Origin of the sequence: Trinickia dinghuensis (genome assembly GCF_003367175.1) — a bacterium.
GTDB classification, from domain to species: Bacteria; Pseudomonadota; Gammaproteobacteria; order Burkholderiales; family Burkholderiaceae; genus Trinickia; species Trinickia dinghuensis.
Genome location: NZ_QRGA01000010.1, coordinates 229,952 through 287,622 on the forward strand (window position 1 = coordinate 229,952; position 57,671 = coordinate 287,622).

At 63.8% G+C, this 57,671-nt stretch carries 46 protein-coding genes (1 of these 46 cut by a window edge); 14 read left to right on the forward strand and 32 right to left on the reverse strand.

Annotated features, from left to right (window positions below; genetic code table 11):
- Positions 1-584: 584 nt before the first annotated feature.
- Positions 585-1,043: a hypothetical protein gene (locus DWV00_RS33725; RefSeq protein WP_147297929.1), complete on the reverse strand. Its 459-nt coding sequence runs from the start codon at positions 1,041-1,043 to the stop codon at positions 585-587.
- 135 nt (positions 1,044-1,178) lie between these two features.
- Entirely contained in the window at positions 1,179-1,736 is a 558-nt protein-coding gene (locus tag DWV00_RS33730) for a hypothetical protein (protein WP_147297930.1), read from the reverse strand.
- Positions 1,737-2,081: 345 nt separating this feature from the next.
- Between DWV00_RS33730 and DWV00_RS33735 the strand changes: the two genes are divergently transcribed.
- The 5 genes from DWV00_RS33735 (at position 2,082) to DWV00_RS19165 (ending at position 10,074) form a co-directional block, all read left to right on the forward strand.
- Entirely contained in the window at positions 2,082-2,552 is a 471-nt protein-coding gene (locus tag DWV00_RS33735) for a hypothetical protein (protein ID WP_147297931.1), read from the forward strand.
- 466 nt (positions 2,553-3,018) lie between these two features.
- Positions 3,019-4,251 (forward strand): MFS transporter, encoded by a 1,233-nt coding sequence (locus DWV00_RS19150; protein ID WP_115535164.1) that lies wholly within the window; start codon positions 3,019-3,021, stop codon positions 4,249-4,251.
- A gap of 307 nt (positions 4,252-4,558) precedes the next feature.
- The gene (locus DWV00_RS19155; protein ID WP_115535165.1) at positions 4,559-5,473 is read left to right on the forward strand and encodes a TetR/AcrR family transcriptional regulator; all 915 of its coding nucleotides are present in this window, start codon (positions 4,559-4,561) and stop codon (positions 5,471-5,473) included.
- A 46-nt stretch (positions 5,474-5,519) separates the two neighbouring features.
- A complete protein-coding gene (locus tag DWV00_RS19160; protein WP_115535166.1) occupies positions 5,520-8,087 on the forward strand; it encodes an acyl-CoA dehydrogenase in 2,568 nt (855 codons plus the stop codon).
- Between the two features lie 79 nt (positions 8,088-8,166).
- Entirely contained in the window at positions 8,167-10,074 is a 1,908-nt protein-coding gene (locus DWV00_RS19165; RefSeq protein ID WP_115535167.1) for an AMP-binding protein, read from the forward strand.
- Between the two features lie 36 nt (positions 10,075-10,110).
- On the opposite strand, the gene DWV00_RS19170 is transcribed toward DWV00_RS19165, so the two are convergent.
- From DWV00_RS19170 to DWV00_RS19185, 3 genes are all read right to left on the reverse strand, one after another.
- Positions 10,111-10,494, reverse strand: coding sequence for a HepT-like ribonuclease domain-containing protein (locus tag DWV00_RS19170; RefSeq protein WP_115535168.1), 384 nt, complete (start codon positions 10,492-10,494; stop codon positions 10,111-10,113).
- Complete coding sequence (locus tag DWV00_RS19175; RefSeq protein WP_115535169.1) at positions 10,491-10,781, reverse strand: nucleotidyltransferase family protein; 291 nt, start codon at positions 10,779-10,781, stop codon at positions 10,491-10,493. Before DWV00_RS19175 ends, DWV00_RS19170 begins: the two co-directional genes overlap by 4 nt.
- A gap of 526 nt (positions 10,782-11,307) precedes the next feature.
- Positions 11,308-12,888, reverse strand: a complete 1,581-nt coding sequence (locus tag DWV00_RS19185) for an FAD-binding oxidoreductase (protein ID WP_115535287.1) — start codon at positions 12,886-12,888, stop codon at positions 11,308-11,310.
- A 211-nt stretch (positions 12,889-13,099) separates the two neighbouring features.
- On the opposite strand from DWV00_RS19185, the gene hfq reads away from it, so the two are divergent.
- Positions 13,100-13,624 (forward strand): RNA chaperone Hfq, encoded by a 525-nt coding sequence (gene hfq / locus DWV00_RS19190; RefSeq protein WP_115535171.1) that lies wholly within the window; start codon positions 13,100-13,102, stop codon positions 13,622-13,624.
- 103 nt (positions 13,625-13,727) lie between these two features.
- On the opposite strand, the gene DWV00_RS19195 is transcribed toward hfq, so the two are convergent.
- The 15 genes from DWV00_RS19195 to DWV00_RS19265 all read right to left on the reverse strand — a co-directional run bounded on the left by DWV00_RS19195 (position 13,728) and on the right by DWV00_RS19265 (position 28,368).
- A complete protein-coding gene (locus DWV00_RS19195) occupies positions 13,728-14,051 on the reverse strand; it encodes an antibiotic biosynthesis monooxygenase family protein (RefSeq protein WP_115535172.1) in 324 nt (107 codons plus the stop codon).
- Positions 14,052-14,238: 187 nt separating this feature from the next.
- Entirely contained in the window at positions 14,239-14,868 is a 630-nt protein-coding gene (locus DWV00_RS19200) for a DUF2968 domain-containing protein (RefSeq protein ID WP_342766993.1), read from the reverse strand.
- A gap of 240 nt (positions 14,869-15,108) precedes the next feature.
- Positions 15,109-16,500 carry a sigma 54-interacting transcriptional regulator gene (locus DWV00_RS19205; protein WP_115535174.1) on the reverse strand — a complete coding sequence of 464 codons (1,392 nt, stop codon included), beginning with the start codon at positions 16,498-16,500 and terminating at the stop codon, positions 15,109-15,111.
- Positions 16,501-16,550: 50 nt separating this feature from the next.
- Positions 16,551-18,269, reverse strand: a complete 1,719-nt coding sequence (locus DWV00_RS19210) for a TadG family pilus assembly protein (protein WP_245964941.1) — start codon at positions 18,267-18,269, stop codon at positions 16,551-16,553.
- Positions 18,270-18,396: 127 nt separating this feature from the next.
- Positions 18,397-18,798, reverse strand: a complete 402-nt coding sequence (locus DWV00_RS19215) for a DUF3613 domain-containing protein (protein ID WP_342766994.1) — start codon at positions 18,796-18,798, stop codon at positions 18,397-18,399.
- Between the two features lie 22 nt (positions 18,799-18,820).
- Complete coding sequence (locus DWV00_RS19220) at positions 18,821-19,600, reverse strand: tetratricopeptide repeat protein (RefSeq protein WP_245964942.1); 780 nt, start codon at positions 19,598-19,600, stop codon at positions 18,821-18,823.
- A 14-nt stretch (positions 19,601-19,614) separates the two neighbouring features.
- Positions 19,615-20,730, reverse strand: coding sequence for a type II secretion system F family protein (locus DWV00_RS19225; protein WP_115535290.1), 1,116 nt, complete (start codon positions 20,728-20,730; stop codon positions 19,615-19,617).
- Between the two features lie 2 nt (positions 20,731-20,732).
- Entirely contained in the window at positions 20,733-21,749 is a 1,017-nt protein-coding gene (locus DWV00_RS19230; RefSeq protein ID WP_115535175.1) for a type II secretion system F family protein, read from the reverse strand.
- A 7-nt stretch (positions 21,750-21,756) separates the two neighbouring features.
- Positions 21,757-23,088, reverse strand: a complete 1,332-nt coding sequence (locus DWV00_RS19235) for a TadA family conjugal transfer-associated ATPase (RefSeq protein ID WP_115535176.1) — start codon at positions 23,086-23,088, stop codon at positions 21,757-21,759.
- Between the two features lie 3 nt (positions 23,089-23,091).
- A complete protein-coding gene (locus DWV00_RS19240; protein WP_245964943.1) occupies positions 23,092-24,390 on the reverse strand; it encodes a fimbrial protein in 1,299 nt (432 codons plus the stop codon).
- A 48-nt stretch (positions 24,391-24,438) separates the two neighbouring features.
- Entirely contained in the window at positions 24,439-25,938 is a 1,500-nt protein-coding gene (locus tag DWV00_RS19245; RefSeq protein ID WP_245964944.1) for a type II and III secretion system protein family protein, read from the reverse strand.
- A gap of 158 nt (positions 25,939-26,096) precedes the next feature.
- A complete protein-coding gene (gene cpaB / locus DWV00_RS19250; RefSeq protein WP_115535292.1) occupies positions 26,097-27,023 on the reverse strand; it encodes a Flp pilus assembly protein CpaB in 927 nt (308 codons plus the stop codon).
- Between the two features lie 85 nt (positions 27,024-27,108).
- A complete protein-coding gene (locus DWV00_RS19255) occupies positions 27,109-27,576 on the reverse strand; it encodes a TadE/TadG family type IV pilus assembly protein (RefSeq protein ID WP_115535177.1) in 468 nt (155 codons plus the stop codon).
- On the reverse strand, positions 27,573-28,085 hold the full coding sequence (locus DWV00_RS19260) for an A24 family peptidase (protein ID WP_115535178.1): 513 nt from the start codon (positions 28,083-28,085) through the stop codon (positions 27,573-27,575). Before DWV00_RS19260 ends, DWV00_RS19255 begins: the two co-directional genes overlap by 4 nt.
- A gap of 121 nt (positions 28,086-28,206) precedes the next feature.
- Positions 28,207-28,368: a Flp family type IVb pilin gene (locus DWV00_RS19265; RefSeq protein WP_115535293.1), complete on the reverse strand. Its 162-nt coding sequence runs from the start codon at positions 28,366-28,368 to the stop codon at positions 28,207-28,209.
- Positions 28,369-29,014: 646 nt separating this feature from the next.
- Between DWV00_RS19265 and DWV00_RS19270 the strand changes: the two genes are divergently transcribed.
- The 4 genes from DWV00_RS19270 (at position 29,015) to DWV00_RS19285 (ending at position 34,461) form a co-directional block, all read left to right on the forward strand.
- Positions 29,015-30,583, forward strand: coding sequence for a collagen-like triple helix repeat-containing protein (locus DWV00_RS19270; protein WP_115535179.1), 1,569 nt, complete (start codon positions 29,015-29,017; stop codon positions 30,581-30,583).
- 24 nt (positions 30,584-30,607) lie between these two features.
- Positions 30,608-31,909: a collagen-like triple helix repeat-containing protein gene (locus tag DWV00_RS19275; protein ID WP_115535180.1), complete on the forward strand. Its 1,302-nt coding sequence runs from the start codon at positions 30,608-30,610 to the stop codon at positions 31,907-31,909.
- A 147-nt stretch (positions 31,910-32,056) separates the two neighbouring features.
- Entirely contained in the window at positions 32,057-33,745 is a 1,689-nt protein-coding gene (locus tag DWV00_RS19280) for a ShlB/FhaC/HecB family hemolysin secretion/activation protein (RefSeq protein ID WP_115535181.1), read from the forward strand.
- 284 nt (positions 33,746-34,029) lie between these two features.
- On the forward strand, positions 34,030-34,461 hold the full coding sequence (locus tag DWV00_RS19285; RefSeq protein WP_425452805.1) for a DUF2147 domain-containing protein: 432 nt from the start codon (positions 34,030-34,032) through the stop codon (positions 34,459-34,461).
- A 56-nt stretch (positions 34,462-34,517) separates the two neighbouring features.
- Here DWV00_RS19285 and DWV00_RS19290 read toward each other — a convergent pair whose 3' ends face one another.
- The 6 genes from DWV00_RS19290 to typA all read right to left on the reverse strand — a co-directional run bounded on the left by DWV00_RS19290 (position 34,518) and on the right by typA (position 44,305).
- Positions 34,518-34,928, reverse strand: a complete 411-nt coding sequence (locus DWV00_RS19290; protein WP_115535183.1) for a transposase — start codon at positions 34,926-34,928, stop codon at positions 34,518-34,520.
- Positions 34,929-35,028: 100 nt separating this feature from the next.
- On the reverse strand, positions 35,029-36,126 hold the full coding sequence (gene zapE, locus DWV00_RS19295; RefSeq protein ID WP_115535184.1) for a cell division protein ZapE: 1,098 nt from the start codon (positions 36,124-36,126) through the stop codon (positions 35,029-35,031).
- A gap of 175 nt (positions 36,127-36,301) precedes the next feature.
- Positions 36,302-37,732, reverse strand: coding sequence for a dihydrolipoyl dehydrogenase (gene lpdA, locus DWV00_RS19300; RefSeq protein WP_115535294.1), 1,431 nt, complete (start codon positions 37,730-37,732; stop codon positions 36,302-36,304).
- Positions 37,733-37,861: 129 nt separating this feature from the next.
- Positions 37,862-39,139 (reverse strand): 2-oxoglutarate dehydrogenase complex dihydrolipoyllysine-residue succinyltransferase, encoded by a 1,278-nt coding sequence (odhB, locus tag DWV00_RS19305; RefSeq protein WP_115535185.1) that lies wholly within the window; start codon positions 39,137-39,139, stop codon positions 37,862-37,864.
- Positions 39,140-39,297: 158 nt separating this feature from the next.
- The gene (locus DWV00_RS19310) at positions 39,298-42,153 is read right to left on the reverse strand and encodes a 2-oxoglutarate dehydrogenase E1 component (protein ID WP_115535186.1); all 2,856 of its coding nucleotides are present in this window, start codon (positions 42,151-42,153) and stop codon (positions 39,298-39,300) included.
- 325 nt (positions 42,154-42,478) lie between these two features.
- Positions 42,479-44,305 (reverse strand): translational GTPase TypA, encoded by a 1,827-nt coding sequence (gene typA, locus DWV00_RS19315; RefSeq protein ID WP_115535187.1) that lies wholly within the window; start codon positions 44,303-44,305, stop codon positions 42,479-42,481.
- A 376-nt stretch (positions 44,306-44,681) separates the two neighbouring features.
- Between typA and DWV00_RS19320 the strand changes: the two genes are divergently transcribed.
- The 4 genes from DWV00_RS19320 to DWV00_RS19335 all read left to right on the forward strand — a co-directional run bounded on the left by DWV00_RS19320 (position 44,682) and on the right by DWV00_RS19335 (position 49,727).
- Positions 44,682-45,161 (forward strand): MarR family winged helix-turn-helix transcriptional regulator, encoded by a 480-nt coding sequence (locus tag DWV00_RS19320; RefSeq protein WP_115535188.1) that lies wholly within the window; start codon positions 44,682-44,684, stop codon positions 45,159-45,161.
- Positions 45,162-45,277: 116 nt separating this feature from the next.
- Positions 45,278-46,783, forward strand: coding sequence for an efflux transporter outer membrane subunit (locus tag DWV00_RS19325; protein ID WP_115535189.1), 1,506 nt, complete (start codon positions 45,278-45,280; stop codon positions 46,781-46,783).
- Between the two features lie 188 nt (positions 46,784-46,971).
- Positions 46,972-48,162: an HlyD/EmrA/EmrK family protein gene (locus DWV00_RS19330; RefSeq protein WP_115535190.1), complete on the forward strand. Its 1,191-nt coding sequence runs from the start codon at positions 46,972-46,974 to the stop codon at positions 48,160-48,162.
- 5 nt (positions 48,163-48,167) lie between these two features.
- A complete protein-coding gene (locus tag DWV00_RS19335) occupies positions 48,168-49,727 on the forward strand; it encodes a DHA2 family efflux MFS transporter permease subunit (RefSeq protein ID WP_115535191.1) in 1,560 nt (519 codons plus the stop codon).
- A 148-nt stretch (positions 49,728-49,875) separates the two neighbouring features.
- Here the strand turns inward: DWV00_RS19335 and truB are convergent, their stop codons facing one another.
- The 6 genes from truB to rluB form a co-directional block, all read right to left on the reverse strand.
- On the reverse strand, positions 49,876-50,847 hold the full coding sequence (gene truB, locus DWV00_RS19340) for a tRNA pseudouridine(55) synthase TruB (RefSeq protein WP_115535192.1): 972 nt from the start codon (positions 50,845-50,847) through the stop codon (positions 49,876-49,878).
- A 114-nt stretch (positions 50,848-50,961) separates the two neighbouring features.
- A complete protein-coding gene (gene rbfA, locus DWV00_RS19345) occupies positions 50,962-51,330 on the reverse strand; it encodes a 30S ribosome-binding factor RbfA (RefSeq protein ID WP_115535193.1) in 369 nt (122 codons plus the stop codon).
- Between the two features lie 177 nt (positions 51,331-51,507).
- Positions 51,508-54,480, reverse strand: a complete 2,973-nt coding sequence (gene infB / locus DWV00_RS19350; protein WP_115535194.1) for a translation initiation factor IF-2 — start codon at positions 54,478-54,480, stop codon at positions 51,508-51,510.
- A 96-nt stretch (positions 54,481-54,576) separates the two neighbouring features.
- Positions 54,577-56,052, reverse strand: coding sequence for a transcription termination factor NusA (gene nusA / locus DWV00_RS19355; protein WP_115535195.1), 1,476 nt, complete (start codon positions 56,050-56,052; stop codon positions 54,577-54,579).
- A complete protein-coding gene (gene rimP, locus DWV00_RS19360) occupies positions 56,049-56,507 on the reverse strand; it encodes a ribosome maturation factor RimP (RefSeq protein ID WP_115535295.1) in 459 nt (152 codons plus the stop codon). Before rimP ends, nusA begins: the two co-directional genes overlap by 4 nt.
- A gap of 358 nt (positions 56,508-56,865) precedes the next feature.
- On the reverse strand, positions 56,866-57,671 hold the final stretch of the coding sequence (rluB, locus tag DWV00_RS19365) for a 23S rRNA pseudouridine(2605) synthase RluB (protein WP_115535196.1). The gene runs 997 nt beyond the window's last position; the window shows 806 of its 1,803 coding nt (coding positions 998-1,803); its start codon lies beyond the right edge, outside the window — the gene reads right to left on this strand; it ends in the stop codon at positions 56,866-56,868.

The window sequence follows — 57,671 nt, forward strand, 5'->3', positions numbered from 1 at the left end:
TGCCGCGTTCCGCTAGGGTCGTCCGATCCCTTGGCGACTCGATCGTCAGACTTGCGCCAGGCGGTAGGTCCACTTGCCCGGAAAAGCTACGGTCAAGTGTATGAACGTAAAGCCGAGCCCGGATTTCCGAACATAGCGCGTTCGTGACGAGGGAGACGTTGCGGTAGTTGATCAGAAATGAGTTCAAGGGGAGTGGCGAACCTCGCGGCGACGCCGACAGAGAGACACCCACCAGTTTGCTCGTGGGCTCGCCGTTGCCCCACCTCGTGCCGCCCTCCGGTTGAAGCCAAACGTGAGCCTCGCTATTCGACTTCAGGTTATAAAACGTCAGTTCGATCGGATGGACAAAGAAAAGAGGGAGGCTAGGTTCGCCTTCGGTGACGGCCTTGCGGATAGCGGCAGAATCTTTCACCGAGCTGTTCCCCGTTTCATCCGTTGCAGAGATATGCTCGCTCACGTGGGTCGGCGCGTCACATGGTGAATCAATCCGGCCGCCCCCCCCATCTATTGGGTGCCTAATGTCCGAAACTGAGTGCCATGGACTATGCCCAGTCATCACGAGTTTTCTCCCAAACAGCAGCCGATTAGGCACTAGGCCAATCAAAGGGGGTGCCACCTGCTCCGTTTTCCCACGGTTTTACTAAGAACTGCGCAGGCTCTTGTGTCAAGAGTTGATCAGATCCACCAAAGCAAAATAGGGCAGTCGCCGATTTGTCCGTTGCGAGCGTCAATCTGGATATATTTGATGTAGCCCAAATATGCAGCGACATCAACAATCTACCGCGTTGCTCCGGCCCATGACTCCTCCCGGACATCGAAAATCCATTAACCGTTAACGTCGACCGGCTCATTATCAACGGTGAAATAGAAAATCCAAAATCCGGTGAATTTTTTTCACCCTCAATGCTAGAATAACCAAAATCTCTGCCACCAGGACACGGATTGAGCGCCCAGGCGGCACCGATCGTATGTATTTCGACTGCAACATCCGCCGCCTCGTCGATGAGAAGCGCACATAGAGCCGATTTTGAATAAGGCAACATATAGCTACACCCTCACAGAATCGATCGCGATCACTCGATTCGAGCGGGAAATCGACGGACCACGAAACATCCGCCGATCTTCGGCTCAAAATAATCAAATGCGTACTTATAAATACCATATCGTCCGCACAGCTATTATTTATTGGTCTTCCCCCAAGGCAAAAACACTCCCTGAGAATTACTCGACTTGCTAATTGTTTGCAGACAATCATCGTCAGACGAATTACTAATCTGAACGACGCAGCTACTTGTCGCACCAGCGCTCCAATCATAACCAAAAAGATCTACTGTAAACCCACCCGAAGTTTGATCGGTCACACCATCACTCGACCAAACATAAAATCCCATAATCAAATTAACAGAAGACGAGCCACTGGCCGGAGTAACCAGCATGGAATAATCCAAATTAACTGAAGGAATCGAGCTCCCCATAATTTTTATATTCGCCAATTGAGTTCCCGACGGAACATAAAATGCGGGGGCACTGTCCCCGAAGCTACCAAAATCACTGGTAAAGTCCAACGGCTTGAGTTTTCCCGAAAAATCAAATAATCCAACTGTAAACGGGGTGGCGCCAGGATTACCATTTGTAAAATTACCAGCACGCATTCTCATTGTTACAGCACTAGAAGTATTCGACTTTAAATTTACGAAAAATTGCGTTGCGAGATCAAAACTGTCCAAAGCACTCATGATGCCCCCATTCGGTTAGTTTCACGCGCTCCAACAAGATTGAGATCATTATTCTTCGATCGAAATTCAATCGCAACTACACACCCCTGCAGTCTCACGCCTCCAAAACCCTTCCTTCGATAAAGTTTATCTTTTAATGTCACTTGAAATCATCCAAGTACTTATTATTTTCAAATATTGAAAAAATCACAGATTTCACATTAAAAACGAAATAAAAATCAACAAACAAGTTACTTTTCTACTACCATCTCATCATCACAACGAGACGAATCGGATGCACTTTATATTGAAAGCTTTCGCTTAAAGCTATCAGCGTCACACACACCACCTGACAAAGGAGTGATCATGAGTTCATTGCCATCTGGTTTTTTTATTCAGGCAGAAAACGGCACGTATTTGTCCAATGATCTCGCATCGGTGCTTGGCAACGACAGCGCTCAAACCATGAAGCTGATTTCACAAAAGAAGGATTTGTTCAAATTTATAAATACGGGAGTCGGTGGCAAATACGTTGCATCATTAGGCCTCGATGTCTACCTTCGATGGGATCAAGTGAAGACATGGAAGGGGCCATCTATTGCAATCCGGCCATCTTCGATGAAGTTAAGTTCAGCGTGGACGAATGTCCCACAAGACGAAAGACAACACTTCATGTTTCGCTATGTGACCGTCGATAACGACCGCGTTTTTCAACTGCAACCCGGTGACAAGCACAGTGGCAACTCCGAATACATCAGACGCGTCAATTGGGGACAGCATGACTATGTCGTCGCGCAGACGGAAGATGACGTATTCACGCATTTCATTAAAGCTTAGTTCGACGCCACTAATTCGTTAATGCAATTGACAGTGGCTGGGCCAGCGCTAGCGCTCTAACTGACCCAGCGCGTGTAAGTTTTCGTCCAAACTTTCAGTTCGTTTGTCCTCTCGCTTCCTCTGCTTCGTTGGTTTCGCCGCAATCACCGATAGACGTAGGGCAGGTCTTTTGAACGTGCGAAGCAAATCGCAAGAGGCGCCTCATCGCCCGTATTTCCACCGCCCACAGCCGATACGCAAAGGTCACCCTATATCTTTCAAAAATATAACAAACAAAGAGGCGCAACGCTCGCAGACGCTAATCCTAGGGGTTAGCCCGTATAAGCCGCATCCCCAACCCTGCATCCGCTTACAGACCGCGTACACTTCACCGTACCCACGGGGATTTCCGCCGCCTTGCACCCCAAGCGCGCGTGTGGGCCGACAACCAGCGCACAAGATCTGGAGCCAGAAGGAGAACCAACAAATGACTTGGACGAAAGAACAGCGAAACGTCACGATCGCGGCGTACCTAGGCTGGACGCTCGACGCCTTCGACTTCTTCCTGATGGTGTTCGTACTCAAGGACATCGCCAGCGAATTCCACACAAAGATCCCGGAAGTCGCCTTCGCAATCACGATCACCCTGGCCATGCGCCCCATCGGCGCGATCATCTTCGGCCGTTTCGCCGATAGATTCGGCCGTCGCCCCACCCTGATGGTCAACGTCGCCATCTACTCCCTGCTCGAGCTCCTCTCCGGCTTCTCGCCAAACCTGGCCACCCTCCTCGTCCTGCGTGCGCTCTTCGGCATCGCCATGGGCGGCGAATGGGGCGTCGGGTCCGCGCTGACGATGGAGACGATTCCGGCGAAGTCGCGCGGCATCGTTTCCGGCCTCCTGCAGGCGGGCTACCCCAGCGGCTATCTGATCGCATCGATCGTCTTCGGCGTGCTCTACCCGTACATCGGCTGGCGCGGCATGTTCTTCGTCGGCGTGGTCCCAGCGCTGCTCGTGCTCTACATCCGCGGCAACGTGCAGGAATCCCCGGCCTGGAAGGCGATGGAGAAGAAGCAGCACAATCGTGTCGGCCTGCTCGCCTCGATCGGCAAGAATTGGACGCTCGCGCTGTACTCGATCATTCTGATGACGGCGTTCAACTTCTTCTCGCACGGCACGCAGGATCTCTATCCGACGTTCCTGCGCGAACAGCATCACTTCGATCCGCATACGGTGTCGCTGATCGCCATCGTGCTGAATATTGGTGCGATCGTAGGTGGCCTGTTCTTCGGCTCGCTGTCGGAGAAGATCGGCCGCCGCCGCGCGATCTGTATCGCCGCATTGATCGCCTTGCCAGTGCTGCCCTTGTGGGCCTACTCGAGCGGGGCCGTCATGCTCGCAGTCGGCGCGTTCCTGATGCAAATCTCCGTGCAAGGCGCCTGGGGTGTCATCCCCGTGCACCTGAACGAGATCTCGCCCGATGAAGTACGCGCGACGTTCCCGGGCCTGGTCTATCAGCTCGGCAACCTCATCGCCTCTGTGAACGCGACGATGCAAGCGTCCGTGGCCGTCAGTAACGGCAATAACTATGCCTTCGCGATGGCCGTCGTCGCGGGGGTCGCCGCGGTCGTCATCGCCGTGTTGATTCTGTTCGGTCCGGAGCGACGCGGCATCGACATGACACGTTCCGCGGAACAGGTGGGCGCGTCTTCCACAGCCTGAACCCGCCCTACAAGCAACAACGAAGAAAGGCGCTGAAGAAACCGATTCCGCGCCTTTCTTCTTCTCAACTCCCACACTACTCTATCTAGCTCTGCATGGGACCGGAGTAAGTGCTGAAGCACCAACTCCGGTCGACACGTGCTGCACCGCAGCGCGAAGCAGCGCCTGGACTCCCTCTAGAGGAGTCCGTCGATAAACAACGCTTGCCGCAATTTCTCTGCGTTTTTATCGTGCTAAAAATAACAAAATTTCAATCAATAACTTGAATCGCTTGTTCGCGGCTGGGCAACCAGCATGGGAGGCGCACATGGCAGTTCGTACAACAAGCCGGGGCACCGGCGACACCAAGGCTCGCATTCTGGACGCGGCCGAGGACATCTTCATCGAATGCGGCTACGAGGCGATGTCGCTGCGCCAGATCACATCGCGCGCCGACGTCAATCTCGCAGCCGTCAACTACCACTTCGGCAGCAAGGAAGCCCTGATTCACGCGATGCTGTCGCGCCGCCTCGACAAGCTCAACGTCGAGCGGTTGAAGTTGCTCGAACGTTTCAACGCTCAACTCGGCGATCGCCTGACCTGCGAGCATGTGCTCGGCGCCATGTTCATCCCGGCGCTGCGTCTATCGCGCGACACGCGCGCAGGCGGCCCCGCTTTCCTGCGCTTGCTTGGCCGTGCCTATACGGATCCGTCCGCCTTCATTCACGATTTTCTGAACGGGCACTACGCGGACGTAGCCGAGCGGTTCTTCGATGCATTTCAGCGTGCACTGCCGCATCTGCCGCGCGAAGAACTCGGATGGCGCCTGCACTTCGCGATCGGCGCGCTCTCGGGCGTGCTCGCCGGAGCCGATACCGACAACCTCATCGCCGAATTCTCCAAGGGTCAGGCGATCAGCGATCTGCATCTGATCGCGCGGCTCGCTTCGCTCATGGTCGCGGCGCTCAAGGCGCCGCTGCCCGATGGGAGCCAGCTCGCCGCCTTCGCAGCGGTGCTCGGCGATGCGGGCGATAGCTGCGATGTCGCAGCCGGCATCAGCGCATGCGGGCCGCTCGACGCGCCGGCGCATAAGGGCGACGGCCACGACAGCAGCGATGTCGACAAAACCGACGAACACGAATCGACGCCGCTCATGCCCACCTCCGCGTTGCCGGGAGGTGGCTCGCCTCCTGCGCAACATCAAGAAGGTTCGCGCCCCGCAGGCTGGGGCGCCCCCCTCTAACGGCTAACGACGGACGGCGCGCTCGCGCGCCGCCGGAGGAACAGTCATGGCCTGGCTCGTCGTGGCGCTCGCCGTCGCGGGCGCAATCTTGATCTTCTTCGAAGCCGCCGCGCTATGGTGGCTCGCCGTCATTTGCGTTTGGTTCGCTTTCGTCGCACTGACCGGCGCCGCGGGCTGGGCCGGCTGCATCGCGCTCGGCTTAGTACTCGTCGTGCCGGCGTTGATCGTCGCCATTACGCCGCTCCGGCGCGTGCTCGTCAGCAAGCGCATCCTCACCCTCTTTCGGCGCGCGTTGCCCGATATGTCGCCGACCGAGCGCGACGCGATCGAAGCGGGCACCGTCTGGTGGGACGCCGAACTCTTCAAGGGACGCCCCAACTGGGACACGTTGCTCGAGCATGGACCGCCCGTACTGTCGGATGAGGAGCGCGCGTTCGTCGATAACGAGTGCGCGGGCCTCGCCGATCTGACCGACGACTGGGAAACGACCGCGCGTTGGCAAGATCTCTCGCCGCAAGCCTGGCAGTACATCAAGCGCCAGGGCTTTCTCGGCATGATCATCGACAAGGAGCACGGCGGCAAAGGGTTCAGCGCCTACGCACATTCGCAAGTGGTCATGAAGCTTGCGTCACGCTGCTCGGCGGCCACGGTATCGGTCATGGTGCCGAACTCGCTCGGCCCCGCCGAGTTGCTGCTCCACTACGGTACCGAGGCGCAGAAAGCGCATTACTTGCCGCGTCTCGCGCGCGGCGAGGAAATCCCATGTTTTGCGCTGACGAGCCCGTACGCCGGTTCGGATGCGGCCGCGATTCCCGATGTCGGTATGGTCTGCAGAGGCGCTTATGAAGGCCGCGAGACATTGGGGTTTCGCGTAACGTGGGACAAGCGCTACATCACGCTGGGTCCAATCGCAACCGTGCTCGGTCTCGCGTTTCGCGTGCGGGACCCCGATCACCTGCTCGGCAGCGACGACGAACCCGGCATCACCTGCGCGCTGATTCCCACCTCGCACCCGGGTGTGTCGATCGGCCGCCGTCATTGGCCGCTGAACGCTGTCTTCCAAAACGGTCCGAACTCGGGCAAAGACGTCTTCATTCCCATCGATTGGGTAATCGGCGGCCCCGCTCAAGTCGGCAACGGCTGGCGCATGCTGATGGAATGCCTCGCGGCCGGCCGAGCGATTTCGTTGCCGTCGGCCGGTGTCGGCACGGCGAAGCTCGCCGTGCGCGGGACGAGCGCCTATGCCGCGCTGCGCCGCCAGTTCAAGACGCCGATCGGGAAATTCGAAGGCATCCACGAAGCGCTCGGCCGTATGGGCGGGAATCTCTACGTCATGGATGCCATGCGGCGCCTTTGCGCACAAGCCGTCGATCTCGGAGAGAAACCGGCTGTGCTGTCGGCGATCGCCAAATATCACGTGACGGAGCGCGCGCGCCATGTCGTCAACGATGCAATGGACATCGCCGGCGGCAAGGGCATCTGCCTCGGGCCGTCGAATTTTCTCGGGCGCGCCTATCAGCAGGTGCCGATCTCGATCACGGTCGAAGGCGCGAACATCCTCACGCGCTCGCTGATCATCTTCGGGCAAGGGTCAATCCGGTGCCATCCGTATCTGCTCAAGGAAATGACGGCCGCTCGCGATGACGACGACGTGCGAGCCTTGATCGCGTTCGATCATGCGTTCTTCCGCCATGCCGCGTTTCTCGCATCGAACGCGTTGCGCAGCTTTGTCCATGGCATGACGTGCGGTATGTTTCTGAGAAAGCCCGGCGGGGCGAGCCCGGTGTTGGCGAATTACTATCGCGCCGTCACGCGCCTCTGCATCGCGTTCGCTTTCGTGGCCGATGTGTCGATGCTGCTGCTAGGCGGCGCGCTCAAACGAAGAGAACGACTCTCCGCGCGCTTGGGCGACGTGCTTTCGCAACTCGTGCTGATGTCGGCCACGCTCAAGCGCTTCGAGGACGAAGGCGCCCACCCCGAGGATCTGCCGTTCGTTCGATGGGGCGTCAAAGATGCATTGCTCGCCGCCGAGCACGCGTTCGAGGGGCTCTTCGCGAATTATCCGAATCGATTCGCGGGGGCGGTCATTCGCGCGCTCGCCTTTCCGCTCGGCGTGCGCCGTCACCGTCCGCCGTCCGACGGGCTAGTCAGCACGATCGCGCTGCTGCTCCAAACGCCGTGCGGTGCGCGCGAGCGACTGCTCGCCGATTCCTACGTTCCGGGACAGGCCGATTCAAGCGATCCGATCGCCTGCGGCGAGCGCCTGCTCGAGTTGTGTCAGCAAGTGGCGGAAATCGAGGCGAAGCTGCATGAGGCCGTGCGCGCGGACCGCGCTCGCCCGATGCCCCAAAGTCTGGCAGAGCTGCCGCGCTGGGCGCATATTGCTCAAGAACGCGGCTGGATCGACCTTCGCGAACGCGATCTTCTGGTTCGATACGCGCGCGACGGCGCCGCCTTGATCAGCGTCGACGACTTTCCGGCCGACTTCGATCGGTCGGAGGCCCGCCCGGACGACGGTGGCCTCGGCAACGCGCTGCCGCCCGGGGGCGAAGACGCACGACCGGCGGGAAACGCAACGTCCGCCGATCTTTCAGCCAACGTCGATCGGCATTGACCGATACGGTCGACATTGATGGCCGCGGCGGCACCACGTCTCGAACGCCGCGGCGATGACAACCCAGGGAGAGAACAACATGGATCAACCCTTTGTCCCGCAGGCTGCATCGGATACATCTCGCGTCATCAGCGGCGAGCCACCTCCTATATGTCGTTCGCCGAATTCGCCTATTTCGCCCGATTTGCCCGAGGTATCCAACACGCCGGATGCCATTCATGCGCCCAACACCGACGGCATCTGGTACGCCTCCTATCCGCACGACGTGCCGCACGAAATCGACGTCGGGCAGTATCAATCGGTCGTTCACTTCTTCGACGAATGCACGTCGACCTTCCGCGGCCGAACTGCTTTTGTCAGCATCGGCACCGACATGTCGTACGACACGCTCGCCCGCAAGGCGAAGGCGTTCGCGGCCTACCTGCAGCGCATCGGCATCAAGCGCGGCGATCGCGTCGCCATCATGCTGCCGAATACGTTTCAGTACCCGGTTTCGTTGTTTGGTGTCCTAAAGGCTGGGGCCGTCGTCGTCAACGTCAATCCGCTCTATACGCCGCGCGAGCTCGCGCATCAACTGAAAGACAGCGGCGCCAAAGCGATCGTCGTCTTCGAGAACTTCGCGAAAACGCTCGAGCAGGCGCTGCCGGAGACGGCTATCGAGCACATCGTCGTCACCGCGCTCGGCGATCTACTCGGCGAAGGGCTCAATGCCAAAGGGCGCGCGCTCAACTTCGTCGTCAAGCACGTACAGAAGATGGTGCCGGCCTATCGCCTGCCCAATGCCGTGCGGATGCGCCGTGCGCTTTCGCTGGGCGCACGCTCGCCGCTCACCCCCACGATCCTTTCGCACGATGACCTGGCCTTTCTGCAGTACACGGGCGGCACGACGGGCGTAGCCAAAGGCGCGATGCTCACGCATCGCAACATCGTCGCCAATCTGCTGCAAGCGAAGGCGTGGGCCGAAAGCCAGTTGGGCGGCGACATCGAGACGGTGCTCACACCGCTTCCGCTTTATCACATCCTCTCGCTGACGGTTAACGGATTGATTTTCCTCGGGCTGGGCGGGCGCAACATTCTCATCGCCAATCCGCGCGACATCAAGCGCGTCATGCAGATGCTGCGCCGCCAGACGTTCACGGGCATTCTCGCGATCAATACGCTGTACAAGGCGTTCCTCGACAACGAGGAGTTCTGCCAACGCGACTTCTCCAATCTGAAGCTCGCGATGGCGGGCGGCATGGCGACGCAGCGTGCCGTTGCCGATCGATTCAAGGCTGTCACGGGCAAGCCGATCGTCGAAGGCTATGGGCTGACCGAATGCTCGCCGATCGTGTCGCTGAGTCCCGTCGATCTGAAGCATCTGCGCGAATTCGACGGCTCGGTCGGCCTGCCCGCCCCCTCGACCGTGGTGCGCTTCCGCAAGGACGACGGTACTTGGGCCGATATCGGCGAGGCCGGGGAGTTATGCGTGAAGGGCCCGCAAGTCATGAAGGGGTATTGGATGCGGCCCGACGAAACGGCGAAGGTATTGGATGCCGACGGATGGCTCTCGACGGGCGATATCGGCATGATGGACTCGGCCGGGTTCATCAAGCTCATCGATCGCAAGAAGGACATGATTCTCGTATCGGGCTTCAACGTCTATCCGAGCGAGATCGAGGATGTGATCGCGATGCATTCGGGCGTGAGAGAGGTGGCGGCTATCGGGATTCCCGACGATGCGCAAGGGGAGCGCGTGAAGGTGTTCATCGTGCCGCGCGCGCCGGGGCTCACGCGCGAAGAGATTCTTCAGCATTGCCGCAAGCACTTGACGGGCTACAAGGTGCCGAGGGTGATCGAGTTTCGCGATGAACTGCCGCAGACGAACGTCGGAAAGATTTTGCGGCGGGCGCTGCGGGATGAGGAGTTGGCGAAAATCGGCGCGATGCGTGGCGGGGCCGCGGGGCATAAAGGCATCGCCCCCGGTGCTACGAAAGCCGCTGGTTGATTCGTTAGAGCCGCTGTACGCCCACGATCGCAAACGTCACGCCGACGGCATTTCGTTGGGTTCTGGAAGGCTGTCGATCAGTGCCTGGACTTGTTGGAACAGTCCAGGCAGATCCTTTTGGACGGTTCTCCAAACGATCTGCAAGTCGACTTTCGAATAACCGTGGGCTACCGCATTGCGCATCTGGTAGGCGGACGCCAAGGGCAAGTCGGGGTGGCTGGCGGCGAACTCGGGATAGTGCTTCTCGATATTGTTGCTGGCCTCGCCGATGATCTCTATGTTGCGAATCACCGCATCCTGGACCATATCGTTACCCACGAAGGCCGCCTCGTCCATTTTCGCGGTGTATCGACCGATGCGCCGAATGGCTTCCAGAATATGGTCGAGGTAGTCCGCCAACCTCCCTTGGTCACGACTCATACAGGCACGGCCTCCGAAAGGACCACCGCACGGAATTTTTCCGGCAATGCGTTCGGAGTAAGCACGTCCACGGATACGCCAAGAAGCTGAAGCAGTTCGTGGCGGATCGCACCGATGTCAAACAGAGTCGTTTCTGGTGTCGGGTCGATCAAAATGTCGAGGTCACTTCCGTCGGAATCATCGCCGTGGACGACCGATCCAAACACCCTTGCATTGCACGCACGATGCGAGGCAACAACTTTCCGGATTTCTTCCCGATGGCTCGCGAGGGCCAGAGAGGGCTTCATGGCTTCACTCCTTTGGGTTACGGGGAGACTTTACCAAAATCCCGCTACTCGACTCCCAATGTGGCGATCCTGCCCGACGTTTCAAAGGAAATCCGCTTCAGGAAACGGCCAAGGCGACGCCAATCTCAAATGCTACCGTTCCAGGGCCAACCGTCGCCGAATGAAACGCACGGCGCTCTGCGATCGAAAGATTCCGCAGAACGAAACAATCCGACGGACGCAGCACACCCCCGATCGTTCCGGCCCACTCGCGCAACCGCGCGTGCCACAGGGTGCCAATGTCCGCGCCGGCTTCCATGGCATAGGTATAGGTGCCCTCTTCTCTTGAATTCGCCAGGAGCCCTCGGCTTGCCGACAGCGACGAATCATAGAGAACGAGCGCACGCGCGCGGACGGTAGGAATGCTCGGCCTCCCATAGCAACTCAGCCACGGCACCGCAGCGCAACCTGCCACCGCCACGCTGGTACTCATGAAAGTCCGCCGATCCATAGTCGATCTCCGTGCCGAACGTGCCGTCCGCCGTCCTCAAATATCCCCGCGCTTATCGCGCCAAACGCGCGGCCAAATCCCCGACTTCCCCGGCGCCAAAATCCCCTCGGGATCGAGCGCGTCCTTGATCGTCTCCGACATCCGAAGCAGCGCCCCATCGTTGAAATCGTACTGAGAAGCAGCGAAATCCATCGTCGCCAGATGCGTCCGATAGACGCCGTACCCTTCCGAGCGCGCGTCGCTCATCAGCACGCGCTGCAAATCCGCCGCCGCGTCGGTCTGCTTCGGATCGTCTCGATCGAAGATCGTCGCGACGATGTGATGTAGATGCCGCTCGCCAGCCGTAAATCCGCCGTAATAATCGAAGCCGTACTCGGCCAGGCGCGCCTTAGCGACCGAATATTGACGCATCGCATCGCGCCCGGTGAATGGGCAGATGGGCGAAAAATCGACATGTGCCCCGTTGCCGCCCCGCCAATCGAGCATCCGAAACGCGCTCATCGCGGGAACACCGGCCATGTTGCCTTCGCCGCCGCCGGCCGGCTCGGCATCGGCCGCATACCGGTTCGCCTCGATCCGCGCACCCGGCAGACGCGCGAACGCACGCCGAGCGGCGGCAAAGCGCAGGTCGACGAGATCGGGCGCTCCGTAAACCGCGAAGTGGACGTTCCAACGCCCGATATCGAGCCGTCTCACGATCTCCGCAACCGCCGATTCCGGCATCGGACCGGCTCCGTCGTACCAGTCGCTGCGCGCCGATACGCCCGCCGCGTGACGTATCGCCCCCTCGATCACGGCATGGTTACGGATTGTTTCGTCGAGCCTGAGCGGCCGCAACGTTTCAACCGCCGCTTCCAAGTCGCCTTCGCCGGGCAGCTTCACATGTGCAATCACGTACGCGTCCGGCCGCGGCATCAGCCATAGCCCCAGCTTCGTGACGATCCCGAAGTTCGACTGCATGAACATCGTGTCGTAGGACGGTCCGAATCCGGCTTTGTAGAGTTGCCAGGCGCGCCCGATCTCGATCGCGCCCATTCCGGTGCGCACGAGTTCGCCGTCGGCCAGCATGACCTCCATCCCGCACTGATGCGCCGCATGATCGCCGTAGGCCGTATAACCGAAACCGCGCTCGAGCGTGTTGCCGACGACACTGCCCCACCCCGCGGCGGCCGGGTCGACCCACAGCTTCAAGCCGTGCCGGCGCAAGTACGCATGAAGGTCGAAATAAGTCACGCCCGGCTCCACCACCGCGTAGGCCAATGTTTCATCGACTTCGAGGATCCGGTTCATCCGCTTCAAATCGAGCACGACCGAGCCCGTCAGCCGAGGCGCCCCGCCGCCATAGGCGAAGTTCCGCCCCGTGGAAACGGGCCAAAGCGGCAGACGATACGCCCGCGCGATTTTCAGCACTTCGCGAATTTCGCCGGCCGTCGCGGGCAACACCACCGCCGACGCGGCGAAGTGTCGCGCCTGAGGCTGCGGCGTGAACGGATCGGCGTAGTCGCGCAGCCGATCGTCCGACGTCAGCACGTTCGACGCGCCGACAACCGACGACAATTCGCGCAGCGCGCTCAAAAAGCGCGGTTCGGACACGTTCGGAGGACGCACGTTCGCCATTCGATTCCCATCCGCTTGAATTTTCTTCATTAATGATAGGCATCGCGCGAAACATCGTCGAAATACGACTTCGCGGCGCGCAGATACGGGCGATCTTCGCCAAATCGATACGCTCATCCCGCGCACGGGGTAAAATCCCGCCCAACCATGCGCGTATTGAGTCGCGCAGCCACCAACCAACCGTGGAGCAGCCCGCGCTGCTGTACCAGCAATGCCGAATCCGTCCGAATCGCATCCGCAGAACGACTTCATGAACGCCGCGCGCAAAGAGCGCAAGCGCGTCGAAATCTATCTCGTCAACGGCATCCGCCTGACGGGGTGCATCGAGTCGTTCGATCAGTATCTCGTTATGCTGCGCACGCCTGTCGGCCTGCAAGGCATCTACAAACGCGCCATTTCGACGATCCAGCTCGATACCGGCATGCGCCCCGGCCCGCGCGGCCCGCGCACCGGTGGGTATGGAGACCGCGGTGATCGTGGGGACCGTGGCGATCGAGGCGAGCGCCATGGCCCGCGTGAAGGATCGGGCCCGCGCGAGTTCCGCGAGCCGCGTGAACCGAGGGAGCCGCGCGAGGGCTACGGCTCATCGCCGTCGTCGGCGCCCGAACATCGTTCGTCCGAAGGTCGTTCGTCCGACGGGCCCGTGGTGGTCACGCGCCGCCGCCGCCCTTTCAGCACGATGCAGAACGGCCCGTCCAACTCCAACGATACGAACGGGAATAACCGCGACGAGTAAGGAAAGGTAAGGAAGCACCGATCGAGCGCCGCTGCTCGCCGGGAAAACCGGCAGCGGCAGCGTTTTGGCTTTGACCGGCGTTTTGCTTGCGCGTGACTTTCGCCTAATCCCGCTTGAACGTGTAGTCGCGCTCGACTTTGCAGACGCGCGTCACGTATTGTTCATACCATTTTTCACGGCCCGTCTTCTGCGCGATCATGTGCGTCGCGTCGGCCTTCCAAGCTGCGATCGATTCTAGATCGCGCCAGTACGACACCGTGATGCCGATCTCCTCGCGCGCCGATTCGACGCCGAGAAAGCCCGGTTGCTTACGCGCGGCCGCCTCCATCAGTTCGCTCATCTCCCCGTAGCCGTTGTCCCCCTCCGTGCGGGTCGACGTGAAGATCACTGCGTAATACGGGGTTGCCCCTGTTTCCGCAATCGACATTCGAATCTCCTTGCTGTTGGTGATTGGGCGCGCGCGATGCGCCCGCGAGCCGGTCGAAATGAGGCGAAACTGCCGGCAAGGCGAGTCCGAGCCCGATCATCAGCGGGCGGTTTCGATATGACGCCGAAGCGGACCGAATCATCGAAGCATCGACTGAGCGCCACGCTCGATCGATGCCCCGAGCGCATCACTGCTTGCGATGGCGCGAACGCTTATGCGAGTGCGAATACGTGGACGGCAAGCCCTGCTCCGTCTCACGCTGCAGCAGATGAATCTGTTGCTGCATCGCGTCCAACTGCTCCTGCGCCGCCACCTTCTGCGTCTGCAGCGAAGCGGCTTCGTCGCGCGCCTCCTTCTGGCGCGTCGCGACCAACGCTTGCTGCTTGCGTGCGACGTCGAGATCCGCTTGCAGACGATCGGCCCGCGCCTGCGCCTTGGCAAGCTGCGCTTCCGTATAAACCTTCTGGGCAGCCAGCACCGTGCGCTTGATCTCGACATCGGCGAGCTGCGAGCTGCGCCGCACGAAGTCGGCGTAGACGCTTTCCGCGTAGTCCTCGTTCGTCGTCTTGATCACGCGCCAGAAATTCTTCTGCTGAAAGAGCACGGCGTAATACGTCATGTCCTTTCCGTGCAGCAGCAGGCTCGCACCGTACGTGCCGTTGTAGGCCGTGCGCAGTTCCGAGAGCTCGTTGTCGTGCATCAGCCGTTGCAATTGCACAACGTCGCCCTGGGAATCGGCCGCTTCGTCGGCCGTCGATGCCGACGCCATCGCCGTCGACGTTGGCGTCGATTCCGATGACGCGACCGGGGTCGACACAGGCGCCGATGCCGCCGGCGCAGCCGCTACGGCAGGCGCTGATGCAACCGTGGCCGCAGGTGCAACGTTTGCGCGGCCGTCCGCGGCAGACTGCGCCGTGGCACAACCTTCAATACCCAATCCCCCGATTGCGATAAGCGCTGCAAGCGCGGTCCCCCGCATACGCGAATAGTGGCTCATTGTCGTTTCCTGCATGGAATAGTTCTACTTTTGAGACAACTTGACTCAAGCGCGACATTATCACTCACTTTCTCGCGTTTCGGGCTCCTCGTCGAATATCTGGTACTTGCGCATCTTTTCCCACAATACTTTGCGGCTAATTCCGAGAAATTGTGCTGTATCCTGCCGCCGCCATGCATTCGATGTCAGCGCGGCCAGCACGCGCGTGCGTTCGCCCATGTCCCATTTGCTGCGGTCGACGATGGGTTCGGCGGCACTCTCGCTGGGTGCCGGCTGGGTGTTGCGGGCATGCGCGATCAGTCGGCGCAAGCGGGCGGCGTCCCAGGCGCCGATCTGCCGCACGGTCACCCCGATCCGCTCGGCTAGGTTGCGCAACTCCCGCACGTTGCCGGGAAAATAGGTATCGGCAACGGCATCGGCAAGCCAGTAAGGGATCTCGGGCAGGCTCGCGAGCCGCTCCGCGCCGACCACCGAAGCGATGAACGCCTTGAAGATCGCGATCTTGTCGACAGCACCCCGCTCCTCGAGCGACGGGATGCGCAGCTCGATCACGGCCAGCCGGTAATAGAGGTCGGCACGGAACGCGCCGTCCTTGACGAGCTGCGGCAAGTCCTTGTTCGTCGCGGCCACCAGCCGAAAATCGACCTTTACGGACGCGGCCGATCCGATCCGCGTCACCGCCGAATCCTCGAGCACGCGCAGCAGCTTCACCTGCTGGTAAAGCGGCAGATCGCCGATCTCGTCGAGAAACAGCGTGCCGCCGTCCGCCTGCTCGAAATAGCCCTTGTGCGCGCCGACCGCGCCCGTAAACGACCCTTTCGCATGCCCGAAAAACAGCGATTCGAACAGGCCGTCCGGAATCGCCCCGCAGTTGACAGGAACGAACGGGCCGTGACGATAGCGCGCATGCTTTTCATGCAGCAGTTGCGCCACGCGCTCCTTACCCACGCCCGTCTCGCCGCGAATGAGCACGCTCGTGTCGCAATCGGCGAACGTGTCGACCTCGTGCAGCAGCGCCTGCATGCATTCGGCATGAGCCACAAGCGCCGTCGGTTCCAGCGCGTCCGCCGTATGGGCACGCAGTTGCGTGAGCAGCTTCGCCACCATGCCGCGCAACTCGGCACAGGTGAAGTCGAGCGGCAGCACATGCGAGTACTCGGGCGCATACATGGCCGGGTCGCGCTCGCGCGGCAATGCGCCGACCCAGATCACCGGCATGCCGGTATGCGTCTGCCAATCGCGCAGCCTGCCGCTGCCGCCGTCGATGACGCTCACGCTGATCACGGCCAGCGACGCGCGCGCCGCGTTGCGCTCGGGCGTGCTCGTCATGTCGTCGGCGCGGATCACGTCGACGTCGAAGCTCGACATGCAGCGCACGACGCGCTCGACGATGTCGGCCTTGCCCTCCCAGACATAGATATCCAGTTCCTCGATCGTATGGGCGGTTCTCATCTTTATTAGGCATCCTAAACATCCGATCCGGTCGAATCGGATCGGCAAAATCAGTAGACCAACTGCGAAGCCCCGCAAGTCAGCGCGAGGTTGTGAACCGTCGCCACGCCCAATTGCACGCCGAGCAGTTGCAACAGCGGATCGATGGCCAGGTCGATCCCCGTCAGCAACTGATCGAGCGCGGGCGAAAGGACAGTCAGCAGCGCACTCACGAGCGAACCGACGGGCAGCGGGACGCCGCCCAGCAGCGTGACGTTCAAGGCGTTCGGCTGCGACAGCGAAGCGGCAAGGCCCGAAAACGCGTTCGCGAGCACACCGCCGACGGCGTTGGAGTTGGCGCTTTGATAATCGTCGCCGGTCGGCGGCACGCCGTCGAATGTCAACGTCGCGGCCGACGATGGCGGCACCACGGCCGGCAGCGCGGCGTTCGCGGTCACGGTGACGACGTTGGCAACGTTGATGAGCGTCGCCGGCGTCGAACAGCCGAACGGCTGCGAAGCCGATAAATTCGCGGGGGGGTCGCCCAAGCACACGTTCGCCAAACCGGGCTGCACGCCGATCGTCGACGTGCTCGCCGCTTGTGTCGGCGCGCAGTTCGTCGCCTGTAGCCAGGCGGTGCCGGGCGCGGCCTCGAGCGAGAGCGGCAAATTCAAGCCGACATTGCCGATGACCGGCAACGACGGCGTCCCGAGCGAAACGTCGAGGTACAAACGCACTTGGGCCGTGCTCGCTTGCGTGCGCCAGCGCTGCTTTACCGGATCGATGCCCGCTTCGCCGACGGCAAGTACCGGCGGCGCGATGATCTGCACCTGCAGCGCCGTACTGAAGCCGGCAATCTGGAGCCCCGTGGCGAGGTTGACCGGGGACTGCCCGGTATTCGCGATCTCGGCCGCGACCAGTAGCGCATCGAACGGGCTGACGGTCGCGTCGAGCGCGCTTTGATCGTCGGCCACGTCGAGCGCCATCACACCGTGGCCACCCTGCCCGTCGCCCAGCGGAAACGACACGGAAGCGGCGCCGGCGCCGTTTGCGATCGCCTGCAGCGTGGCCACATCGGTCTGCAAGTTCGCGTCGGCAATCGACGTCGAAGACAACGCCGTGACCATCAAGCTCGCCAACTGTCCGACATTCACCTGCGTCGCCAATAACTGCGCGACGGTGCCCACGCCGGCCGCCGCCGTCACATCGCGCACACGGACACGTGCATTCGCCAACGATTGGTAGGACGCAACCGAAAGATTGAGGTTCGCGCCGAGCAACGCATTCAGCAGCCCGCCCACGAGGCCGCCTTGAACCTGCGCGAGCGTCGTACCGACCGTGAATGCACCCAGGTTCGTCGCTTGAGCCGTGGCGACCGCGCTGAGTTGCCGCGCCGGGCCCAGGAAGAAGTAAGGCACGGTGCGCGTCGCCGTCACTTGCACGGCATTGAGCGGTGTAGCCGTATTCGTCGCGACGAAATAGCTGGGCCCCGCATTCGCGCTCGTATCCCATCGGCCGCAAACCACCGACAACGATTGGCCCGCCGCATCGGGTGCGAAGCCGTTGGCCGCGGCGTTCGCGTTGGCGGTAACGGCCGGCTGAGCGCAGGCGTCGTCCATCCGCTGCGCCGCCGCCAAGGCCGCAAGATCAGCCGTGCGCTGGAGCGAGCGGCGCGCAAAGAACGCGTTGCCGACGTCGAGCGCGCCGAGTGCCGCGATCAAGACCGTCATGAACAAAGCCACGATCGGGGCGACCGAGCCGCGCTGGAGGGAAAATCTCGGCTTCGACATCGGTATCGACCGCATCCGCCCAGGCATGCGGCGCGTCGTGCGCACACAGGCGGCCGGCGCCGCGGCCACGCGCGGGCGGCGGCTCCATGCGATAGGCGGCGTAGTACGCGGCACGATCGGCAAGGCCTCAGTTCGCGCCCGGCGGCGGCGTGGACCCGGACCCGGTGTCCGTATAGCCGAAGCGCGAGGTGTCACCTTCGCTCGATAACGCCGAGCCGAACGACGCTGGAATCTTGTTGCGGAACGAGTTCATATATCGCTCGTAGGCCAGCGTCGCTTGCGCTCCCGGCATCGGCAAAGCCGGCGCGGCGGCTGCGTTCGTCCGCTGCAGTTCGAGCCAGGTGCGGGTTGCCCGGCCAATGTCGCTCGCCCGCGCGCGAGACGGCGTCGCGTTCGCGCTCGCACCGGCGGAGTCCGCACTCGTCTGCGCATGGACATCGAACGCCGCCCATGTGCTGGCCAGGGCAAGCGCCACGGCCATGCCGGAACGCAACACGGGGCCAATGCCAATCGTCCAATGTCGATTCACGCGCTCTCTCCGTTCGATCTCGTCATTCATTCGTTAGTCGCCCTGGAATCGCCATGGCCTCCCAAGAGTCGCGCAGCGACACACTGCCGGCCTTATAGGCGCGGGCGGCGGCCGCCACTTTCTTGGCATCGTCGTGAACGGCTGCCCGCACCGCCGGTGCGAACTGCTGTTCGTCCATCAACGCGCGGGCCTCCTTCGCATGCCCTTGTGCCAGCAGAAGCAACACGATGTTCGATTGAATCCGCGCGCTGTGAGCATCAAGTTCCGCCGCCTGCATCAGCGGCACGCGGGCGCCCGCAATGTCGCCTTCGCGCAGCCGTGCATAGCCGAGGTCCGACAGCGTGGCGGCATCGGTCGGGGCAAGCTGCGCCGCTTGCGCCAACTCGCGCGCCGCCTCGCCAAAATCTCCCCGTGCGCCGGCCAGCAAACCAAGCCCGTGACGGCCGCTCGCCGCGAGCGGCGTGGTCAGCAACGCGCGGTAGGCTTGCGCGCTTGCCGAAGGCTGTCCGGTTTCGCGCAACGCCTGAGCGCGCAGCAACGTGGAATCGGGCGTCGCGCCATACTGCTTCTCGTACGCATCGATATGCGCCAGCGACGCGTAATACAGCCCTTGCCGCTGCATCCGATCGATCAGCGCGAGGTACATGCCCGGGGTATCGGGCTGCGGGGCTTTCTCGGCCGTGGCCCGCGCCGCCGCGCGCTCGGCCTGCGCGCCTGCGCCATAGCCCGATTCCTTGAATGCGCATGCGCCGCACGACAAGGCAAGCGCGAGTACGCAAAGCGTGCGAAGGCGATATCGCATCGGCCATTTCCCCATCATCGATGTATCACGGACAGCGATCGGATGACCGCCAGCAAACCGGGCCCCGCTGTGACGATCAAGAGCGCGGGAAGCAGCGTCAAGATCATCACGCCCGTCATCTTGACCGTCAGTTGTCCTATCTTTTCGCGCAACCTCGCCCGCCGGGTCTCGCGCAAGCGGTCGCCGAACTGCTTGAGCGGCTCTTGCACCGCGCCGCCGTGTCGATCGACCTGGATCATCAAGCGGACGACGGCGCGCAAATCCTCGTTGTCGAAACTCGTCGCCAGGCGTTGCAGCGATTGCTCGCGCGTGCGACCCGCCGCGAACTGGCGCTGCGCGATTTCGAGCTCGCTCGCGAGCACGGGCAGCATCGCGCGGAAATCGTTGATCGTGACCTGCAAGCTCTGATCGAGCGAGAGGCCGACACCTTGCAGCAAGCGCAGCAGATCGACGAACACCGGCATTTCGTCGGCCACCGCGCCGCAACGCATCGCGGCCCGCCGTCCCAGCAGCAGCTTCGGCACCATGAAGCCGACCGCGAACGCCGCGATGACGAAAGCGGCACGATAGGCGCCCGGAATGCGCGAGCCCCAGAGCCAGGTTGCCAGCGGCGGCGCAACGAACGCGCAGGCGACGCGCGACAGAAGGAAGAACCCGCGCGCGTTGGCGTCGACAAAGCCGCACTGCTCGATGAGGCGCCTGTCTTCCGCCGCCACCACCTGCTTGCCGAGCGGCGTATCGAGCCAGCGGGTCCCCGCACGGCCGCAGCGCGCGCGCCAAGCCGCCAGGCGGCCCGCCATCGTCGAAGGCGGTTTCGCGGCTGTCTGCGAGGCGGCGTTCTCGCGCCGCTGTCCGGGTCCGGGCGGCGTCATGTAGCGCGCTTGCGGCACCGGCCCGCTCAGCGCCGCGGCGGCCGTCGAGGCCAAGCCGCCGGCTGCAGCGGCCGCTGCGGTGGCGGTGGCCGTCGCAGCCCCAGCCGCTGCCGCGGTCGCCCTGCGATCGATCGCGTTGGCGAGCGTGCGCGCGCCACGCCGGGCAGCCGCGATGCGTCCGATCGCCTCGTAGGCCAGCAGCAGGCATCCGAGCGCGCCGAGTCCCAGCGCAAGCGCGATGAGCCGATCGATTTGCATCGTCATGTCCTCAAGCGTGTCAATCGATAAAGCAGATAGCCGCCCGCTGCCTGCAGCGCGAACGAGACGAAAATCAGCCGGCGTCCGACGATGTCGCTCCACATCGTCGTGAAATACGAGGGATTCGTCGCGACCAGATAGCCGCCGATCAAGAGCGGCAACGCGACGAGCACCCATGCCGAGAGCCGCGTCTCGGCCGACATCGCCGAAAGCTCCCGCTCCGCCTGTTCGACGTCGCGCATGAAGGTCGACATGCGCTCGAGCATGACGTCGGCCCGTCCGCCGTATTTGACCGAGAGCCGCAATACCGCACCGACGAAATCGAATTCGCGCGTTCGATAGACGATCGCGACATGGGCCAGCGCGCGATCGATCTCGACGCCCGCGCGCATCATCCGCGACACGTGGTCGAGGCATTCGCGCAAGGGGGCTTCAGTGGTTTGCAGCGCCGCCTGAAACGCGGCCGGCACGCTGTTGCCTAGCGTGACGAGGCGCACGATGCCGTCCAGAAACGTGGGCAGTTGCCTGACGATGGCCAAGCGGCGGTGCTGCGAACGCGCCGTCACGAACAGGCTCACCGCCACCGCCGAAACGACGAGCGCGGCACCGGCGGCCACCAGGCCCACGCGCAGTCCGAGCCACGCCACGCCGAGCGTGAGCGCCGCCAGCGCGATCGTCAACGGCGTACCGGCGCCGGACAGCCCGGCACGCACGACAATATGCTCGATCGCCTGCGGCAGATGCCAATGCCGCTCCGGCCCCGCGCGCTCGGCGGAACCCGGCGAAGCCGATGCCCCGGCGGCGCGCGCCGGCGTAGCTCCGGAAGCCGGCGCGGACGTGGGACGCGCGCCCGTAGCGTGCGCCGCCGCGCCATCTTTAGGGCCACCGGCTGACCCCGGCGCGGCGACGCGGCGCTCGACGAAGCGCTGCGTGCTGACGCGGCGCTGCGCGCGCACGCCTCGCTGCCAGAGCAGCAGCGCGAGCGCGACGCACACCAAGGCGAGCGCCGCGAGGAGCATGACGCCTCTAGGCACGGAACCCGCCTTGCGAGAAGCCGTCGTCGAAACCGGCGCCGAGCAGGGTCTTGAACCGGGCTAGTTTCGGCGAATGCGGATGGATGCCGAGCGACGTCCAGTTATCGATCTCCTCCCCGTCCGCATTGATGAGCGGCTCGTAGCGATAGAGTTCCTGCGTCGCGATGATCGTATCGGACAAGCCCGTGACCTCGGTGATCGACAAGATGCGCCGTCGCCCGTTCGAGAGCCGGCCGATCTGCACGATGAAGTCGATCGCATTCGCGATCTGCCGCCGCAAGCTCGATTCCGTGCCTTGAAACCCCGCGAAGCCCGCCAGCATTTCGAGCCGATAAAGGCACTCGCGCGGCGAACTCGCATGCACGGTCCCCATCGAACCATCATGCCCCGTGTTCATCGCTTGCAGCATTTCGAGCACTTCCCCTCCGCGCACTTCGCCGACGATGATGCGATCGGGCCGCATCCGCAGCGTATTGCGCAGCAGGTCGCGAATCGTGACGAGCCCCGAGCCGTCGAAGCCACCGGGCCGGCTCTCGAGGCGGACGACATGCGGATGGTTCAGTGACAGCTCGGCGGTGTCCTCGATCGTGACGACGCGCTCCGGCTCGGGGATATGGAACGCGAGCGCATTCAACAACGACGTCTTGCCCGAACTCGTTCCGCCCGAGACGAGCACGTTGCAGCGCGCCGCCACGGCCGCTTCGAGCAGCATGCCGATCTCTTCGTTGTAGGTTCCGTTCGCGAGCAGGTCCGAGGGACGCAGCGGATCCTTGCGAAACTTTCGGATCGAGACGACCGGCCCGTCGATCGACAGCGGCTCGATGACGACGTTGACCCGTCCGCCGTCGGGCAGGCGAGCATCGACCATCGGATTCGACTCGTCCAGGCGCCGGCCGATCGGCGCGAGGATGCGCCGAACGATCCGCAGCAGGTGCGCGTTGTCGGCGAAACGCACGGGCATCTTCGTCAAGATGCCGTGACGCGACACGTAGACGTCGCGGTAACCGTTGACGAGGATGTCCTCGACGGCGGGGTCGCCGAGCAGATCCTCGATCGGCCCGAACCCGGCCAGCTCTTTCGTCAGCGCCTCGGCAATGAGCCGCACTTCGCTCTCGTTGATCGGGATGCGGCGCAGACGCACGAAGCTGTCCATCTCCAGATCGACGAACTGATTGATCGCGGCGCGCGACCATCGGCCAAACTCCGCGCCGAGCTCTTCGATGCGCGTGAGCAGATGCTCGTGCGCCGCGTTCTTGATGTCCTGAAACTGCTGCGTATGCGCGAACGAGGAGGCATCGTCGGCAAATTCGATTTCGTTTGCCATCGTCTATGACCGCTTCGGTGGAAGGTGAATGAATCGTTTGAATCGCTTGAATCGCTCGAGTCGTTCGAATCGCGTGGGCGCCGCGTGCTCCGCTCGCTCGCCCCCGTATCCGGCGGCACCGGCCGCGCCATCCGTATCGCTCGGCGCGATACGCTGGGCGAGCGCGTCGACCGCGCGCACGTATGGATCGCGCTCGGCAACGTCCGCCAGCAGCTTGCCTTGATTGGCCGCTTGCGCGAGCGGCACGCGCCGCGACGGCAGCGTCGCGACGAGCGGCAGCGCCAGCCGCGCCGCGATCTGCTCGGCCGTCAATCCGAGCCGCGCGTCGTATTTGGTGACGACGATGCCGATGCGCCCGGTATCGAACTGCGCCGTAGCCAACTCGCGCAACAAGTCCACGGCCGATACGACCGATGCGATCGCCGGATCGCACACGAGCCACACTTCGTCGGCGGCCTGCGCCACCTGCGCGATGAACTCGTGATTCGAAAAACCGCCGAGGTCGACGATTTGCTGATCGAAGAACGCGCGCAGGCGCGTCAACAGTGCGACGGCCGAGGCATACGACACCGTGCGCAGCGCCGAAAGATCCGGAGAGAGCGTGGTCAACGCAAGGCCGCTCCCGTGATGCGCGAGCGCCGTATGGATGAAAGTTTCATCGAAGCGGCGCAGATTGCGGACCGCTTCGACGAAATCGAACTCGCTGCGCGTGTCGAGGTAGAGCATGCCGTCCCCAGCAGGCAGCCCGAGATCGACGAGCGCCGCTTGCCGCCCCGCTGGCAATCCGCGCTTTTGTGCGAGCACGCCGAGATGCGCCGCGAGCGTGGACACGCCCACGCCCACGCGCGCGCCGAGCAGCACCGTGAGCCGGCCGTGGCGTGCCGGGATCTGAGCGACGTTTTCGAGCGCTTCGCGCGTGATGCGCGCTGCCTCTTGCGCGCCCCCCTCCAAATCCACGAAATCGCGCACACCGGCACGCAGTGCGGCAATCGCGCCCTCCGGTTCGGCCAGCTTTCCCACGGCGATCACGGGCACCTGTGGCGAAAGCGTGCGCACGGCTTGCACGGCCCGCGTCGCGGAATCGATGAGTTGTCCTGAGAAATCGACGAAGACGAGCGAGGGCCGCAGCGCAGCGATGCGCTGCGACAGCGGTCCCGCTTCCTGTGCGACCGGCTCGACCGCACCGGTCGACGCGAGCGCGTCGGCCAGCCATCGAACGTGGGCATCGCGGCTCGACGCGAACACGAAGTAATCGACGATCGCTCGTTCTGGGTCACTCAAGGTTTGCGCTCTCGCGTTCATGCTGCTCGCCTCGCTGGTCGATGGGCTCGCACCGCGTGTTCGCCGGTGTCATTGCGAGAACCCCGGGCCGGCATCGCGCGAAAGCGCACCGCCCAAGTACGATCGCCACACGGGACCGTCGCGCTGCTCGGATTGTTCGCCGGGCGTCGAGGGCAGCGGCGCATCTTTCGCGAGCGGCGAGACGAGGTGCGGCGTCACGACGATCACGAGTTCCTTGTCGTTCTGCTGGTAGTTCAACTGCTTGAAGAACGTGCCGATGATGGGCAGATCGCCGAGCAGCGGCACTTTGCTGACGTTCGACAACGTCTCGCGATCGATGAGCCCGCCGATGACGAAGCTTTCGCCGTCGCCGAGTTCGACCGTCGTATCGGCCCGCCGCGTCGTGATCGCCGGAACCGACACGCCGTTGATCGTCACGGCGTTCTGGAAATCGAGCTGGCTCGCCTCGGGGGCGACCTTCAACGCGATGCGCCGTGGGCTGAGCACGGTGGGCGTGAGCGTGAGACCGACGCCGTAAGGCTTGTACTGGATCGACGTCGTGCCCAGTGCCTGGGGCACGGGCACGGGAATCTCGCCGCCCGCGAGAAAGCTCGCGCTCTGCCCCGACAGCGCGACGAGCGTCGGCTCGGCGAGCACGCGCGCGAGGTTGTTGCTTTCCATTAGGCTCAAGTCGGCAAACAAGCCCCGGCTCGCCGAATTGAGCACGAGGTTGAACGCCGACGCGATCGGGGTATTGGCCGTGACCTGAAAATTCGACGTGCCTGCGCCCGATACCGAGTTCAAGCCCGATGGCGCGAAGGTGCCGAACGAGAATCCGTTGGTCTGCTTGAACAAGTTCAAGCCGACCTGCTTGAGCACGGTCCGGCTGAACTCGACGACACGCACGTCGACTTGCACGACGCTGCGCGTGGACACGGTCGATTCGTCGACGATCGAACCCGAATCGCCGCCGGCATGCTTGCCGTCGCGGGGTTGCGCGCCGCCGCCACGGCCGTCGCCATGCTGTGCGTTCGAGCGGTCACCCGCATTGACGGCATTCGCCGCCATCGCCGCGAGATCCGCGCCGCGTTGATGCGTCTCCATCGTCGGGGTCTTTCCCGAAACGACGACGTCACCGCCGTAGGTCTCGACCCGCGGCGCCCCTTCATCGGCGAGCGCGGCGGCCGCACCCGGCTCGACCACGAGCGCGAGCGTTCGCGGCGTGGTGCGGCCGGGTTCCCACAGCATCAGATTCGTCTTGCCCGGCGCCTTCCCGACGATGAGCACACCGCCGCGCCCATTGCCGTCGCGAATCACGAGCACGTCCGCAACATTCGGATCGCCGACGGCGACACGCGTGAGCCGCTGCCCCGGCGCGATCTGCCGCTGCTCGCCGACGGAGACGACGATCGCCCCCTTTCCTGGCGATATCCGATCCTGGTCACGAACTCGATTGCCGTCGCTCGCCGCATGCGCCGCATTCGGTGCGCCGCTCAAAGCGATCGCGACGCCGCAGATCCACGCGCAGGCCATCGCGCTCCAATTCACCTTCGCCGCTTTTTTTGCCATGTTTTAGATGGCCCTCGCCGTAGGCCTTTTTTAATGTTCGATACCGAATCCATCCCGCCCGCGGCTAGCACTGCAGCCGTCCTCGCATCAACACCAACATCGTCATCCTTGCCCTTGCCGTCGCCGCGCGCGTCGTTGCGCAACCGTCCACCGCCGATTCAATCGCTGAGCGTTTGCGCGCGCCCCCCTCGTATCACTTCGATGCTCGGTCCGGCGTAGGCGCGCTCGACATGCACGCGCGCGGGCGCACGGGCAGGCTCGACGCCTCCCGACAGCTCCCGCAGCGAAATGCCGGCGGCCGCCTGCATCGACGCGGTTTCGGCAACACCGTTGGTCGTGCCTACGCTCGCGCGCACGGCGCGTTGCGGCGCTGTCCGTTCGTTCGGATCGATCACATCCTCGTCGCGCGGATTGCGCAGGGCCAACAACACGTGTCCCGCGCTATCGGCCAGGGCGAGCCGATCGACGTCGGCAATCGGCACGGCCAGCACTGCCGTGCGCGCCCCCACGCCGAACTGCGACGGATTGCCGGCCCCCGAGGCCGTGCCGCCGAAAGCCAGCACGCGCACGCGCGAGAGCAGCAGGCGCGTCTGCGACCGCGTGATCTCGGCATTCGGTCCGATGCCGCCCGCGTCCCGCTTGAGCGTGAAGAAGACGTCGACGAAGTTGCCCGGCCGCACGCGATTGCCGACCGCGCTGGCGTCGTCGACATGAATCGCGACGGCACGCTCGCCCGGCGCGACCTGCTCGGCGAAGCCCGACGAGAGCTGCGCTTCGAGCACCGGCACGTTCGCGCCGATGTCCGACAGCGGCACGCGCCGCGCGACGAGCGACGTATCGGAGAACGCGCCGCTCGGACGCACGGGCAGCATGACGACGCGCAGGTCGCCGCTTGCGATCGCGGCGCCGGCGGGCAACAGATGCGTCGCGACGACGACGGGGAACGATGCGGCAGGAACGACCGCTTTCGCCACGGGCGCCACCGGCGCCGGGCGACGGCTCAGGACCAGTGCGTAGAACCCAAGCAACAGCGCCGCGGCGATCAGGGCGACGGCGGCCATCTTCGTCATGTTCAGATGCTTCATGCTTCGATCCTCGTCGGCCATGAACGGACACTCGGTCCGGCAGGCGCAATACCGCCGCGCGCGTACGCAGCTCGCTCGCGTCGAATCACAGCAAGTTCTCCGGATCGAGCTGCACCGTTGCGACGCTCGATAACGTTTGCGGCAAAGCTAGACTCAAAAGCGGCAGGGTCGGCACGATCGGATGAGCCGCGTAGTCGTAGGTCAAGGTGACCTGCACGCAGGACATCGCGCCGTCGTAGCTGCAGTTCTGTGCCTGAGCGGCACACTGCGCATAAGCGCCGAGCCACCCCGCCGATTGATTCGCGACGTTGCACGCATTGCTGCTGCGCGCGGACAACGCACCGGCCACGCTCGCCGCGCTCTGGTAATTGAGTGCCGCCCGCGCGCCCTCTTCCGCGGCCAGCGTGAGGCTCTGCTGGGCGACGAACAGCACGCTGTAAGTGACGATGCCGTACAGCACCAGGAACAACAGCGGAAACACGAGCGCGAATTCGACGGCGGCGTTGCCGGCGGACCGCGCGCGTTTGCGAGGCGGGCGTCCCGAGCGCTTCAATGCATCGCTCCTTGCAGCGAACGTCCGAGCAAATGCAGCGAAGCCGCACCGACGAGCAACGCCGCGTAAGGCGTGGCGCGGCGAGCCCCGATCGCGAACGTGGGCTGCCCGTTGCGCCATGGCGACCAACCCGCCGCCCCGGCACCCGAACGCACCCGGGCGGCGACGAGCAGCGCGATCGCGTGCAGCGCCGACACGATCGTCGCCGCGATCCACAGCCCCAGCAGCGCGGACACACCGCACCAGGCGCCGAGCACCGCAAACACTTTCACGTCGGCCGCGCCCATGACGCCGAGCAAAAAGAACGGCAGCAACGCCACGAAGCCGACGAGCGCGCCCACGGCCGCCTGCATCGGCGCCACGCCGAACGGCGCCGCATGCATCGCGGCGCAAGCGAGCGCAGCCGCGGCACCAAAGGCAACGAGGCCATTGGCGACGCGACGATCGCGGCAGTCGCTCCAAGCGACGAGCACAGCCCAAACGGTAAATACGGCGCTTCCGAACGGCATGCGTGTTTTTTGAGCCAAAAATGACCGAATTAAGCCACGCCGATTGCAGGAACAATCAGCGCTCGAAACGCTATAAATGAAACAGGAAAGCGGATGATTTAATACTTTGTTACAAGCTGCATCACATGGAATTCACCACGGCGGTGAAAACCGCTGTGATTTTCCCGGTGACGCCTGTGATCGCAGTGGCGACAGCCGCCGCCATAAGTCCGGCGATCAGTGCATATTCGATCGCGGTTACGCCGCGGTCTTCGCGTAGAAAGCGTTTGATGAGCTTGTTCATGATGCCCTCGGAAAGTCGACGAACGACGTGCAGAAATGGCCAGGCGGCACGCAACGCAATGCAACGAAAAGCCGGAGCACGCTTCGTTGCCCGGCTCAATGTCCTGCATAAGTTGCTTGGTTGATGTGCCGTTCGCCCGCAAATACGACTCAGGCAGTACGTTTTAGTGATGACCCCGACAAAGATCGATCGATAGCGTCCTCCAGTGTCTATCGGCGTTGTTTTTTCTCTTATAGCCGACCCGAGTTGACGATGCATTTCGTACAGGATGACTCTACCCTCATCGAAGGCGCCTTGTGATCTCTTGCGACTTAGGGCTTACGATAGGTTTAGATTATATCCACTAATTTTCCGCCACTGGCGATCAATATCACGTTACGGCTGATTCGGTAACAAAAACGTTGGGTCGTTACGTTACATCGGCTTCCGGGACAATCCTCAGCGCCCCAATCGCCCACTCCTTCGCCATTGCGTTACTCGCCGAGATCGTCTCTATCGTCTCGACAAGTCCTTGCGCGATCGGCATGCGCGCCCAACTCTGCGCAACACAACTCCCAATTAGAGGACTTGCTAAGGGACCTTGGCATAGCCATTGCAAAGCTTGCGTCCGCAACTAATCCGATAAACCGAAATGCGAGGGACAGCGATGAATAAGCAGATGCGCGACGGGGTACTGGGCAAGACGTGGATCGCGGTGGCGGCCGCAACGATGGTTTCACTGACTGCGTGCGGCGGGTCCGGCACGTTGAGCCAAGGGCTCGGATCCGGCGCGGGCGCCGGAACGGGCGGCGCGATTGCATCCGGCAGTGGTAGCGGCAGTGGCACCGGAACAACCGGGGCGACCGGATCGGCTGGAGCCACCGGATCGGCTGGAGCCACCGGATCGGCTGGAGCCACCGGATCGGCTGGAGCCACCGGATCGGCTGGAGCCACCGGATCTACTGGAGCCACCGGATCTACTGGAGCTACGGGATCTACTGGAGCCACCGGATCAACTGGGACCACCGGGGGCGGCAGCACACCCGCCGTAACGGCCAATGCCATCGGGCAAACGCTCGGCGGCGGCGGCAACGTCCTCAGCACGACGGGCTCGACCGTCTCGAGCCTAGGCACGACGATCGGCGCCCAGACGCTGCCCGGCACGAACCCGCAATCGTCGCAGGCCGCCGGCGGCGTAGTACAGAGCGTCGGAGCGGCTGTCTCGACGCTCGGCAACGGTGTGTCTCAAGGCCTCGGCCAGCTCGGCGCGACGAGCAATCCGGTGGGCACGACCCTCGTCAGCGCCGGCCCCGCGGTCAGTCAACTCGGCAATGCCGTGACGAGCGCCGGCTCGGTCGTGACGAGCGTCGGCGCCACCGGACCGCTCTCCCCGCTCGCACCGGTGACCGGGCCGCTCGGCAGTGCGGTCGGCACGCTCGGCAACGCGATCTCGGGCGCAGGCTCGACACTCGGCGGCACGCTTGCCGGCGGCGCCGTACAGCAAGTCACGCAACCGCTCAGTTCGGCTATCACGCCGATCACGTCGGTGGTCGGGTCGACGACGCAGACAGTCGGCACGACGACCGGCGCCGGCCCGCAGCTCGCGGGGCTGCTCGGCACGGTCGCCGGCGGCCTGAATCGGGCGGGCAGCACGGTCGCCTCCACGGGCGGTAACCCCATCGCGAGTGGAATCGGCAACGTGCTGACGTCGAGCGGCGCCGCCGCGACATCGGCAGGCGGACTCGTCACCGGCGGCAGCGCGTCAAGCGGCGGCAACCCGCTCGCCCCCCTCACGGGTGCGCTGTCGGGACTCGCAAGCACGGCAGGCGGCGTCTCGAGCAGCAATCCGCTGGCGCCCGTCACAGGCCTCGCATCGACCGCCACCGGCGCGCTCAGTGCGGCGACCGGCGGCAGTACGCCCGCGAGCCCGCTGGCTCCCGTCACAGGCCTCGTATCGACCGCCACCGGCGGACTCGGCGCAACGACCCGCGGCAGCTCCCCGACGAGCCCGCTGGCTCCCGTCACGGGCCTCGTATCCACGGTCACGAGCGCCGTCAGCGCGCCTAGCACTGGCACGTCGAGTGCCGCCAACCCGCTCGCGCCGGTCACCGGGCTGCTCACGACGGTCACGGGCGCACTCACCGGCGGCAGCGCCGGCACGACCGCCGGCTCGAATCCGCTGACAGGCCTTTCGTCGCTCGCGAACGGGCTCGCCGGTTCGCTTGCGAAGAAATAAAGCACTCACCACGAGGAGGACATCATGTCCAAGAAGCAACATCGATCGATCATCCAAGCGGCACGCACGAATGCAACGACGCTGCGCGCGCCGTTCACGGCCTTTGCCGTCGCCTACCTGCTGTCTGCCTGCGGCGGCAGCGAACTGACGCCGCCGGCCGCCTCCTCGGCGGCAGGCGGCACCGTGACGCCAACCCCGACGCAGCCGACTACCACGACGACGACCAACGCGACACCGGGCGCCGTGACGACGCTCGGCTCGACAGCCGGCGACCTTGGCAACACCATTTCCTCGACGTCCGTCCCCGGCGTCGGCTCGGGTATCACGCAAGGCGCCGGCGGCACCGTATCGGCCACGGGCGGCGTCCTCAACGCGGCGGCCAACGCGCTGAGCAGCGGCCTTGGCCAAACCGGATCGACGCCGAACCCCGTCGGCACGACCGCTGCGGGACTCGGCACGACGGTCGGCGCGACGAGCGGGGTGATCGCGGGCGCCGCCGCAACGGTCGACGCCGTCGGCACCGGCCCGCTCGCCCCGCTCGCGCCCGTGACGACACCGCTCGCCGGAGCACTCGATACCGTCGCCAACGGCGTCAGCGCCGGAGGCCAAGTAGCGGCAGCCCAGCTGTCGTCGCCCACGGTGCAGCAGGTCACGCAACCGCTCAGCTCGGCTATTACGCCGCTCGTCATCACGCTCGGCCAGCAAACGCAAAACGTCGGCACGACGACGGGCATCGGTCAACCCGTCTCCGGTCTGCTCGGCCAAGTCGGCGGCGCCGTGCAAAGCGCCGGGGCGCGAGTGGCCGGCACCTCGAGCAACCCGTTGGCCACGGACGCAGGCGCCCTCGTCTCGGGCGTCGGCAGCACCGTGACGAACGCAGGCGGCCTCGTGAACCCGAACGGCCCGAACGGCGCGGCACCGATCCCCGGGCTCATCACGAGCCTCGTCGGCAGTTCCACGACGAGCGTGCAAGGCGGTACGGCATCGAGCGGATCCGCCGGAAGCGGTCCGCTCTCTTCGCTGACCGGCGCGCTGAGCGGAAGCGGCGGCAGCCCGCTTTCGCCGCTGACGAGCGCGCTTGGTACGGTCAGCGGAAGCGCCAGCCCGGTGTCCTCGCTGACTAGCGCGCTTGGCACGGCCACCGGCAGCGCGAGCCCGGTCTCCTCCCTGACGAGTGCGCTTGGCACGGCCAGTGGCGGAGCGAGCCCCCTCGCCCCGCTGACGAGCGCCCTGGGCTCGCTCGGCACCGCCGTCGGCGGAGCGGCCACGCCGGCGAGTTCGCAGACGAGCGGCGGTGCCCTTCCGCTCATCGGCAAGCTGCCGTGAGTGAAGCACCGGGCTGCACGCGCGGGCCGAACGAGCGGCCCGCGTGTAGGCCCCTGTCATATTCGCGCCGGCGCGGCGCGACATAGATGAATGAAAGAAAGGCGGCAGCCATGAGCCCGCCCAAAATCGGCCAACGAGGATAATAAGATGATTAGGAATGCCAACCAATGGTTCTGGCTGGCCGTCGCAGCCGCGACGGCCAGCCCGGTATTCGCACAGACACGGCCGCCCGCGAGCGGCAATCCGCTCGAAGCGCTGCCTCGAATTCAAACGCCCAGCCGCACGCCGAGCGTCAGCGTGCAAATCCAGTCGAACACCGAGCAGTTGCAGCGGCTGCTCGGCACGCACCTGACACCGAGCAAAGTGCAGATCGACGGCGTCAAAGCCATTCCGTTCGCGCAAGTCGCACAGCACTTCACGCCGCTCGTGGGCAAGGACATCACGATCGGCCAGCTCGTCTCGGCCGCGAACGACGTCACACGGCTTTACCAAGCGCGCGGCTATGCGCTCTCGTTCGCTTTCATTCCAGCGCAAACGTTCGCCGACGGCGTCGTTCACGTCACGGTGGTGGAAGGCTACGTATCGAGCGTCAAGATCACCGGCAACCCAGGCCGCACCGAGCGCAAGATCCGAGAAATCGCGGATCACATTCGTCGCGAACGCCCGCTCAAACGCGCCACGTTCGAGCGCTACGTCAACGCGCTCGGACTGCTGCCCGGCATTAAGATCGCGGCCACGGTGCAGCCGCCGCAGACGACGGACGGCGCGACGGCGCTCGATCTGAGCGTGGAGCGCAAGGCGTTCAACGTGGCGACGGGCATCGACTTCAATCACCCGGGCGTGCAAGGACTCGTGACGGTGACGGAGAACGGCCTCGCTTCGCTCGGCGAAGACCTGAGCGTCTCGACGCTCGTGCCCAAGGGCCGCGACAATCAAACCTACTTCGCCGCGAACGGCGCGGTGCCGATCGGCAGCGACGGCCTCGTCGCCAAGCTCAACGCTTCGCACTATCACGGCAATCCCGTCGACAATCCGGGCCTGCCCTCCTACGTCAAGCGCACGGTCGTCAACGACAAGCTCGGTCTGGCGGCGGCCTACCCGCTCTATCTGAGCAACGCACGCAGCTTGTTGGGCACGCTTTCGGCGTATGCGTCGCACGATGAGAACAGCTATCAAAACACGCTGACGGGCGCCACGATTTCGTTGCGCTCTCAGGTGCGAGTCGTGCAGATGCAGCTCGACTACGCCGATACGCGCCCCGGGCAAACGCGCCGCGCAAGCTTGAACGTCGCAAAGGCGTTCAACCTGCTCGGCGCATCGAAGGCCGGCGAGACGAACATTCCCGGTGTGATCGAGACGAATCCCGCTTCGCTGACGTTCGTTCGGACAGGGGCCAGTTTCTCGCAGACGAACGACTGGCCCTTCAAGATCGGCACGGCGATTGCAATGACCGGGCAATACAGCGCGGATTCGCTGCCCACGTCCGAGCAGATCGCCTTCGGCGCCCAACGTTTCGCGCGCGGCTACGAGCCCGGGGAAGTCTCGGGCGACTCGGGCTTCGGCGCGTCGTTCGAGATCAATCGCGCGATCGCCGTTGCTTCGCACTACTTACAAACATTCACGCCGTACGTCGCATTCGATATGGCGCGCGTCTATCTGCATACGGGCACGACGCCGCCGGACAAACTCGCTTCGGTGGCGCTCGGCTTTCGCGTCACCGACAACAAGCATTACAGCCTCGATTTGTCGATCGCGAAGGCCGTGGGCGATGCCCCGATCGAAAGCCCGTCGCGCAGCCCGCGGCTCAATGCGACGTTCTCGTATCAGCTGTATTGAGTGCGGCATGGCCTAAGCCCGACGCTCACGCCGGCGTCTCGCCGGGCCGTTCCGCCCGCATTTGAATTAGAGGGTCCACTATCAATCGAGCCGCTCGTTTCGCGCGTATCCTGACCGGATTCTCAGAATGCGCGAAGCGAAGCGATCCAATTCGATTCGATTCGCCGCAGCGCATCGAACGACAGACGATTGATCAACAGGAGGAAGACATGACGCACTTCTCGCATTCCGCTAAGACGACCGCATGGAACGCCGTCAAACGTGCCACGGTGGCCGGTGTCCTGATGGCGGCCGCGACAACGGCATTCGCGCAAGGCAGCAACACGCCGGTGGGCGTATGGCAGACGATCGACGACAGCACGCATCAACCGAAAGCGCTCGTCCAAATCTCGCAAGGCGATGACGGCACGCTCTCCGGGAAGGTAATCAAAGGCCTCGATCCGAAGGACAAGCCGGGCAAGCTTTGCACGGCCTGCACCGACGAGCGCAAGGACCAGCCGATCCTCGGCATGACGATCATCAAGAGCATGAAGCCGGACGGCGACAAATGGGATGGCGGCAACATCCTCGATCCCGAGAACGGCAAGATCTATAAGTGCAACATGCACCTCGAGAACGGCGGACAGAAACTCGTCGTGCGCGGCTACATCGGCTTCTCGCTGCTAGGCCGTTCTCAAACGTGGGTCCGTCAAGATTCGGCGCAAGCGACGAACTAAAGAAGAGAAGAGGCGGGCCGGCGGCAAACGCCGGCCGAATGCGCCCGTGCCGCGCGCTACGCCGCGCGACGTAACGAAGCGAGATAGGTCAGCCTCGGCAAATCGACCGTGACGAAAGGCGGCGGAGCCGGCTTACGCGGTTTCCCCGGCTTTTTCTCGCGTATACGCGCTTTGATCGTGTCGCATAAGGCCAACCCGGCCTCGCCGTACAAACGCGTCAGCACCTGCTTGAAAATGCCCGCCTCGTACCACGTCGAAAACCGCCGGTGACACGTTTGATAGGCCGGGTAGCGCTTGGGAATCGAAGCCCATGCCGCGTTGCTGTAAATGACCCACAGCACGCCGTTGAGCACTGCGCGCGTATCGGTAACGGGACGCCCCCGCACCCGCCCACGCGGGCTGAGTTCGGGAAAGAGCGGCACGATGCGCTCCCATTGTTGGTCCGTGATGTCGCTATAGGGGGTCATCCGCGCCTCCTTCTCCAAAAAAGGAAAAAGCACGATATGCCCCGCCGCGCACGGTGCCTATCGGAATAGTCCGAAAGTGCACCAGGCGGGCATCGAAACGCTACGTCAACGTGGCGTCGACGATCCTGCGCGGCGTTTCCAGGTACTCCTTCGACTGCATTTCCACGAGGCGCGACACCGTCCGGCTGAACTCGTTCGCCATCGGCCCTTCGACGTAGAGGTCTTCCGCGCGCACCGCCGCCGACATCAAGAGCTTGACCTTGTGGTCGTAGAAAACGTCGACGAGCCACGTGAAGCGGCGCGCCTCCGACGCCATGCGCGGCGACATCTGCGGCACGTCCGAAAGAATCACCGTGTGAAAACGCGTCGCCAATTCGAGATAGTCGTTTTGCGAACGCGGCCCGCCGCAAAGCGTGGCGAAATCGAACCAGACGACGCCGTCGGCGCGGCGCAGTGCCTTCAGTTCGCGTTTTTCGATGCGCAGAAGCGGGCTTTCGTCGGGCACCGCGGCCAATTGCGCATACGCCGAGCGCAGCGCGCGATCGGCCTCGGCCCCGAGCGGCGTGTGATAGACGTTGACCTGCGCGAGCGTGCGCTGGCGGTAATCGATGCCCGCATCGACGTTCAACACGTCGAGCTTGGACTTGATGAGTTCGATCGCGGGCAGCAGGCGGTCGCGATGCAAGCCGTCCGGATAGAGCGTGTCGGGATCGTAGTTCGACGTCATCACGAACTGCACGCCGTTCGTGAAAAGCCGGTCGAGCAGGCGATACAGAATCATCGCGTCCGCGATGTCGGAGACATGGAACTCGTCGAAACAGATCAAGCGATAGCGCTTCGCCATCCGCCGCGCGAGTTCGTCGAGCGGATCCGCCTGCCCCTTCAGTTCCTCGAGCACGCGATGCACTTCGCGCATGAATTCGTGGAAGTGGATGCGTGTCTTGCGCTGCACGGGCACGATGGCGTAGAAACTGTCCATCAGGAAGCTCTTGCCGCGCCCCACGCCGCCCCACATGTAGACGCCACGCGGCAATTGCGGATGGACGATCAGCTTGCGCAAAGCATTGGAGCGCCGCGCCTTGTAGGCGACCCACTCCTCGTAGCATTGCTGCAAACGGTCGACCGCGGCGCGCTGTGCCGGGTCCGACGTATAACCGCGCGTCACGAGCTCCTGCTCGTAGTATTCGATGACGTTCATCGTACCGATACAAAAAGACGAAGGCGGGAGGGGTCTGCCCTGCCCGCCTTCATCGTGGCATCTCGCTTACCGATCGCTACCGGCGCCCCCTAGCGCTCGCTGCGTTTGAATTCCCGAAGGGGGCAGGCAAGCTTGGAGCGGCCCGGTGTTGACTTGCGACCGGTGCGCGAGCGCGTTACTTATTGAGCGAGCGTTTGTCGACGTCGAGCGCCGCTTCGCGCATCACTTCGGACAACGACGGGTGCGGATGGCAGATGCGGCCGATATCTTCCGACGCGGCCTTGAACTCCATCGCCACCACCGCCTCGGCGATCAGGTCCGACGCGTTCGCCGCGATGATGTGCACGCCGAGCAATTCGTCCGTCTTCGCATCGGCGATCATCTTGACGAAGCCGTCCGGCTTCGCGATGCCGAGCGCACGGCCGTTGATCGAGAACGGGAACTGCCCCTTCTTGATCTCGCGGCCCTCTGCCTTCAACTGCTGCTCCGTCTTGCCGACCCATGCGATTTCGGGTTCGGTGTAGATGACCCACGGAATGCAGTTGTAGTCGATGTGCGGCTTCTGCCCGTCGATGACTTCGGCGACGAGCACGGCTTCGTCCTCGGCCTTGTGCGCGAGCATCGGGCCACGGACGACGTCGCCGATCGCGTAGACGTTCGGCACGCTCGTGCGGCAGTGATCGTCGACGTCGACGAAGCCGCGCTCGTTCGCCTTCAGGCCGATCGATTCGAGGCCCAGGTTGTCGGTGTTCGGCACGCGGCCGACCGACACGATCAGGCGGTCGGCTTCGAGCGTCTGCGCGTTGCCGTCCTTATCCGTATAGGCGATCGACACGCCGTCCTTCGACGTCTTCACTTCGCCGATGTTCACGCCGAGATGGATGTCGAGCCCTTGCTTCTTGAAGAGCTTCGCCGCTTCCTTGGCGAGTGCTTCGTCGGCCGCGCCGAGGAACGCGGGCAGCGCTTCGAGCACCGTGACGTCGGAGCCCAGGCGGCGCCATACCGAGCCGAGCTCGAGGCCGATCACGCCCGCGCCGATGACGGCGAGCTTCTTCGGTACCGCTTCGAACGCGAGCGCGCCTTCGTTGTCGGCGACGATCTTGTTGTCGACCGGAACGTTCGGCAGGTGACGCGCCTTCGAGCCCGTCGCGATGATGACGTTCTTCGCCGTGACGACTTCAGTCTCGCCTTCGCCGCTCACTTCGATCTGCACGCCGCCGTCGTTCTTGCCGACGAACTTGCCGTGGCCCTGGAGCCACGTGATCTTGTTCTTCTTGAACAGGAATTCGATGCCGCCCGTCATTTTCTCGACGATGCCGTCCTTGCGGGCCATCATCTTCGTGACGTCCATCTTCACATCGCCGACGCTGATGCCGTGGGCTTCAAGATGGTGCGACGCGTTTTCGAATTCTTCCGACGAGGCCAGCAGCGCCTTCGACGGGATGCAGCCGACGTTCAGGCACGTACCGCCGAGCTTGAGCGCGCCGGCCGGGTTCTTCCACTTTTCGATACAGGCGACGGTCTTGCCGAGCTGCGCGGCACGGATCGCGGCGACGTAGCCGCCCGGGCCCGCGCCGATCACGACGACGTCAAATTCTTTGGACATGACAATCCTTTTGATTGCGCGGCGGCGCGCGATGCACGATGCGCGATCGGCGCCGCCGCGGTTTCGGTCAATGCGAGTGAAACGCGGCGCTCGCTCGGCCAATCGGCGAGCGAGCGCGGACAGTACGGATTACAGATCGAGCAGCAGACGGGCCGGATCCTCGAGCGCATCCTTCATCGCGACGAGCGACAGCACGGCTTCGCGGCCGTCGATGATGCGGTGATCGTACGAGAGCGCGAGATAGTTCATCGGGCGGATGACGATCTGGCCGTTTTCGACGACCGCACGCTCCTTCGTCGCGTGCACGCCGAGGATGGCCGATTGCGGCGGGTTGATGATCGGGGTCGAGAGCATCGAACCGAACACGCCGCCGTTCGAGATCGAGAACGTGCCGCCCGTCATTTCCTCGATCGACAGCTTGCCGTCCTTCGCCTTTTGGCCGAATTCGGCGATCTTCTTCTCGATGTCGGCGAGCGACAGTTGATCGGCGTTGCGCAGGATCGGCACGACGAGGCCGCGCGGCGAACCGACGGCGATGCCGATGTCGAAGTAGCCGTGATAGACGATGTCGTTGCCGTCGATCGACGCATTCACGAGCGGGAACTTCTTCAGCGCATGGACGGCCGCCTTGACGAAGAACGACATGAAGCCGAGCTTGACGCCGTGCTCCTTCTCGAACTTGTCCTTGTACTTGTTGCGCAGATCCATGACCGGCGCCATGTTCACTTCGTTGAACGTCGTGAGGATGGCGTTCGTCTGCTGCGACTCGAGCAGACGCTCGGCGATACGCGCACGCAGACGCGACATCGGCACGCGCTGTTCCGGGCGGTTCTGCAGCCAGGCTTCGGCCGATGCGGGCGCCTTCACGTCCGGCAGCGACGGCTTGGCCGGCTTCGCGGCCGGAGCGGCAGCGGGTGCGCGCGCGGCGGGGGCGCCCGCTGCGAGCACGTCGCCCTTCGTGATGCGGCCGTCGCGGCCCGAGCCCGCCACTTGATCGGCGGCGAGGTTCTTCTCGGCCATCAGCTTACCGGCGGCCGGCGAAGCAACTGCGCCGGCCGTTGCCGTGGCGGCGGTAGCCGCGGCGGCGGGAGCGGCAGCGGCGGGAGCGGCAGCGGTTGCAGCCGGAGCGGCCGCGGCAGCCGGAGCAGCGGCGGCGCCGGCCTTGCCTTCCGTGTCGATCTTCGCGAGCAGTTGCTCGGATTCGACCGTTTCGCCGTCGGCGACGACGACTTCGGCCAGCACGCCCGAATCGGGTGCCGGCACTTCGAGCACGACCTTGTCCGTTTCGATCTCGATGAGAATCTCATCGCGCGTCACGGCCTCGCCCGGCTTCTTCTTCCACTGAAGCATCGTGCCTTCCGAAACCGACTCCGAAAACTGCGGAACCTTGACCTCAACAATAGCCATTTGATCTTTCCTGAACTCTTTAATCTGGTGTGGGGAGCGAGCCGGCTCCGCGCCGCGATGCACGCCTTGCGCGCCTATGCGGCCGCGGGAAAGCTACCCAAGCACTATTCGCATTTCACGTGCGTGCCGCGTGCTTTCCCGGTTCGCCCTCAATCTAGTTATTTAGCGATCTGCGCGCTCTTGAGCCGGCCGAACGCGCCTTCGATCAGCGTCTTCTGCTGCTCGTAGTGCTTCGCGTAGTAACCGACCGCAGGCGAGGCCGAAGCCGGACGGCCGCTGTATGCCAGCTTCTGCCCGTCCTTCATGCCTTCCTTCAAGTGATGCTCGACGTAGAACCACGGGCCTTGGTTTTGCGGCTCGTCCTGCACCCACACCACTTCGGTCGCGTTGTCGTACTTCTTGATCTCCGCTTCGAACTGCTTGTGCGCGAACGGATAGAGCTGCTCGATCCGGACGATCGCAACGTCGTTCGCCTTCGATTCGCGACGGTGAGCGAGCAGATCGTAGTAGACGCGCCCCGAACAGGCGACGACACGCTTGACCTTCTTCGCATCGATCGTGCCGTCGACTTCGCCCAGCACCGGCTGGAACGTGCCGTTCGCGAGTTCGGACAGATCCGACACAGCTTCCTTGTGGCGCAGCAGCGACTTCGGCGTAAAGACGATCAGCGGCTTGCGGAACAGACGGATCATCTGGCGGCGCAGCAGGTGGAAGATCTGCGCGGGGGTCGTGGGCTGCACGACTTGCATGTTGTGCTCGGCGCACAGCTGCAGGAAGCGCTCGATGCGCGACGACGAGTGCTCGGGACCCTGGCCTTCATAGCCGTGCGGCAGCAGCATCGTGAGGCCCGAGACACGGCCCCATTTCACTTCGCCCGACGAGATGAACTGGTCGATCACGACTTGCGCGCCGTTGACGAAATCGCCGAACTGCGCTTCCCAGGCGACGAGCGTGTTCGGTTCCGCCGTCGAGTAGCCGTATTCGAAGCCGAGCACGGCTTCCTCGGACAGCACCGAATCGATCACCGTGAACTTGGCTTGCCCATCCGCCACGTTTTGCAGCGGGATGTACGTGCCGTCGTTCCAGCGCTCGCGGTTTTGATCGTGCAGCACCGCGTGACGGTGCGTGAACGTGCCGCGGCCCGAATCCTGGCCCGTCAGACGCACGGCGTAGCCCGATGCGACGAGCGACGCGTACGCCAGATGCTCGCCCATGCCCCAATCGAGCGAGGCTTCGCCACGGCCCATCGCACGGCGGTCGTTCACGACGCGCTCGACGAGCGGGTGCACCTTGAAGTTCTCGGGCACCGTGGTGATGCGCTCGGCCAGACGCTTGAGTTCAGCGAGCGGCACGGCCGTGTCGGCCGAATCGGTCCATTTGCGGTTCAGGAACGGCACCCAGTCGACCGCGTACTTGCTCTTGTAGTTCGAGAGCACCGGGTCGATCGTGTGGTGGCCTTCGTCCATCGCCTGACGGAACGCCTTGATGTAGTTCTCACCGTCGTCAGACGAGATGACGCCTTGCTGAACGAGTTTCTCGGCGTAGAGCGCGCGCGTGCCGGGATGTTGGGCGATCTTCTTGTACATCAGCGGCTGCGTGACGGCCGGCGTGTCCTGCTCGTTGTGGCCGAGCTTGCGGAAGCAGACGATGTCGAGCACGACATCCTTGTGGAACTGCATCCGGAAGTCGATCGCGATCTGCGTGGCGAGCACGACGGCTTCGGGATCGTCGCCGTTCACGTGCAGCACCGGCGCTTCGATCATCTTGACGACGTCCGAGCAGTACAGCGTCGAGCGCGCATCGCGCGGATCGGACGTCGTGAAGCCGATCTGGTTGTTGATGACGATGTGCAGCGTGCCGTGCGTGCCGTAGCCGCGCGTTTGCGCGAGGTTCAGCGTTTCCATCACGACGCCTTGGCCCGCGAAGGCGGCATCGCCGTGGATCTGCACCGGCAGCACTTGCAAGCCGTTGTCGTCGCCGCGGCGGTCCATCCGGGCCTTGGCCGAACCCTCCACCACCGGGTTGACGATTTCCAGGTGCGACGGGTTGAACGCGAGCGAGAGGTGGACGGGGCCGCCATCGGTGGCGACGTCCGACGAGAAGCCCTTGTGGTACTTGACGTCGCCGGCCGGCAGATCGTCGACGTGCTTGCCTTCGAATTCGGCGAACAGGTCAGACGGCATCTTGCCGAGCGTATTGACCAGCACGTTCAGACGGCCGCGGTGGGCCATGCCGATCACGATTTCCTGCACGCCGTTAGCGCCTGCGTGACGAACGACTTCGTCCATCGAGGCGATGAAGCTTTCACCGCCTTCGAGCGAGAAGCGCTTCTGGCCGACGTATTTCGTATGCAGATAACGTTCGAGGCCTTCGGCGGCCGTCAAACGATTGAGGATGTGCTTCTTTTTGTCCGATGAGAAAGCCGGCGTGGCGCGGATCGATTCGAGCCGTTCTTGCCACCAGCGCTTCTGCTCGGGATCGCTGATGTACATGAACTCGGCGCCGATCGTGCCGCAGTACGTGTCGCGCAGACCCTTGACGATGTCGCGCAGCGACGCTTGCTCGAAGCCGAAGTACAGGTTGCTCGCGCTGAACGTCTGGTCCATGTCGGCTTCGGTGAAGTCGTAGAACGCAGGCTCGAGCTCGGGAATGGCGGGACGCTCGCGGCGCTTCAGCGGATCCAGATTGGCCCATTGCGAGCCCAGGAATCGATAGGCGCTGATGAGGGTCTGGACGTGGACTTGCTTTCGCGCGGTGGCGAGATTTTCACCGGCTTCGCGCGGAATGAAGGCATTGGCCTTCGCGCGCTGGGCGAACGATTCGACGATGGGGCCATGGGCCACGTCGCTCGCGGGGCTGCCGTCCGAGGCAGGCACGTTCTGCAACGCATCGAAGTATTCGCGCCAGTTATCGGGAACGGACGCCGGGTTATCTAGGTATTGCTCGTACAATTCTTCGACGTACGGAGCATTGCCGCCGAACAAATACGAGTTCAGCTGGAATTGCTTCATCATGTTTACGCTCACCTTTCTTCGAGCTTCTCGAGAAATAGCGGGTTACTCAACCTTCCGCGACACGGCCTGACCGTTTAGCGGATTGCGCGAATCAAGTCTTGCTTGGAAGGACCTAAAACTAGCATCGCGCAGCATATCACAGAACGAATAGTCGAGATCGGCCAGAATCGCTGCAAGGCCCCGTCCAGCAAAGAAAAAGCCACCCCGGAGGGTGGCTTTTCGGATGCCTGGGCGCGATGCGGCGCGCCGGGCGGCGGCGGTTGCTCGCTAATCAGCCCGGCTAGTTAGCCCGTATAGACAGCGAGGACAGCGAGCCGCCCGCCGATCAATCGATCGAGGTTTCGCGGCTTGCGCGGCGGCGCTCGTGCTCCTTCAGGTGGCGCTTGCGCAGACGGATCGATTGCGGCGTGACTTCGACGAGCTCGTCGTCGTCGATGAATTCCACCGCGTATTCGAGCGACATCTGGATCGACGGCACGAGACGCACGGCTTCGTCGGTGCCCGACGCACGCACGTTCGTCAGTTGCTTGCCCTTGATCGGGTTCACGACGAGGTCGTTGTCGCGGCTGTGGATGCCGATGATCATGCCCTCGTAGAGCGCATCGCCCGGCTTGACGAACATGCGGCCGCGATCCTGCAGCTTCCACAGCGCGTAGGCGACGGCCGCGCCGTCGTCCTGCGAGATCAGCACGCCGTTGCGGCGCTCGCCGAGGTTGCCTTCCTTGACCGGCGCGTATTCGTCGAACACGTGGCTCATCAGGCCCGTGCCGCGCGTGAGCGTCATGAATTCGCCCTGGAAGCCGATCAGCCCGCGCGCCGGAATCTTATACTCGAGGCGCGTGCGGCCGCGGCCGTCGGACGCCATGTCGAGCAGCTCGCCCTTGCGGCGGCCCAACTCTTCCATGACGCCGCCCTGGTTACCGTCTTCGACGTCGACCGTCAGCTGCTCGTACGGCTCGTGCTTGACGCCGTCGATTTCATGCAGCACGACGCGCGGACGCGACACGGCCAGCTCGTAGCCTTCGCGGCGCATGTTTTCGATCAGAATCGTCAGGTGCAGCTCGCCGCGGCCCGACACTTCGAACACCGTTTCGTCGCCGGTGTCGCGCACGCGCAACGCCACGTTGTGATTGAGTTCTCGCGTCAGGCGATCGCGGATCTGGCGGCTCGTGACGAACTTGCCTTCCTTACCCGCCAGCGGCGACGAGTTGACCAGGAAGTTCATCGTCAGCGTCGGCTCGTCGACGGTGATCATCGGCATCGCCTCGGGCGTATCTTGCGAGCAGATCGTCGCGCCGATGCCGATGTCTTCGATACCGTTGATGAGGACGATGTCGCCCGCTTGGGCTTCCTCGACCTGCACGCGGTCGAGCCCATGGAACGAGAGCACTTGGTTGATCTTGCGGTTGAAGACTTCGCCCTCGGGGCCGAAGCGCAACGCCACCGGCTGGCCGGGCTTGATGCGGCCGCGCGCGATGCGGCCCACGCCGATACGGCCGACGTACGTCGAGTAATCGAGCGAGGTGATCTGCAGCTGCAAAGGACCTTCCGGATCGGCGTCGCGCACGGGCACGTGCTCGAGGATCGCTTCGAACAGCGGGCGCATGTCGCCTTCGCGCGCGCTGTCTTCGAGCGACGCGTAGCCGTTCAGGCCCGACGCGTAGACGATCGGGAAATCGAGCTGCTCTTCCGTCGCGCCGAGCTTGTCGAACAAGTCGAACGTCTGATTGATGACCCAGTCGATCCGGGCGCCCGGACGGTCGATCTTGTTGACGACGACGATCGGCTTCAGGCCGAGCGCCAGCGCCTTCTTCGTCACGAATCGCGTCTGCGGCATCGGGCCTTCGACGGCATCGACGAGCAGCAGCACCGAATCGACCATCGACAGCACACGCTCCACCTCGCCGCCGAAGTCGGCGTGGCCCGGGGTGTCGACGATGTTGATGTGCGTGCCCTCATACTCGACCGCGCAGTTCTTCGCCAAGATCGTGATGCCACGCTCTTTTTCGATGTCGTTCGAGTCCATCACGCGTTCCGCGATCTGCTGGTTTTCTCGGAACGTGCCCGACTGGCGAAGCAGTTGGTCGACGAGCGTGGTCTTGCCGTGGTCGACGTGAGCAATGATGGCGATGTTGCGGATAGCGCGAGTCATAGGAATAAGGGGCGGTTGCGTGCGCGAAGCAAGAATGCAACGAAAGCCAAAACCGGTGCGCGCACTTTCTGGGTAACTATAAATTATAGCACGCGAAAGTGACGCCAAAGTGCGGCCGCCCTCTCCTTCGCGCATATCGCCCAGATTGACCGACTTCGACGACCTTCCGCGAACTCGAACTTCGACGCAGCCCCTCCCTAAGCACACTCCGCACGCACACCTCGCAAGCGGCGTTCCACGGAAAGCGTCATAATGAGCGGCTGTCGTTAAGGAATTGCTTAAATACCACAGTTGACGCAGGGTCGATGCTTGCCGGGGCACCTTTCCATGCCTATAATCATGCCTAGTCAACTATTGCAATCGCACGGAAATCGCCATGACCAAACCGCCCTCGCAGCTGCCGCCCGAGGTGTGCAGCTACCAAGTGGACGAAAGCGTCGGCTACCTGATCGCGCGGGCGAAATCGAGCCTGTCGAATCTCGTCACGCAACGCACGCTGGGCGAGTTGGGCATCACGAGCACGCAGGCCAGCATGCTGTTCATGATCGCGAGCGGGCGCTGCTCGCTCGCGGCGGAACTCGCGCGCGACTACGGAATTGACGCGAGCGCGGTGACCCGGCTGATCGATCGGCTGGAAAAGCGTAATCTGCTCTCGCGTGTTCGCAGTTCCGAGGATCGCCGCGCCGTTCATCTGGCCGTGACCGAGGAAGGGCGCGAACTCGCCGCGCGGATGCCGGAGATTTTCGGAGGGGTCGTCGACAAGGCGCTCGCGGGCTTCACGCCGGAGGAAGTCGGCTTCTTGAAGAACATGCTGCGCCGGATTCTCGCCAACACGGGCGATCCCGCGGCGGATTAGCCGCACCGGGGTTTTTCGTCGGCGCAGGTTGGCTGACACGGCAACGAGTTTCGACCTTCAATCGTAAAAAATAAGTTGCAAAGTCCATGATTACATTTACATCGAAAGGCCGCGCGATGACCACCTCTCCTACCCCGGCCCGCATTCGTGCGGGCCGCGGCGCCATCGCAGCCGCCGTTGCCGTGGCCGTGCTCGCGATGGCCGGATGCGCCAATTACGCGGGGATCAAGAGCGACAAGCAGATCACGCAAGCCAGCACGCTCGAGTCGACGCAAAGCCTGCCCGACGAGGGCGGCCAGTGGCCGTCGCTCGACTGGGCGAGCCAGTTCGGCGATCCGCAATTGCCCAAGCTCATCGACGAAGCGCTGCAAGGCAATCCGTCGATCGCGCAAGCCCAGGCACGCATCGCCAAGGCGCAGTCGTATATCGAAAGCACGCGCTCGAATCTGCTGCCCCAGGTGAACGGCAGCTACGCCATCACGCGCGAACGCTTCTCGGCCAACGGCCTGTATCCGCCGCCCTTCGGCGGCAACTGGTTCACCGAGAACAACGCCTTGGCGAGCGCCTCGTTCGATCTCGATCTGTGGGGCAAGAACCGCGCGCGCGTGAACGCGGCGAAATCGCAGGAAAAAGAGGCCGAAGCCGACATGCAGGAAGCGCGCATCACGCTCGCTTCGTCGGTTGCCCGCACCTACAACCAGCTCGCCCAGCTCTACGCCTTGCGCGACATCGCGGCACGCGAGATCCACAATCGCCAGGAAGTCGGCTCGATCACGGACGGCCGCGTCGCCGCCGGGCTCGACACGAACGTCGAAAAGGAAACGGCGCGCGGCAATATCGCCACGAGCCAGGCCACGCTGTCCGATCTCGACGGGCAGATCAAATCGGTCCGCTTCCAGTTGGGCGCGCTGCTCGGCAAAGGCCCCGACCGCGGGCTCGCGATCGCCGATCCGGTATTCACGCCCGGCGGCGCCGTGACGCTGCCGTCGAATCTGCCGGCCGATCTCGTCTCGCGCCGTCCCGACATCGTCGCGGCACGCTGGGAAATTCAAGCTGCGCTGGCGAACGTCAAGGAAGCGAAGGCCGAATTCTTCCCCGACATCAATCTCGCGGCTGGAATCGGTTTGGACGCGTTCGGCTGGGGGCACTTCCTGCAGATGGCGAGCCGGCAGATCACGGCGGGGCCCGCGATTCACCTGCCGATCTTCGACGCAGGCGCGCTGCGCGCTCAGTTGAAAGGCCGCTACGCCGACTTCGATCTCGATGTGGCGAACTACAACCAGACGCTGATCAACGCGATGTCCGACGTCGCGACACAGGTGGCGTCGATTCGCGCGATCGACAACGAAATGGGCGACGCGCAGCGTGCGCTCGATGCGTCGGCCGAGGCTTACCGGTTGGCCGTGATTCGCTACAAGGCGGGGCTGTCGCCGCAACTGCAAGTGCTCGATGCGGACAACAGCCGGCTCGCGGCCGAACAGACGGTGACGAACCTGAAGATGAAGCGCCGCGATCTGCAGTTCGCGCTGATTCGCGCGCTCGGCGGGGGCTTCGACGCGCAGTCCGCTGGCGTAGCGGTGCCCGCGTCGGGGGACGCGGCCGCCGCGGCGCCGAAGGGTTGAGCGGTGAAGCAGCTGTAGCACCTACGGGAGCTATGGCTGCTGCGGGAACGATGGCAGCGACGGCAACGTTAGCTGAACCGCCGGGCCCGACGTGACGCCCCAACGATCAATAAACAAGACCTGAGCAAGATTCATCGATAGAGCTTCGAGCGATCGAGACTCGAGAAACGGAACCGGAGAGCATTTCCATGAGCGACACTCAACAAACCGCCGCGAGCGTGCAGTCGCAGAACAACAACAGTCGGCGCAAGCGCTTGATGACGCTGCTCATCGGCGTCATCCTCATCGCGGCCGTCGCATACGGCTTGTACTACTTCCTCGATGCGCGCTTCCACGAGGACACCGACGACGCCTACGTCAACGGCAACGTCGTCCAGATCACGCCGCAAGTCACGGGCACGGTCATCGCCGTGAACGCCGACGACACGCAAACCGTGAAGTCCGGCGACCCGCTCGTCGTGCTCGACGGCGCGGATGCGAAGGTCTCGCTGGAGCAAGCCGAAGCGAACCTCGCGCAAACAGTGCGGCAAGTGCGCGGCCTCTTCGTCAACAACGATCAGTACCAAGCACAAATCGCCCAGCGCCAGGCCGATCTGTCGCGCGCGCAAGACGACCTGCGCCGTCGCCTGGCCGTCGCTCAAACGGGCGCGGTGTCACAAGAGGAAATCTCGCACGCCCGCGACACGGTGAAGGGCGCGCAAGCCGCGCTCGACGCCGCCCAGCAGCAGCTCGCGTCGAACCGCGCGCTGACGGCGAACACGACGATCGCCACGCACCCGAACGTGCTCGCCGCAGCCGCCAAGGTGCGCGACGCCTACCTGAACAACGCGCGCAACGTGCTGCCCGCCCCCGTCACCGGCTATGTCGCGAAGCGCTCGGTGCAGGTCGGCCAGCGCGTCTCGCCGGGCACGCCGCTGATGGCGATCGTGCCGCTCGAATCGGTTTGGGTCGACGCGAACTTCAAGGAAGTGCAGCTCAAGCATATGCGCATCGGTCAGCCCGTCGAGTTGACGGCCGACATCTACGGCTCGTCCGTCGTCTATCACGGCAAGGTCGTGGGCTTCTCGGCGGGCACGGGTTCGGCGTTCTCGCTGCTGCCCGCGCAAAACGCGACCGGTAACTGGATCAAGGTCGTGCAGCGCCTGCCCGTGCGGGTCGCGCTCGATCCGGCTGAACTGCGCGCGCATCCGCTGCGGATCGGCCTGTCGATGCAAGTGGACGTCGACATCAAGAACGATTCGGGCAGCCAGCTCGGCAACGCGCAGAACACCGTCTACCAGACGAACGTGTTCGACAAGTACGGCGACGAAGCCAATGCGGAGATCGCACGCATCATCGCCGAGAACGCAGGCTCCAATTCGAAGCTCGCACAAAAGTAAACCCAATGGCTCAGCCCCAAGCCTCTCATCCGCCGCTCACCGGCGCCGCGCTCGTCATCGGGACGATCGCGGTGTCGCTTGCGGTGTTCATGAATGTGCTCGACACGTCGATCGCGAACGTGTCGATCCCGACCATCTCGGGCGACCTCGGCGTGTCCGCCGATCAAGGCACGTGGGTCATCACGTCGTTCGCCGTCGCCAACGCGATCTCGGTGCCGCTGACGGGCTGGCTTACCGAGCGGCTCGGGCAGGTGCGCTTGTTCCTCGCTTCGATCGTCCTGTTCGTGATCTCGTCGTGGATGTGCGGGCTCTCGCCGACGCTGCCGTTCCTGCTGATGTCGCGCGTGATCCAAGGCGCCGTGGCGGGGCCGATGATTCCGCTGTCGCAAACGCTCTTGCTGGCCAGCTATCCGCGCGCGAAAGCGCCGCTCGCCCTATCGATGTGGTCGATGACGACGCTGATCGCGCCTGTCGCGGGGCCGATTCTGGGTGGATGGATCTCCGACAACATCTCGTGGCCGTGGATCTTCTACGTCAACATTCCCGTCGGCATCGTGGCGGCGATCGCGACCTGGTCGATCTTCCGCAAGCGCGACTCGGTCATCAAGAAGGCGCCGATCGATACGGTCGGCCTCGCGCTGCTCGTGATCTGGGTCGGCTCGCTGCAGGTGATGCTCGATCAGGGCAAGGACCTCGATTGGTTCTCGTCGCCGACGGTGGTCGCGCTCGGGCTCACGGCGCTCATCGGATTCGCGTTCTTCGTCGTTTGGGAATTGACGGCCGATCACCCCGTCGTCGATTTGTCGCTGTTCAAGCTGCGCAATTTCACGGGCGGGACGATCGCGCTGTCGATCGGCTATGGGCTCTACTTCGGCAATCTCGTGCTGCTGCCGCTGTGGCTGCAAACGGACATCGGCTACACGGCAACGGACGCGGGCCTCGTCATGGCGCCCGTCGGCGTGTTCGCGATCCTGCTCTCGCCCGTCACCGGCAAGTTCCTGCCGCGCACGGATCCCCGCTTCATCGCCACGGCCGCGTTCATCGTCTTCGCGCTGTGCTTCTGGATGCGCTCGCGCTATACCACCGGGGTCGATACGTGGTCGCTCATGTCGCCGACGCTCGTGCAAGGGATCGCCATGGCGGGCTTCTTCATCCCGCTCGTCTCGATTACGTTGTCGGGGCTGCCCGGTAATCGGATCGCCGCGGCGTCCGGGCTCTCCAACTTCGTGCGGATCATGTGCGGCGGCATCGGCACGTCGATCTTCACGACGGCGTGGGATCACCGCACGAGCTTTCACCACGCGCAGTTGACTGAGCGCGCCAGCACGTTCGATCCGACGTTCGGGCAATCGATGACGCAGCTTGGGCAGATGGGCTTGGATACGTCGCAGGGCTACACCCTGTTCGATCGGCTCGTGACGCAGCAGGCGGCGCAGTTGGGCGTGAACGATCTGTTCTATATCTCGGCGGTCATCTTCCTCGTGCTGATCGCGCTGATCTGGATCACGCGGCCCGAGCGGAGCGGCGGCGGGGATTCGAGTGCCGCGGCATCGGCGGCGCACTAGCGCTGCGGCGGTGACGGCCGCGGCGGTGCAGCAGGCCGCGGCGCTCGCCTTGAGCGATCGCCCCAACGAGAAACGCCCGACATGCCGGGCGTTTTTTCGTCATATCCATCGACTCGATTTTGATCGCGGAAAGCGATTCGTCGGAGGACTAGGCCGACACAGGTGCCGTCACAACCAAACGTTCCGGAGCAAGCACGCCGTTTTCCGCTCTTGCCACGCCTAGTAGCGCGCCGTCTTCATCGCGGTAGACCCGCACACGCGTATCGATGCTTTCGTCCGGGCCGGCTTGGTGCTCCGAGCGCACCGGCACGGGCGGCAAATCCGCCAAGCGCAATCGCTGTCCCTGGAGAAAGCGCTTCGCTTCCACGGCACCGAGCCGCATGACGGGAAACGTCGACAGCAAGGCATCGACGGGCCGCAAGCACGTATCGCGCGCGGCGCTGTCCATGGCATCGAGCGCTTCGAGCGTCACCGCGTGTTCCAGCGTCAACGCCCCTACCCCAGTACGCCGCAAAGCGACCAGGTGCGCTCCGCAGCCGAGCGCCGAACCGATATCCTCGGCCAGCGTGCGCACATAGGTGCCCTTGCTGCACGTGACGCGGAATGTCACGTCCGGCAACGCGGCACCGAGCAATTCGAGCGCGTGAATCGTCACCTCGCGCGCCGCGCGTTCGACGACCTGGCCCGCACGGGCATATTCGTAGAGCGGCTTGCCGTCGCGCTTGAGTGCCGAATACATCGGCGGCACTTGCGAGATCGGTCCGCGAAAGCGGGCCAGTGCGGCTTCCACCTCGGGCACGCCGACGTCGACCGGATGGGTCTCCAGCACCTCGCCCTCGGCATCGCCGGTCGTGGTGCGGATACCTAGCCGCATCGTCGCTTCATAGGTCTTGTCGGCTTCGAGCAAGTCCTGCGAGAACTTCGTCGCCTCACCGAAGCACAGCGGCAGCAACCCGGACGCCAGGGGATCGAGCGTGCCCGTATGGCCCGCTTTCTGAGCGAGGAATAGACGCTTGGCACGCACTAAGGCATCGTTGCTCGAGAGCCCGAGGCCCTTGTCGAGCAGCAAGACGCCATCGAGCGCACGACGAGGCACGCGCGGACGTTGAGGTTGTTTCATCGAATAGCTTTGCTTCAAAACGGTCCGGCCGGGATAGGCCCAGCCAGGATAGGCCCGGCCAGAAGAGGCCCCGCCAGGCTCAAACCATGACGCCTGTTCCTTGATCACCGACGCTCAATCGTCTTTGGCGCGCGTGGCGTTCGCTTCGTCGATCAGGCGTGACATCTCGACGGCCTTCTCGATCGTCTTGTCGTAATGGAAGTGCAGCGTCGGCACGGTATGAATGTGCAGCCGCTTGAACAGCAGGTTGTGCAAATGCCCCGCCGCATGATTGAGCGCGACCTGCGTGGCCTGAGGATCACCCGTTAGCGTCGTGAAATAAACCTTTGCATGGGCGTAGTCGGGCGTGAGCTCGACGCTTTGAATCGTGACGAGCCCGATGCGCGGATCTTTCACTTCGCGCGCAATGAGTTCGGACAGATCGCGCTGGATTTGATCGGCGATCTGGACGTTGCGGTTAGGAGATGTGCGTTTCTTCGACATGATGAACCCGCCTAGCGGTTAGGGCGCATTGTCATGATTCATGGTGTATGCACCCCGGCGGCGTCGATGCGGATGAAGGGCCCTGCCTTTCTTTCATCCGCGCTCGGCGCGACGCCATAAAAACAACGGGGCGGAGGAGGCTTGCCGCCTGCTCCGCCCCGAGCCGCGCGCCTGCGATCAGAGCGTACGCGCGACTTCCGTGACTTCGAATACCTCGAACTGATCGCCTTCGACGATATCGTTGAAGTTCTTGATCGACATACCGCACTCGAAGCCTTGCTTCACTTCCTTCACGTCGTCCTTGAAGCGCTTCAGGGAATCGAGCTCGCCCGTGAAGATGACGACGTTGTTGCGCAGCACGCGCACCGACGACGAACGCTTGACCACGCCGTCCGTGACCATACAGCCGGCCACCGAGCCGACCTTCGGCACCTTGAAGACTTGGCGCACTTCGACCATGCCCGTGACGACCTCGCGCTTCTCCGGCGCCAACATGCCCGACATCGCCGCCTTCACCTCATCCACTGCGTCGTAGATGATGTTGTAGTAGCGGATGTCGATGCCGTTCGTCTCGGCAAGCTTCCGTGCTTGCGCATCGGCACGCGTGTTGAAGCCGATGATGACCGCCTTCGATGCCGTGGCCAGGTTGACGTCCGACTCGCTGATGCCGCCGACGGCGCCGTGCACGATCTGCACGCGCACTTCGTCGGTCGACAGCTTCTGCAGCGACTGAACCAACGCTTCTTGCGAACCTTGCACGTCGGCCTTGACGATGAGCGGCAGCGTCTGCACTTCGCCCTCGCCCATCTGCTCGAGCATGCTTTCGAGCTTCGCGGCTTGCTGCTTAGCCAGCTTGACGTCGCGGAACTTGCCCTGGCGGAACAGCGCGATTTCGCGCGCCTTGCGCTCGTCCGGCAGCACGATGACTTCCTCGCCCGCGGCCGGCACTTCCGACAAACCTTGAATCTCGACCGGAATCGACGGACCCGCTTCCTTCGTGGGCTTGCCCGTTTCATCCAGCATCGCACGCACGCGGCCATAGGCGCTGCCGGCCAGCACGACGTCGCCACGCGAGAGCGTGCCCGACTGCACGAGAATCGTCGCCACCGGGCCCTTACCCTTGTCGAGCTTCGCTTCGATCACGAGGCCCTTGGCCGGCGCCGTCACCGGTGCCGTCAACTCCAGCACTTCGGCTTGCAGCAGCACGTTTTCGAGCAGATCGTCGATGCCCGCGCCCGTCTTCGCCGAAACCGGGACGAACGGCGAATCGCCGCCGTACTCTTCCGGCACGACGCTTTCGGCGACGAGCTCTTGCTTCACGCGATCGGGGTTCGCCTCGGGCTTGTCGATCTTGTTGATCGCCACCACGATCGGCACGCCACCGGCCTTCGCGTGGGCAATGGCTTCCTTCGTCTGCGGCATCACGCCGTCGTCGGCCGCCACCACGAGAATGACGATGTCGGTGGCCTTCGCACCGCGCGCACGCATCGCCGTAAACGCTTCGTGACCCGGCGTATCGAGGAACGTGATGACGCCACGCGGTGTCTCGACGTGATATGCGCCGATGTGCTGCGTAATGCCGCCCGCTTCGCCGGCCGCCACCTTCGCGCGGCGGATGTAGTCGAGCAGCGAGGTCTTGCCGTGGTCGACGTGGCCCATGACCGTCACGACCGGCGGACGCGGCAGCTGCTCGGCGTCCGTCGCTTCGCCTTCGACCAGCAGCGCTTCCGGATCGTCGAGCTTGGCCGCGACCGCACGGTGGCCGAGCTCCTCGACGATGATCATCGCCGTTTCCTGGTCGAGCATCTGGTTGATCGTGACCATCTGCCCCATCTTCATCATCACCTTGATGACTTCCGATGCCTTCACGGACATCTTGTGGGCGAGGTCGGCCACGGTGATCGTTTCGGGCACGTGCACTTCACGCACGATCGGTTCGGTGGGCGCCTGGAACGACGTGGCCTCCTGATGCCGGCCGCGCCCCTTCGGGCCGCCGCGCCAGCCGCGGTCGACACCGCCGCTCGAATCGCCGCGCGTCTTGATGCCGCGGCGTTTCGCGGCGTCGTCCTGCCATCCGCCCTTGCCGCCCTGCTTCTTCTTATCCGCCGAACCGGGTGCCGTCGAAGGCTGAGCCGTCGACGAAGGCGCGGCCGTGCCGCCCGCGGCCGGCTTGCGCGCGGCGGCGGGACGCGGCGATTCGCCGGCGGGGCGCACGGGCTTGTGCAGCGTGCCCTTCGCTTCCGCCGCCTTGGCAGCCGCTTCGGCCGGCTTCGGCGCGGGCGCCGGTTCCGGCGCCTTCACTTGCGCCTTGCGCGGCGTGTTCATCATTTCGCGAATCGCGCGTGCCTCGGCCTCGGCCTTTTCACGGCGCTTGCGAATCTCTTCCTGCTCGGCGCGTGCCTTCTCGGCTGCTTCGCGAGCCGCATCCTCGGCCTTCTTGGCCGCTTCGCGCTGAGCCGCGCGCTCGGCGGCGGCGCGCTCGTCGTCGGCGGCTGCGCGTGCGGCCTGCTCGCGAGCGGCAGCCTCGGCGTTCTTTTCAGCCTCGGCATTCTTTTCGGCCTCGGCGGTCTTCGCGGCTTCGGCATGCTTTTGAGCCGCAGCTTCGGCATGCTTCTTCGCAGCCTCTTCCTCGGCACGCTGACGCTCGGCTTCGGCCGCCTTTTCGCGCGCTTGGCGCTCGGCTTCCTCGCGCTCGAGCCGCTCCTGGCGCTCGCGCAACTCCTGCGCTTGCTGCTCGAGCAACTCCGCTTCGCGCCGCGCTTCTTCCTCGCGGCGCTGCAACTCGGCGCTTTCGTCGGCGGTGGCCGGCGCTTCTTGGCCCGCCGCATCGCCCGCGCCGTCGCTCGCTTCGTCCCGCTTCACGAACACACGTTTCTTGCGCACTTCGACCTGAATGGTGCGAGCCTTGCCCGTCGCGTCGGATTGCTTGATCTCCGACGTGTGCCGCTTCGTCAGCGTGATCTTGCGCTTGTCGGTATCGGACGAGCCGTGCGACTTACGCAAATGATCGAGCAGACGCGCCTTGTCCGATTCGGACAGAGCATCGTCCTCGCTCGCTTTCTGGACACCCGCCGCCTGAAGCTGCTCGAGCAGCACCCCGGACGGCATTTTGAGTTCCGCGGCAAATTGGGCTACGTTGTTACTCGCCATTCATTCCTCTTAGTGCAAGGACCGATTCCTTGCGGTTAGCATCGGGTCATGCGATCGATCGATCGCTATCTATATCAGTGCGCCATGGTCATTCACTCACTGGAACCAGTGTTCACGTGCTTTCATGATCAACGCCTTCGCGGCTTCGTCTTGCATTCCGGTCATTTCGACCAATTCGTCGACGGCGAGCTCCGCAAGCTCGTCGCGCGTCTGGATCTGATGCTCGGCAAGCTTAGCCAGCAGGTCGGCATCCATTCCTTCCAAGCTCTTTAGATCGAGTGCAACACCTTCGACCTTCTCTTCGTTCGCGATCGCCATCGTCAGCAGCGCATCGCGGGAGCGATTGCGCAACTCGTGGACGGTGTCTTCGTCGAACGCTTCGATTTCGAGCATCTCGTTGAGCGGCACGTAGGCAATCTCTTCGAGGCTCGTGAAGCCCTCGTCGATGAGGATGTCGGCAACTTCCTCGTCGACGTCGAGCCGCGCCATGAACAAGTCGCGCAGAACGCCGCGCTCCTGGTTCTGCTTCTGCGCCGACTCGTCGGGCGTCATGATGTTGATCTGCCAGCCCGTCAATTCGCTGGCGAGACGTACGTTCTGGCCGCTGCGGCCAATGGCGACCGCGAGTTCGCTTTCGTCCACGACGACGTCCATCGAGTGCTTTTCTTCATCGACGACGATCGACTGGACCGCGGCCGGCGCAAGCGCGCCGATCACGAACTGGGCCGGATCTTCCGACCAGAGCACGATATCGACGTTCTCGCCGCCGAGTTCGTTACGCACGGCCTGCACACGCGAACCGCGGATACCCACGCAGGTGCCGATCGGATCGATGCGCTTATCGTAGGCCACGACGCCGATCTTCGCGCGCACGCCGGGATCGCGCGCCGCCGCCTTGATCTCGAGTAGGCCCTGCTCGATCTCGGGCACTTCCATTTCGAACAGCTTCATCAAGAACTCGGGCGCCGTGCGCGAGAGTTCGATCTGCGGGCCGCGCGCCGTGCGGTCGACCTTGCCGATATAGGCACGCACGCGGTCGCCCACGCGCAGGTTTTCCTTCGGAATCAGCTGATCGCGGCGCAGCAGCGCCTCGACACGGCCCGATTCGACGATGAAGTTACCTTTGTCCAGGCGCTTGACCGCGCCGGTCATGATCTTTTCGCCGCGCTCGAGGAAATCGTTCAGGATCTGCTCGCGCTCGGCGTCGCGCACCTTCTGCAAGATGACTTGCTTGGCGGCCTGAGCACCGATGCGGCCGAACTCGATCGACGGGATCGGATCTTCGATGAACTGGTCGATTTCAATTTCGGCCTGTTGTTCGCGCGCTTCGAACAGCAGGATTTCCTGATCCGGTTCTTGCAGGCCGGCTTCGTCCGGCACGACGCGCCAACGGCGATACGTCTCGTGCTCGCCCGATTCCCGATCGATATGCACGCGAATGTCTACGTCTTCTTCGAAGAGCTTCTTGGTGGCTGAAGCAAGTGCGGCTTCGAGCGCAGCGAACACTACATCTTTATTGACGTTTTTTTCGCGCGCCAGCGCATCGACCAGCATCAGTACTTCGCGACTCATTGTTTCCGGCTCCTAAAGTCAACCTGCGGGACCAGGCGTGCGCGGTCCATGTCCGCGAGCGTGAAATCGAGCATCGCGGCGCCTTCTTTTCCTTCAAATTCCAAACCGATCGTGTCACCGTTAGGCGCATGCAGGATGCCCCGGTACGTCTTGCGCCCGTCAAACGGCTTTTTCAGTGTCACGACCGCCTCGCTGCCGGCGAAGCGCGAGAAATCCGCCAATTTCTTGAGCGGACGATCGAGCCCCGGCGACGACACTTCGAGCCGTTCGTAGTCGATGTTCTCAACCGTCAGAACGTGCTGGAGCTGACGCGTGACTTTTTCGCAATCCTCGATCGCGATGCCGGCGGGCTGGTCGATATAGACGCACAGCATTCCGCGACCGGTTCGCTCGAGGTCCACGAGCTCGTAGCCCATGCCCGAGACCGTGGTTTCTATCAGTTCCGTCAGTTGCACATTGCCCTCTAAGGTGTTCGCGCTCGCGCGTTTCACCCACGGGGCCGCGCGCCGCGCCATGCCGGCCGCGCGAGAAGGTGCGTTACCCGAGATGCCGAACCGTTACCGCCAAAAAAAAATGGGCGAAACGCCCATCATCTTCTTACCGGTGGTCGCACCTGAGCCGCACAAACAAAAAAAGCCGCACGCCCAGCGACTTTGTAAGTTTAGCATTTTTAACGGCGCGTTGCAAAGCAGCGACCACGCGAAGATCCCGATAAAGGGGCCTTCGCGCAACAGTTCGGCGGAATCGACCACACCACGCCGGCTGCGCCGCGACGCGCGAGCCCCATGCGGAGCCCGCCCGAGTCCGGCCCGCTCAGCGGCCGCGCGATCGACCGCGTGCCGCCGGACCTTGTCCGCCGCCGCGATTGCCGCCACCGCCGCCCGTGCGATTGCCGCCGGGAGCACGATTGCCGTTCGCATTGCCGCCGCCGCCGAACGCTCGCTTGCCGCCACCCGCGCTGGCGCCGGGCGCGGGTGCCCGATTGCCGTCCACATCACGCTGAGGACGGCGCCCTTTCTGACCGCCACCGGCGCCCGCGCCGCCGCCCGCTCCACCGCCGCGGTTGCCGTAACCGCCGCCCGGCGAATCGCCGAAGCCGCCCGCGCCGCCGCCGAACCCGCCGGCGCCACGGCGCCCCGCACCGCCGCGACCAGGCTGCTCGAAGCGCCCGTGCGCGGTCAGCACCGGCTCACGGTTGATGAAGCCCATCGACGTTTGCATCGGATCGGGCTGGCGCCGCTCGGCGCCTTGACGGCGCGCACCCTTCTCTTCGGTCGGGGCTTTGAGGCCGACGGCCGCCATGAGGCTGCGCACCTGGCTTTCCTCGAGTTCCTCCCAGCGGCCGCGGCGCAAACCGCGCGGCAGCGAGATCGGACCGTGCCGCGTGCGAATGAGCCGGCTGACCATCAGGCCCACCGCCTCGAACATGCGGCGCACTTCGCGATTGCGCCCTTCGGCTAGTGCGACGTGATACCAGTGATTCGTGCCCTCGCCGCCGCCGTCGCGAATGCGCAGGAAGTTCGCCGGGCCGTCCTCGAGCTCCACACCGTGCAGCAGCTTTTGCCGCGCGCCTTCCGCCAGCTCGCCGACGACCCGTACCGCGTACTCGCGCTCCACGC

Bases quoted from the DNA above. Each gene is read 5' to 3' on its own strand.
- DWV00_RS19260 (WP_115535178.1), bottom strand. From the start codon at position 28,085: ATGCCGTTCGGAAGCGCCGTATTTACCGTTTGGGCTGTGCTCGTCGCT.
- odhB (WP_115535185.1), bottom strand. From the start codon at position 39,139: ATGGCTATTGTTGAGGTCAAGGTTCCGCAGTTTTCGGAGTCGGTTTCG.
- truB (WP_115535192.1), bottom strand. From the start codon at position 50,847: ATGAAACAACCTCAACGTCCGCGCGTGCCTCGTCGTGCGCTCGATGGC.
- DWV00_RS33735 (WP_147297931.1), top strand. From the start codon at position 2,082: ATGAGTTCATTGCCATCTGGTTTTTTTATTCAGGCAGAAAACGGCACG.
- DWV00_RS19280 (WP_115535181.1), top strand. From the start codon at position 32,057: ATGATTAGGAATGCCAACCAATGGTTCTGGCTGGCCGTCGCAGCCGCG.
- lpdA (WP_115535294.1), bottom strand. From the start codon at position 37,732: ATGTCCAAAGAATTTGACGTCGTCGTGATCGGCGCGGGCCCGGGCGGC.
- cpaB (WP_115535292.1), bottom strand. From the start codon at position 27,023: ATGAAGCATCTGAACATGACGAAGATGGCCGCCGTCGCCCTGATCGCC.
- DWV00_RS19165 (WP_115535167.1), top strand. From the start codon at position 8,167: ATGGATCAACCCTTTGTCCCGCAGGCTGCATCGGATACATCTCGCGTC.
- DWV00_RS19245 (WP_245964944.1), bottom strand. From the start codon at position 25,938: ATGGCAAAAAAAGCGGCGAAGGTGAATTGGAGCGCGATGGCCTGCGCG.
- DWV00_RS19335 (WP_115535191.1), top strand. From the start codon at position 48,168: ATGGCTCAGCCCCAAGCCTCTCATCCGCCGCTCACCGGCGCCGCGCTC.
- DWV00_RS19265 (WP_115535293.1), bottom strand. From the start codon at position 28,368: ATGAACAAGCTCATCAAACGCTTTCTACGCGAAGACCGCGGCGTAACC.
- DWV00_RS19240 (WP_245964943.1), bottom strand. From the start codon at position 24,390: ATGAACGCGAGAGCGCAAACCTTGAGTGACCCAGAACGAGCGATCGTC.
- DWV00_RS19220 (WP_245964942.1), bottom strand. From the start codon at position 19,600: ATGCGATATCGCCTTCGCACGCTTTGCGTACTCGCGCTTGCCTTGTCG.
- hfq (WP_115535171.1), top strand. From the start codon at position 13,100: ATGCCGAATCCGTCCGAATCGCATCCGCAGAACGACTTCATGAACGCC.
- DWV00_RS19225 (WP_115535290.1), bottom strand. From the start codon at position 20,730: ATGCAAATCGATCGGCTCATCGCGCTTGCGCTGGGACTCGGCGCGCTC.
- DWV00_RS19230 (WP_115535175.1), bottom strand. From the start codon at position 21,749: ATGCTCCTCGCGGCGCTCGCCTTGGTGTGCGTCGCGCTCGCGCTGCTG.
- DWV00_RS19175 (WP_115535169.1), bottom strand. From the start codon at position 10,781: ATGAAGCCCTCTCTGGCCCTCGCGAGCCATCGGGAAGAAATCCGGAAA.
- DWV00_RS19330 (WP_115535190.1), top strand. From the start codon at position 46,972: ATGAGCGACACTCAACAAACCGCCGCGAGCGTGCAGTCGCAGAACAAC.
- nusA (WP_115535195.1), bottom strand. From the start codon at position 56,052: ATGAGTCGCGAAGTACTGATGCTGGTCGATGCGCTGGCGCGCGAAAAA.
- rbfA (WP_115535193.1), bottom strand. From the start codon at position 51,330: ATGTCGAAGAAACGCACATCTCCTAACCGCAACGTCCAGATCGCCGAT.
- zapE (WP_115535184.1), bottom strand. From the start codon at position 36,126: ATGAACGTCATCGAATACTACGAGCAGGAGCTCGTGACGCGCGGTTAT.
- DWV00_RS19310 (WP_115535186.1), bottom strand. From the start codon at position 42,153: ATGATGAAGCAATTCCAGCTGAACTCGTATTTGTTCGGCGGCAATGCT.
- DWV00_RS19270 (WP_115535179.1), top strand. From the start codon at position 29,015: ATGAATAAGCAGATGCGCGACGGGGTACTGGGCAAGACGTGGATCGCG.
- DWV00_RS19210 (WP_245964941.1), bottom strand. From the start codon at position 18,269: ATGTCGAAGCCGAGATTTTCCCTCCAGCGCGGCTCGGTCGCCCCGATC.
- DWV00_RS33725 (WP_147297929.1), bottom strand. From the start codon at position 1,043: ATGTTGCCTTATTCAAAATCGGCTCTATGTGCGCTTCTCATCGACGAG.
- DWV00_RS33730 (WP_147297930.1), bottom strand. From the start codon at position 1,736: ATGAGTGCTTTGGACAGTTTTGATCTCGCAACGCAATTTTTCGTAAAT.
- DWV00_RS19235 (WP_115535176.1), bottom strand. From the start codon at position 23,088: ATGGCAAACGAAATCGAATTTGCCGACGATGCCTCCTCGTTCGCGCAT.
- DWV00_RS19150 (WP_115535164.1), top strand. From the start codon at position 3,019: ATGACTTGGACGAAAGAACAGCGAAACGTCACGATCGCGGCGTACCTA.
- DWV00_RS19325 (WP_115535189.1), top strand. From the start codon at position 45,278: ATGACCACCTCTCCTACCCCGGCCCGCATTCGTGCGGGCCGCGGCGCC.
- DWV00_RS19285 (WP_425452805.1), top strand. From the start codon at position 34,030: ATGGCGGCCGCGACAACGGCATTCGCGCAAGGCAGCAACACGCCGGTG.
- DWV00_RS19170 (WP_115535168.1), bottom strand. From the start codon at position 10,494: ATGAGTCGTGACCAAGGGAGGTTGGCGGACTACCTCGACCATATTCTG.
- DWV00_RS19275 (WP_115535180.1), top strand. From the start codon at position 30,608: ATGTCCAAGAAGCAACATCGATCGATCATCCAAGCGGCACGCACGAAT.
- DWV00_RS19160 (WP_115535166.1), top strand. From the start codon at position 5,520: ATGGCCTGGCTCGTCGTGGCGCTCGCCGTCGCGGGCGCAATCTTGATC.
- infB (WP_115535194.1), bottom strand. From the start codon at position 54,480: ATGGCGAGTAACAACGTAGCCCAATTTGCCGCGGAACTCAAAATGCCG.
- DWV00_RS19320 (WP_115535188.1), top strand. From the start codon at position 44,682: ATGACCAAACCGCCCTCGCAGCTGCCGCCCGAGGTGTGCAGCTACCAA.
- DWV00_RS19205 (WP_115535174.1), bottom strand. From the start codon at position 16,500: ATGAGAACCGCCCATACGATCGAGGAACTGGATATCTATGTCTGGGAG.
- DWV00_RS19185 (WP_115535287.1), bottom strand. From the start codon at position 12,888: ATGGCGAACGTGCGTCCTCCGAACGTGTCCGAACCGCGCTTTTTGAGC.
- DWV00_RS19195 (WP_115535172.1), bottom strand. From the start codon at position 14,051: ATGTCGATTGCGGAAACAGGGGCAACCCCGTATTACGCAGTGATCTTC.
- typA (WP_115535187.1), bottom strand. From the start codon at position 44,305: ATGACTCGCGCTATCCGCAACATCGCCATCATTGCTCACGTCGACCAC.
- DWV00_RS19155 (WP_115535165.1), top strand. From the start codon at position 4,559: ATGGCAGTTCGTACAACAAGCCGGGGCACCGGCGACACCAAGGCTCGC.
- DWV00_RS19290 (WP_115535183.1), bottom strand. From the start codon at position 34,928: ATGACCCCCTATAGCGACATCACGGACCAACAATGGGAGCGCATCGTG.